The organism is Methylobacterium frigidaeris, from assembly GCF_022179185.1.
Classification (GTDB): domain Bacteria; phylum Pseudomonadota; class Alphaproteobacteria; order Rhizobiales; family Beijerinckiaceae; genus Methylobacterium; species Methylobacterium frigidaeris.
The window spans coordinates 1-56,639 of record NZ_BPQJ01000041.1 but is presented as its reverse complement, the minus strand read 5'-3'; the positions used below and the strand labels follow the sequence as shown (position 1 = coordinate 56,639).

At 70.1% G+C, this 56,639-nt stretch carries 52 protein-coding genes and 1 tRNA gene (1 of these 53 running past the window's edge); 27 read left to right on the top strand and 26 right to left on the bottom strand.

Features of this window, described 5'->3' with window-relative positions; translation table 11 throughout:
• Positions 1-103 carry the 5' portion of a LysR substrate-binding domain-containing protein gene (locus tag MFF64_RS28670; protein ID WP_238192955.1) on the bottom strand. 809 nt of this gene lie to the left of the window's left edge, so only the first 103 of its 912 coding nucleotides appear in the window; it begins with the start codon at positions 101-103; its stop codon lies off the left edge, out of view.
• Positions 104-185: 82 nt separating this feature from the next.
• Between MFF64_RS28670 and MFF64_RS28665 the strand changes: the two genes are divergently transcribed.
• The 7 genes from MFF64_RS28665 (at position 186) to MFF64_RS28635 (ending at position 7,245) form a co-directional block, all read left to right on the top strand.
• Positions 186-1,328, top strand: a complete 1,143-nt coding sequence (locus MFF64_RS28665) for a pyridoxal-phosphate dependent enzyme (protein WP_238192954.1) — start codon at positions 186-188, stop codon at positions 1,326-1,328.
• Positions 1,328-2,167 (top strand): transporter substrate-binding domain-containing protein, encoded by an 840-nt coding sequence (locus tag MFF64_RS28660; protein WP_238192953.1) that lies wholly within the window; start codon positions 1,328-1,330, stop codon positions 2,165-2,167. Before MFF64_RS28665 ends, MFF64_RS28660 begins: the two co-directional genes overlap by 1 nt.
• A gap of 53 nt (positions 2,168-2,220) precedes the next feature.
• A complete protein-coding gene (locus tag MFF64_RS28655) occupies positions 2,221-2,883 on the top strand; it encodes an amino acid ABC transporter permease (RefSeq protein ID WP_238192952.1) in 663 nt (220 codons plus the stop codon).
• An 11-nt stretch (positions 2,884-2,894) separates the two neighbouring features.
• On the top strand, positions 2,895-3,611 hold the full coding sequence (locus MFF64_RS28650; RefSeq protein WP_238192951.1) for an amino acid ABC transporter permease: 717 nt from the start codon (positions 2,895-2,897) through the stop codon (positions 3,609-3,611).
• Positions 3,612-3,672: 61 nt separating this feature from the next.
• Positions 3,673-5,172 carry an argininosuccinate lyase gene (gene argH / locus MFF64_RS28645; protein ID WP_238192950.1) on the top strand — a complete coding sequence of 500 codons (1,500 nt, stop codon included), beginning with the start codon at positions 3,673-3,675 and terminating at the stop codon, positions 5,170-5,172.
• The gene (locus MFF64_RS28640) at positions 5,169-5,927 is read left to right on the top strand and encodes an amino acid ABC transporter ATP-binding protein (RefSeq protein WP_238192949.1); all 759 of its coding nucleotides are present in this window, start codon (positions 5,169-5,171) and stop codon (positions 5,925-5,927) included. Before argH ends, MFF64_RS28640 begins: the two co-directional genes overlap by 4 nt.
• Positions 5,920-7,245 carry an NAD(P)/FAD-dependent oxidoreductase gene (locus MFF64_RS28635; RefSeq protein WP_238192948.1) on the top strand — a complete coding sequence of 442 codons (1,326 nt, stop codon included), beginning with the start codon at positions 5,920-5,922 and terminating at the stop codon, positions 7,243-7,245. The genes MFF64_RS28640 and MFF64_RS28635 overlap by 8 nt, the downstream gene beginning before the upstream one ends.
• 169 nt (positions 7,246-7,414) lie before the next feature.
• On the opposite strand, the gene MFF64_RS28630 is transcribed toward MFF64_RS28635, so the two are convergent.
• A complete protein-coding gene (locus MFF64_RS28630; RefSeq protein WP_099907414.1) occupies positions 7,415-11,158 on the bottom strand; it encodes a vitamin B12-dependent ribonucleotide reductase in 3,744 nt (1,247 codons plus the stop codon).
• A 503-nt stretch (positions 11,159-11,661) separates the two neighbouring features.
• Here MFF64_RS28630 and MFF64_RS28625 point away from each other — a divergent pair.
• The 5 genes from MFF64_RS28625 (at position 11,662) to MFF64_RS28605 (ending at position 14,441) form a co-directional block, all read left to right on the top strand.
• Positions 11,662-12,078 (top strand): NADH:ubiquinone oxidoreductase subunit NDUFA12, encoded by a 417-nt coding sequence (locus MFF64_RS28625; RefSeq protein WP_099907417.1) that lies wholly within the window; start codon positions 11,662-11,664, stop codon positions 12,076-12,078.
• A 145-nt stretch (positions 12,079-12,223) separates the two neighbouring features.
• A complete protein-coding gene (locus MFF64_RS28620) occupies positions 12,224-12,886 on the top strand; it encodes a DUF2155 domain-containing protein (RefSeq protein WP_099907419.1) in 663 nt (220 codons plus the stop codon).
• 308 nt (positions 12,887-13,194) lie between these two features.
• Positions 13,195-13,341 carry a hypothetical protein gene (locus MFF64_RS28615; RefSeq protein ID WP_165795850.1) on the top strand — a complete coding sequence of 49 codons (147 nt, stop codon included), beginning with the start codon at positions 13,195-13,197 and terminating at the stop codon, positions 13,339-13,341.
• Between the two features lie 133 nt (positions 13,342-13,474).
• Positions 13,475-13,612, top strand: coding sequence for a hypothetical protein (locus MFF64_RS28610; RefSeq protein ID WP_165795851.1), 138 nt, complete (start codon positions 13,475-13,477; stop codon positions 13,610-13,612).
• A gap of 91 nt (positions 13,613-13,703) precedes the next feature.
• Complete coding sequence (locus tag MFF64_RS28605) at positions 13,704-14,441, top strand: class I SAM-dependent methyltransferase (protein WP_099907421.1); 738 nt, start codon at positions 13,704-13,706, stop codon at positions 14,439-14,441.
• 39 nt (positions 14,442-14,480) lie between these two features.
• Here the strand turns inward: MFF64_RS28605 and MFF64_RS28600 are convergent, their stop codons facing one another.
• The 6 genes from MFF64_RS28600 to MFF64_RS28575 form a co-directional block, all read right to left on the bottom strand.
• Positions 14,481-15,782 (bottom strand): MFS transporter, encoded by a 1,302-nt coding sequence (locus tag MFF64_RS28600; protein ID WP_099907423.1) that lies wholly within the window; start codon positions 15,780-15,782, stop codon positions 14,481-14,483.
• A gap of 84 nt (positions 15,783-15,866) precedes the next feature.
• Positions 15,867-17,420, bottom strand: coding sequence for a UxaA family hydrolase (locus MFF64_RS28595; protein WP_238192947.1), 1,554 nt, complete (start codon positions 17,418-17,420; stop codon positions 15,867-15,869).
• Positions 17,421-17,531: 111 nt separating this feature from the next.
• Positions 17,532-18,275 carry an ABC transporter ATP-binding protein gene (locus MFF64_RS28590; RefSeq protein ID WP_093568303.1) on the bottom strand — a complete coding sequence of 248 codons (744 nt, stop codon included), beginning with the start codon at positions 18,273-18,275 and terminating at the stop codon, positions 17,532-17,534.
• Between the two features lie 14 nt (positions 18,276-18,289).
• A complete protein-coding gene (locus tag MFF64_RS28585; protein ID WP_238192946.1) occupies positions 18,290-20,122 on the bottom strand; it encodes a branched-chain amino acid ABC transporter ATP-binding protein/permease in 1,833 nt (610 codons plus the stop codon).
• Positions 20,119-20,994 (bottom strand): branched-chain amino acid ABC transporter permease, encoded by an 876-nt coding sequence (locus MFF64_RS28580; protein ID WP_048451453.1) that lies wholly within the window; start codon positions 20,992-20,994, stop codon positions 20,119-20,121. The genes MFF64_RS28585 and MFF64_RS28580 overlap by 4 nt, the downstream gene beginning before the upstream one ends.
• Before the next feature lie 108 nt (positions 20,995-21,102).
• Complete coding sequence (locus MFF64_RS28575; protein ID WP_099907694.1) at positions 21,103-22,263, bottom strand: ABC transporter substrate-binding protein; 1,161 nt, start codon at positions 22,261-22,263, stop codon at positions 21,103-21,105.
• 232 nt (positions 22,264-22,495) lie between these two features.
• Here MFF64_RS28575 and MFF64_RS28570 point away from each other — a divergent pair, with 232 nt between their 5' ends.
• Entirely contained in the window at positions 22,496-23,566 is a 1,071-nt protein-coding gene (locus tag MFF64_RS28570) for a malate/lactate/ureidoglycolate dehydrogenase (RefSeq protein WP_099907696.1), read from the top strand.
• Between the two features lie 21 nt (positions 23,567-23,587).
• On the opposite strand, the gene MFF64_RS28565 is transcribed toward MFF64_RS28570, so the two are convergent.
• Both MFF64_RS28565 and MFF64_RS28560 read right to left on the bottom strand, forming a co-directional pair.
• Positions 23,588-24,001, bottom strand: a complete 414-nt coding sequence (locus MFF64_RS28565) for a PIN domain-containing protein (RefSeq protein WP_099907698.1) — start codon at positions 23,999-24,001, stop codon at positions 23,588-23,590.
• On the bottom strand, positions 23,998-24,225 hold the full coding sequence (locus MFF64_RS28560; protein ID WP_099907700.1) for an antitoxin: 228 nt from the start codon (positions 24,223-24,225) through the stop codon (positions 23,998-24,000). Before MFF64_RS28560 ends, MFF64_RS28565 begins: the two co-directional genes overlap by 4 nt.
• Before the next feature lie 146 nt (positions 24,226-24,371).
• Here MFF64_RS28560 and MFF64_RS28555 point away from each other — a divergent pair, with 146 nt between their 5' ends.
• The gene (locus MFF64_RS28555) at positions 24,372-25,391 is read left to right on the top strand and encodes an SMP-30/gluconolactonase/LRE family protein (RefSeq protein ID WP_099907702.1); all 1,020 of its coding nucleotides are present in this window, start codon (positions 24,372-24,374) and stop codon (positions 25,389-25,391) included.
• Between the two features lie 233 nt (positions 25,392-25,624).
• Here the strand turns inward: MFF64_RS28555 and kce are convergent, their stop codons facing one another.
• From kce to MFF64_RS28530, 5 genes are all read right to left on the bottom strand, one after another.
• The gene (gene kce / locus MFF64_RS28550; RefSeq protein WP_099907704.1) at positions 25,625-26,554 is read right to left on the bottom strand and encodes a 3,5-dioxohexanoate:acetyl-CoA acetone transferase; all 930 of its coding nucleotides are present in this window, start codon (positions 26,552-26,554) and stop codon (positions 25,625-25,627) included.
• Positions 26,555-26,565: 11 nt separating this feature from the next.
• Complete coding sequence (locus MFF64_RS28545) at positions 26,566-27,492, bottom strand: 3-hydroxyacyl-CoA dehydrogenase (RefSeq protein WP_099907706.1); 927 nt, start codon at positions 27,490-27,492, stop codon at positions 26,566-26,568.
• Between the two features lie 40 nt (positions 27,493-27,532).
• On the bottom strand, positions 27,533-30,058 hold the full coding sequence (locus MFF64_RS28540) for a branched-chain amino acid ABC transporter ATP-binding protein/permease (RefSeq protein WP_238192945.1): 2,526 nt from the start codon (positions 30,056-30,058) through the stop codon (positions 27,533-27,535).
• Between the two features lie 5 nt (positions 30,059-30,063).
• Positions 30,064-30,942, bottom strand: coding sequence for a branched-chain amino acid ABC transporter permease (locus tag MFF64_RS28535; RefSeq protein ID WP_099901542.1), 879 nt, complete (start codon positions 30,940-30,942; stop codon positions 30,064-30,066).
• Positions 30,943-31,279: 337 nt separating this feature from the next.
• On the bottom strand, positions 31,280-32,545 hold the full coding sequence (locus MFF64_RS28530; protein ID WP_238192944.1) for an ABC transporter substrate-binding protein: 1,266 nt from the start codon (positions 32,543-32,545) through the stop codon (positions 31,280-31,282).
• A 148-nt stretch (positions 32,546-32,693) separates the two neighbouring features.
• Between MFF64_RS28530 and MFF64_RS28525 the strand changes: the two genes are divergently transcribed.
• Positions 32,694-33,422: a GntR family transcriptional regulator gene (locus MFF64_RS28525; RefSeq protein ID WP_309296467.1), complete on the top strand. Its 729-nt coding sequence runs from the start codon at positions 32,694-32,696 to the stop codon at positions 33,420-33,422.
• A 15-nt stretch (positions 33,423-33,437) separates the two neighbouring features.
• On the top strand, positions 33,438-34,205 hold the full coding sequence (locus tag MFF64_RS28520) for an SDR family oxidoreductase (RefSeq protein WP_099899956.1): 768 nt from the start codon (positions 33,438-33,440) through the stop codon (positions 34,203-34,205).
• A 122-nt stretch (positions 34,206-34,327) separates the two neighbouring features.
• Here MFF64_RS28520 and MFF64_RS37910 read toward each other — a convergent pair whose 3' ends face one another.
• The 4 genes from MFF64_RS37910 to purD form a co-directional block, all read right to left on the bottom strand.
• Positions 34,328-34,450, bottom strand: a complete 123-nt coding sequence (locus tag MFF64_RS37910; protein WP_273557179.1) for a hypothetical protein — start codon at positions 34,448-34,450, stop codon at positions 34,328-34,330.
• 86 nt (positions 34,451-34,536) lie between these two features.
• On the bottom strand, positions 34,537-35,412 hold the full coding sequence (gene rarD / locus MFF64_RS28515) for an EamA family transporter RarD (RefSeq protein WP_099899958.1): 876 nt from the start codon (positions 35,410-35,412) through the stop codon (positions 34,537-34,539).
• Between the two features lie 128 nt (positions 35,413-35,540).
• On the bottom strand, positions 35,541-36,449 hold the full coding sequence (locus tag MFF64_RS28510) for an alpha/beta fold hydrolase (RefSeq protein ID WP_099899960.1): 909 nt from the start codon (positions 36,447-36,449) through the stop codon (positions 35,541-35,543).
• An 84-nt stretch (positions 36,450-36,533) separates the two neighbouring features.
• Positions 36,534-37,823 carry a phosphoribosylamine--glycine ligase gene (gene purD / locus MFF64_RS28505; protein WP_099899962.1) on the bottom strand — a complete coding sequence of 430 codons (1,290 nt, stop codon included), beginning with the start codon at positions 37,821-37,823 and terminating at the stop codon, positions 36,534-36,536.
• Between the two features lie 154 nt (positions 37,824-37,977).
• Here purD and xseA point away from each other — a divergent pair, with 154 nt between their 5' ends.
• Positions 37,978-39,540: an exodeoxyribonuclease VII large subunit gene (gene xseA, locus MFF64_RS28500; protein ID WP_238192943.1), complete on the top strand. Its 1,563-nt coding sequence runs from the start codon at positions 37,978-37,980 to the stop codon at positions 39,538-39,540.
• A gap of 109 nt (positions 39,541-39,649) precedes the next feature.
• Here the strand turns inward: xseA and MFF64_RS28495 are convergent, their stop codons facing one another.
• From MFF64_RS28495 to MFF64_RS28465, 7 genes are all read right to left on the bottom strand, one after another.
• Positions 39,650-40,366: a DUF1013 domain-containing protein gene (locus MFF64_RS28495; RefSeq protein WP_099906978.1), complete on the bottom strand. Its 717-nt coding sequence runs from the start codon at positions 40,364-40,366 to the stop codon at positions 39,650-39,652.
• A gap of 320 nt (positions 40,367-40,686) precedes the next feature.
• Positions 40,687-41,631, bottom strand: a complete 945-nt coding sequence (locus MFF64_RS28490; protein WP_099906976.1) for a ribose-phosphate pyrophosphokinase — start codon at positions 41,629-41,631, stop codon at positions 40,687-40,689.
• Positions 41,632-41,901: 270 nt separating this feature from the next.
• The gene (locus MFF64_RS28485; RefSeq protein ID WP_099906973.1) at positions 41,902-42,189 is read right to left on the bottom strand and encodes a DUF4170 domain-containing protein; all 288 of its coding nucleotides are present in this window, start codon (positions 42,187-42,189) and stop codon (positions 41,902-41,904) included.
• 164 nt (positions 42,190-42,353) lie between these two features.
• Positions 42,354-43,436 (bottom strand): alkene reductase, encoded by a 1,083-nt coding sequence (locus MFF64_RS28480; RefSeq protein ID WP_099906971.1) that lies wholly within the window; start codon positions 43,434-43,436, stop codon positions 42,354-42,356.
• 153 nt (positions 43,437-43,589) lie between these two features.
• Positions 43,590-43,994 (bottom strand): hypothetical protein, encoded by a 405-nt coding sequence (locus MFF64_RS28475; protein ID WP_099906969.1) that lies wholly within the window; start codon positions 43,992-43,994, stop codon positions 43,590-43,592.
• Between the two features lie 189 nt (positions 43,995-44,183).
• Positions 44,184-46,466 carry a xanthine dehydrogenase family protein molybdopterin-binding subunit gene (locus tag MFF64_RS28470; protein ID WP_099906980.1) on the bottom strand — a complete coding sequence of 761 codons (2,283 nt, stop codon included), beginning with the start codon at positions 46,464-46,466 and terminating at the stop codon, positions 44,184-44,186.
• Positions 46,467-46,522: 56 nt separating this feature from the next.
• Positions 46,523-47,002, bottom strand: a complete 480-nt coding sequence (locus MFF64_RS28465) for a (2Fe-2S)-binding protein (RefSeq protein ID WP_099906967.1) — start codon at positions 47,000-47,002, stop codon at positions 46,523-46,525.
• Positions 47,003-47,594: 592 nt separating this feature from the next.
• Between MFF64_RS28465 and rpsA the strand changes: the two genes are divergently transcribed.
• From rpsA to MFF64_RS28415, 10 genes are all read left to right on the top strand, one after another.
• The gene (gene rpsA / locus MFF64_RS28460; protein WP_238192942.1) at positions 47,595-49,307 is read left to right on the top strand and encodes a 30S ribosomal protein S1; all 1,713 of its coding nucleotides are present in this window, start codon (positions 47,595-47,597) and stop codon (positions 49,305-49,307) included.
• Between the two features lie 247 nt (positions 49,308-49,554).
• Positions 49,555-50,511, top strand: coding sequence for a signal peptide peptidase SppA (sppA, locus tag MFF64_RS28455; RefSeq protein ID WP_099903133.1), 957 nt, complete (start codon positions 49,555-49,557; stop codon positions 50,509-50,511).
• Positions 50,512-50,571: 60 nt separating this feature from the next.
• On the top strand, positions 50,572-50,898 hold the full coding sequence (gene ihfB / locus MFF64_RS28450; RefSeq protein WP_048433052.1) for an integration host factor subunit beta: 327 nt from the start codon (positions 50,572-50,574) through the stop codon (positions 50,896-50,898).
• Between the two features lie 108 nt (positions 50,899-51,006).
• On the top strand, positions 51,007-51,360 hold the full coding sequence (locus tag MFF64_RS28445; protein WP_238192941.1) for a lipopolysaccharide assembly protein LapA domain-containing protein: 354 nt from the start codon (positions 51,007-51,009) through the stop codon (positions 51,358-51,360).
• A gap of 1 nt (position 51,361) precedes the next feature.
• Positions 51,362-52,300, top strand: coding sequence for a bifunctional Delta(1)-pyrroline-2-carboxylate/Delta(1)-piperideine-2-carboxylate reductase (lhpI, locus tag MFF64_RS28440; protein WP_238192940.1), 939 nt, complete (start codon positions 51,362-51,364; stop codon positions 52,298-52,300).
• 48 nt (positions 52,301-52,348) lie between these two features.
• Entirely contained in the window at positions 52,349-53,089 is a 741-nt protein-coding gene (locus MFF64_RS28435) for a phosphoribosylanthranilate isomerase (protein ID WP_099903192.1), read from the top strand.
• 56 nt (positions 53,090-53,145) lie between these two features.
• Positions 53,146-54,366 carry a tryptophan synthase subunit beta gene (trpB, locus tag MFF64_RS28430; protein ID WP_099903190.1) on the top strand — a complete coding sequence of 407 codons (1,221 nt, stop codon included), beginning with the start codon at positions 53,146-53,148 and terminating at the stop codon, positions 54,364-54,366.
• Positions 54,367-54,490: 124 nt separating this feature from the next.
• Positions 54,491-54,567: transfer RNA gene (locus MFF64_RS28425), tRNA-Met, on the top strand.
• A 202-nt stretch (positions 54,568-54,769) separates the two neighbouring features.
• A complete protein-coding gene (locus MFF64_RS28420; RefSeq protein WP_238192939.1) occupies positions 54,770-56,092 on the top strand; it encodes a tyrosine-type recombinase/integrase in 1,323 nt (440 codons plus the stop codon).
• 212 nt (positions 56,093-56,304) lie between these two features.
• Positions 56,305-56,639 (top strand): hypothetical protein (locus MFF64_RS28415; RefSeq protein WP_238192938.1); only part of this gene is annotated, 335 nt, incomplete at its 3' end.

Genomic DNA, 56,639 nt, shown 5'->3' with positions numbered 1-56,639 from the left:
GCCGGCTGACGCTCGGCTGCGAAGTCCTCAGGGCCTGTGCCGCTGCCGTCATCGACCCGCGCAGCATCACGACGCGGAAAGCCTCAACCTGCCTCAGGTTCATGCATCCCCCCATATCAAGAGTGAATAGGATGCGCAAAAACCAGCATTTGACCAGATAGCCGAAGCCCCACACACTGCTCGCCATGTCCGAGCAACGCGCCGTACAGATCCTGTCCCCGAGCGGGCTATCCTGCCTGCGCTGCGATTTCGCGCTCCCCATCGGAGACTACGACGAGGGGTGTCCGCGCTGCGCCTCCGAGGGTCACGCCGCGAACCTGCGGCTCGTCTACCGCGGTGCCGTGACAGGCCGGATCATCCTACCCTCTGCCAGTCGCATCTCGCTGGGCGAGGGCGGAACACCGCAGATCGGGGCGCCCGATCTCGCCGCGGCGGTGGGTCTCGGCCGGCTGTCCCTGAAGCTCGAATGGTGCAACCCGACCGGCTCGCACAAGGACCGGATGAGCGCCCAACTCCTCGCCCGGGCGCGGGAGCGCGGCGCCCGGCTGGTGGTCGGCGCCTCGAGCGGCAATGCCGGCGTCTCCCTCGCGGCCTACGCGGCGCGAGCGGGCTTGGGCGCAGAGGTCGCCACGACCCCCGCCATGCCGGCCGGCGCGCGCCGGGCGATCTGCGCTTATGGCGCCCGGCTCGTCGAGGTTGCGGACAGCGCGGCGCGCTGGGAGCATGTCGGGCGGCGCGTTGCCGAGGGCGCCTTCGCGGCGACCAATTATCGGCGGCCGGCGGTCGGCACCAACCCGTTCGGGATCGCCGGCTACAAGGCCCTCGCGGCCGAGATCGCCGCGCAGGGCCTGCCCGACCTCGTCGTCGTGCCGTGCGCCCGGGGCGACCTGCTGTCCGGGCTCCTCCTCGGATTCGACGAACTCGGACTCGGGATGCCGCGCCTCGTCGCCGCCGAGCCGTTCCCGCGCCTCGCCCGCGTCCTCGCCGGGGCCGATTACCGGGCATCATTCCCGGGCACGACCGCGCAGCTCTCGATCGGCGGCGACACGGTGACCTTCCAGGCGCTCCACGCCCTGCGGGAGAGCCGCGGCACGGCGATCGTCGTGGACGACGCGGCCGCCTGGGCCGCGCAGAGGCGCCTCGGCCGGGCCGGCCTCCACGCCGAGCTCGCTGCCGCGGCGGCGGTCGCGGCCCTGTTCGTGCTTGGGGCCGAGGGATCGCTCGCCGGCCGCCACGCGGTCGCGCTGCTCACCGGCTCGGGCTCGGGCGCGATGGACGGGGATGCCCCACCGACCGAGACGAAGCCAACCGACCAGAGGGGAACCTGATGACCTTGCTCCGGCATCTCGCCCGCACCGCACTTGCCGCCGCGGCCGTCGCCGCTGGCCTGTCCGCCGCGGCGGCCCAGGCGCTGCCACCGGTTCCCAAGGCGATCCAGGCCGCCGGCGTCCTGCGGGCCGGCGTGCGCTGCGATCAGCCGCCCTATGGCTACAAGGACGAGTCGGGGAACTTCTCCGGCATCGAGACCGACATGGCGATCCAGATCGCCGCCTGGGCTTTCGGCGCGCCCGACAAGATCGAGCTGACCTGCGTCACCGCCGAGAACCGCATCCCGCAGCTCATGGGCAAGAAGGTCGACATCCTGCTCGCCACCCTCGGGGTGACGCCGGAGCGCGCCCGGGTGATCGACTTCTCGAAGCCCTACCGCTGGGGCGGCTCGGACATGCTGGTGGCCAAGGACAGCCCGATCCGCAAGCTCGACGACGTCGCGGGCAAGACCGTCGTCATGCTCAAGGGCTCGACCCAGGCGAAGTGGTTCGAGGACAACATGCCGAAGGTCGAGACCCTGCGGCTCAACACCGCCTCGGACGCTCTCCAGGCACTCAAGCAAGGCCGCGGCGACGCCTACACGCACGACGCCGCGACGCTGGTGGTGGTCGCCGCCAAGGATCCATCCCTGCGCCTCGTCGGCGAGTCCTTCGCGGTCACGGATGCCGCCGCGGGTCTGCGCAAGAACGATCCGGAGTGGCTGGCCTACGTCGACGCCGCCCTCGCCCGGATGAAGGCGGAAGGCCTCTACGCGAAGTGGGTCGACAAGTGGGTGCCGGCCGACCTGCGCCCGTTCTACGCCGACGCCTTCGCCAAGCCGAAGCCGACGGCCCGCTGAACGCCCGCGCCGGGCGGCCCGCATCGGCCGCCCCTACAATGAGGGATGCCGGCATGGATTTCGATCTCGCCTACCTGATGGCGCAGGGACCCGCGCTGATGCGCGGCCTGTGGCTCACGATCCAGGTCAGCCTCCTGTCGATCGTGCTGTCGGTGCTGGTCGGCCTCCTCGGCGCGGCGGTGCGGGTGCTCGAAGTACCGGTGCTCGACCGGGTCGTGGCGGCCTATGTCGAGTTCATCCGCAACACGCCGATGCTGGCGCAGCTGTTCTTCATCTTCTACGGACTCCCCGGCATCGGCCTCAAGCTGTCGCTGTTCTGGTCGGGCGTGCTCTGCCTGACCCTGTGGGCCGGCGCCTACCAGATCGAGAACCTGCGCGGCGGCCTCGCGACCGTGGGCAAGGGCCTGCGCGAGGCGGCCTCCGCCCTCGGGCTCACGCCCTGGCGCTTCTTCCACCTCGTCGCGGCGCCGCTGGCGATCCGGGTCGCCCTGCCGGCGATGCTCAACACCGCGATCTCGCTCCTGAAGAACTCGTCCTACCTCCAGGCGATCGGGCTCGCCGAGCTGACCTACGTGGCGATCGACCGGATCTCGATGGATTTCCGAACCCTCGAGATGTTCGCGGCGATCTGCGTGATCTACCTCGCCCTGGTCCTCGTCCTGTCGTTCCTGGCGAGCCGGCTCGAGTTCCGGCTCAACGCGCCGTTCCGGCACTGAGGAGGCGCGCGATGGATCTCCTCGTCAAGAACCTGCCCTTCATCCTGCAGGGCCTCGGCATGACGCTGGCGCTCTCGCTCACCACGCTCCTCTTCGTCACTGTCCTGTCCGGGCTCCTCGGCGTCTTGGCGACTTTGCGCTTCCGGAGCTTGCGGGTGCTGGTGCGCGTCTGGGTCGAACTCTTTCGCGATATCCCGCTGATCGTGAACATCTTCCTGGTCTTCTTCGTCGCGCCGCTGGCCGGGCTCGACCTGACGCCGTTCTGGGCGGTGACGGTCGGTCTGTCGCTGTGGGGCAGCGCCAACGGCGCCGAGATCGTGCGCAGCGGCCTCAACGCCGTGCCGCGCCACCAGTGGCAGAGCGCCGCCGCGCTCGGCCTCAAGACCTGGGAGGTCTACGGCTTCATCACCGGCCCGCAGGCGCTGCGGGCGATCCTGCCGCCCTTCGTCGGGCTCCTGACGCTACTGATCCAGGCGACCTCGCTCGGCGCCCTCGTCGGCGTCGGCGAGTTCTTCAAGGTCGGGCAGATCATCGTCGAGCGGACCACGATGATGGAGGGGTGGAACCCGGCCTTCCTCGTCTACGGCGCCGTGCTCGTCACCTACTTCGTGATCTGCTCCGGCCTGTCCTGGTTCGGCCGCTGGCTCGAGCGGCGTCTCGGCCGGCCACAGGCTCGGCCCGTTCCGGCGGCCGCCGCATCACCCGCGCCCGCGCCGCAGCTTCCCTGATCACTGTCGCGACCGGCTCGAGGCCGGCCGTGGTCCGAAGATCTAACAAAGGGTCTCAGCCATGGAATCGAAGGTTAGCCGCCGGCTCACCGAGCCGGTCGCGGAGGAAGTGTGCGAGCACATCTACGCGCCGCGCCTGGCGCGGGACTTCCAGGCCGTGTTCGCCTACATGAGCGACCTCAACCAGGCCCATGTGCTGATGCTGGCGGCTTGCGGCCTGATCGCCCCGGCGGCGGCCCGGGCGCTGGCGGCGGGCCTCCTGCGGATGGAGGAGGAGGGCCCCGGCGCCGTTCCCCTCGACCCCGAGCGCGAGGATTCGTACTTCAACTACGAAGCGCAGCTGATCCGGCTGATCGGCCAGGATGCCGGCGGGCGGATGCACATCGCCCGCAGCCGCAACGACCTGACCTCGGCCCTCGACCGGATGCGGGCGCGCGACCTGCTGCTCGATGCCGGCCAGGCGCTGCTCTCGGTCGAGGAGCACGCGCTGGACGGCGCCTACCGCTTCCGCGACGTGGTGATGCCCGGCTACACCCACCTGCAGCCGGCCCAGCCCGTCACCTACGGCTTCTACCTCGCCGGGGTGGCGCAGTCCCTCTCCCGCGATTTCGGCCGCCTCTCGGATGCCTGGGCGCGCACCAATGTCAGCCCGCTCGGGGCCGGTGCGCTCGCCGGCACCGCCTTCGGGATCGATCGGGACAGGCTGGCGTCGAGCCTCGGCTTCGACGGGCTCGTCGAGAATGCGCTGGATGCCGTCGCGACCCGGGATTTCGGGCTGGAGATTCTGGCCGGCCTGTCGCAGCTCGCGATCGGCTGGAGCCGGGTGGCACAAGATTACCACGTGCTGGTCTCGCACGAGTTTCAGACCATCGAGTTTCCCGACCGCGTGACCGGCACCTCCAGCATCATGCCGCAGAAGAAGAACCCGGTGGTGCTGGAGCACCTGAAGGGCAAGGCCGGCCAGATGCTCGGCCTCTACGTGGCGGCGGCGAGCGCCGTGAAGGGCACGCACTTCACCAACACGATCGACGGCAACCGCGAGACGATGCGCGGCGTCTGGGAGGCGGGCGAGGAGAGCCTGCGCTGCCTGTCGCTGTTCGATCTCGTCATCGCGACGGCGCGCCCGAACGCCGCCCTGATGCGCCGGCGCGTCACCGAGGATTTCGCCTCCGCCACCGACCTCGCCGACCTGATGGTGCGCGAGGCCGGCCTGTCCTTCCGCGAGGCGCACCACGTCGTGGGCGCTGTGGTGCGGGCGGCGATGGATGCAGGGCTCTCGGCGGACGGCATCACGCCCGAGATGGTCGATGCGGCGGCGCTCGCCGAGGCCGGGCGGCCGCTCGGTCTCTCGGATGAGGCTGTGCGGCGGAGCCTCGACCCGGCGGCGAGCGTGTCCGCCCGCACCCTGCCGGGCGGCCCGGCACCGGAGGCGGTGGCCCGCGCGGTCGAGGCGGCGCAAGCGCGGCTCGAGGCGCGCCGCGCCGCGCTCGTCGCCCGGCGCACGCAGCTCCAGGCCGCGCGCGATGCGCTCAAGCGCGACTTGCGGGAACTCGCCGCGTGACCCCCGAGCCGCTCATCTCCCTGCGCGGGCTGACGAAGCGCTTCGGCGGCTTCCAGGCCCTGCACGGCATCGACCTCGACGTCGAGGCCGGCAGCGTCGTGGTGCTGATCGGCCCGAGCGGGTCGGGCAAGAGCACCCTCATCCGCTGCATCAACGGGCTGGTGCGGCCCGATTCCGGGAGCCTGCGCGTCGCCGGCCGGCCGGTCGATCTCGGCGACGAGGGCGCCTGGCAGCGCCTGCGGACCGAGATCGGCATGGTGTTCCAGGACTACGCGCTGTTTCCGCACCTCACGGTCTTGCGCAACATGACGTTGACGCCGATGCGCCGCCTCGGCCTGTCGCGGGCGGAGGCCGAGGCGCAGGCGCGGGCGCTGCTCGCCCGGGTCGGCCTCGCGCACAAGGCCGAGGATCACCCGAGCGCGCTCTCGGGCGGCCAGCAGCAGCGGGTTGCGATCGTGCGGGCGCTCGCGATGCGGCCGAAGGCGATCCTGTTCGACGAGCCGACCTCCGCCCTCGACCCGGAGACGATCGCCGACGTGCTCGACGTGATGCGCGGGCTGGCCCGCGACGGCACCACGATGGTGGTGGTGACCCACGAGATGGGCTTCGCCCGCGAGGTCGCCGACCGCGTCGTCTTCATGGCCGAGGGCGCCATCGTGGAGGAGGGCCCCCCGGCCGCCCTCTTCGGCGAGCCCCGGCACGCCCGCACGAAAAGTTTCCTGTCCTCCCTCCGCCCCGAGGCCCTCCATGCCTGATCCGGCCCCCATCCTCGCCGAGGGCTTCACCACCGACCCCTACTGGTGGGACGCTGCCGCTCCCGAGACCGCCCGGGACCCGCTTCCGGAGGAGACCGACGTCCTGGTGGTCGGCTCGGGCTATTGTGGCCTCTCGGCAGCGGCGGAACTCGCCCGCAACGGCGTGTCCGTCACGGTGGTCGACGCGGAGGAGCTGGGGGCCGGGGCCTCGACCCGCTCGGGCGGGATGGTGTCGAGCGGCCAGAAGCTGGTGATCGGCGGGGCGATCAAGGGGGTCGACGCCGCCCGCATGGCGCGACTGCTGGAGGATTCGCTCTCCTCCTACGAGCACCTGAAGACGTTGATCCGCGAGGAGGCGCTCGACGCCGATCTCGGGATCGTCGGCCGCTACTTCGCGGCCTACGTCCCGCGCCACTACGATCGCCTGCGCCGCCACGGCGAGCTGCTGGCGCGCCATACCGGCGTCACCGTCCACGAGATCCCGAAGAGCCGCCAGCACGAGGTCACCCGGACCGACTTCTACCATGGCGGCATCGTCATCGACGAGTACGGCGGCCTGCATCCGGGCAAGTACCACCGGGCCTTGCGCGGTCTCGCCCGGCGCCACGGCGCGACCTTACGCTCGCACGCCCCGGTCCTGACGGTCGAGCCCCTGAGCGGCGGGCTCTACGCCGTCGAGACCGGGCGCGGCCGGATCCGGGCCCGGCACGTCCTCTACGGCACCAACGGCTACAGCGACCGGGCGAGCCCGTTCCTGCGCAAGCGGGTGGTGCCGGTGCGCAGCTATCAGATCGCCACCGAGCCGCTGCCCAAGGCGCTGATGGCCGAGATCAATCCGGGCCGGCGGATGATCACCGATTCGCGCCGCGAGCTGATCTACGCCCGGCCCTCGCCGGACGGCACCCGGCTCCTGTTCGGCAGCCGTCCGGGGATGTTCACGCTGCCGGAGCACGAGGCCGCCCCGCGCCTGCACGCGCTGATGCGGACGGTCTGGCCGCAACTCGCGCAAGTCCGGGTGACGCATTGCTGGAGCGGCAAGGTCGGCATGACCGCCGACAAGCTCGCCCATCTCGGCCGCCAGGACGGCCTCGACTTCGCGGTCGGCTGCAACGGCAACGGCGTGGCGCTGATGACCTATCTCGGTCATCAGGCGGCGCTGAAGCTTCTGGGCCGCCAGAACCGCCCGAGCGCCTTCGATGCGCCGGCCTTCGCCGCCGTCCCGGTGCCGTTCTACGACGGCACGCCGTGGTTCCTGCCGGTGGTGAGCGGGTGGTACCACTTTCGGGATGCGGTGGAGCATCGTCTCGCGCGGCGTTGACGCCGGAATCGTGCCTGTTCCGGCCGGTAATGCAGCGCTCCGCGCCCTGAACGGCCACTGTCCTCTCGAATCGTCACGGCAGGCGGGCCGCAAAGCCCGCCTGCCGGTCGATGGTCAGCTCAGGTTCTGAGGTCGAGCCCGGGCATTCGTCGCCCGGGCTCGTCACGCGTCAGCTGCACCCAGTCGTGCTGCCGCAGGTGTCGCACTTCAGGCAGGTCCCGTTCCGCACCAGGGTGAAGTTGGCGCATTCCGGGCAGGCCTCGCCGACATAGCCCTTCATCTTCGCCTCGGCGCGGCGGTCCGAGACGCTGCGGCCGGGGGCCGCCGGATCCGGCTTGGCGAAGGGGAGGGACTCGGCCAGCGCCTCGACCCGGCCGGCGAGCGTCGGCTCGGTCTTGAGCGCCACCGAGCCGCGCACCGCGTGGATGCTGCCGCCGGCCGGAGCCGTCTGGCCCGTCGAGGGCGCGGCGACGCCGGATGTGGCACCGGCGGGACCGCCGTGGATCAGGGTGAGCCGGTCGCCCGAGCCGCGCAGCAGGCCACGCGACACGACGTTGTTGGCCGGCACCGAATCCGGGGCGCTCGAGGGCTTCGCCGGGGTGACGCCGCCGGTTGCCGCGGTGCCGATCTCCGAGAGGTCGACATGAGCGAGGTCGTTACGGCCGAGATACGAGATCGCCAACTCGCGGAACACGTAGTCGAGCACAGAGGTGGCGTTCTTGATCGCGTCGTTGCCCTGCACGAAGCCGGCCGGCTCGAACCGGGTGAAGGTGAAGGCGTCGACGTACTCCTCCAGCGGCACGCCGTATTGCAGGCCGAGTGAGACCGAGATCGCGAAGTTGTTGATGAAGGCCCGGAGCGCCGAGCCCTCCTTGTTCATGTCGAGGAAGATCTCACCGAGCCGGCCGTCGTCGTACTCGCCGGTGCGCAGGAAGATGGTGTGGCCGCCGATCTTGGCCTTCTGGGTGTAGCCCTTGCGGCGGCTCGGCAGCTTCTCCTGGGAGCGCAGGCGCTCGACGCGCTCCACGATCCGCTCGACGATCTTCTCCGTCACCGCGACGGTCTTGGCCGTTGCCGGCTGGGCCAGCAGGGCCTCGACCACATCCTCCTCGTCGTCGGCCTCGTCGCTGATGAGGGCGGCGTTGAGGGGCTGCGACAGCTTCGAGCCGTCGCGGTAGAGGGCGTTGGCCTTCAGCGCCAGGGTCCAGGACAGCCGGTAGGCGTTCTTGCAATCCTCGACCGTGGCGTCGTTCGGCATGTTGATGGTCTTGGAGATCGCCCCCGAGATGAAGGGCTGCGCCGCGGCCATCATGCGGATGTGGCTCTCGACCGAGAGGTAGCGCTTGCCGATCCGACCGCAGGGATTGGCGCAGTCGAAGACCGGGTAGTGCTCGGGCTTCAGGTGCGGTGCGCCCTCGAGCGTCATCGCCCCGCAGACATGGACGTTGGCGGCGTCGATCTCCTTGCGGCTGAAGCCGAGGAACGAGAGCAGGTCGAAGGACGGGTCGGCGAGCTTGTCCGCGGGCACCCGCAGAGTCTGGGTCAGGAAGTCCTCGCCCAGAGTCCAGCGGTTGAACACGAACTTGATGTCGAAGGCCGATTTCAGCCCGGCCTCGACCGCCGCGATCTTCTCGTCGGTGAAGCCCTTGGCGCGCAAGGAGCCCGGGTTGATCGCCGGTGCCTGACCGAGGGAGCCGTGACCGACGGCGTAGGCCTCGATCTCGGCGATCTCGGCCTCGCGGTAGCCAAGCGCCCGGAGCGCATCCGGCACCGCCCGGTTGATGATCTTGAAGTAGCCGCCACCGGCGAGCTTCTTGAACTTCACGAGTGCGAAGTCGGGCTCGATGCCGGTGGTGTCGCAATCCATCACGAGGCCGATCGTGCCGGTCGGCGCGATCACGGTCGCCTGGGCATTGCGGAACCCGTGCTCCTCGCCGAGCGCGAGCGCCCGATCCCAGGCCGCCTTGGCGTGCTCGACGAGTTCGCCCTGCGGGCAGCCGGCATGATCGAGCGGCACCGGGTTGGTGTTGAGGAACTCGTAGCCCGACTCCTCGCCGTGGGCGGCCCGGCGATGGTTGCGGATCACCCGCAGCATCGCGTCGGCATTCTCCTCGTAGGCCGGGAAGGGCCCAAGCTCGCGCGCCATCTCGGCCGAGGTGGCGTAGGACACGCCCGTCATGATGGCGGTGAGCGCACCGGCGATCGCCCGGCCCTCACGCGAATCGTAGGACAAGCCCATGGTCATCAGGAGGCCACCGATATTGGCGTAGCCGAGACCGAGCGTGCGGTACTTGTAGGAGAGGTCGGCGATCTCGCGGCTCGGGAACTGGGCCATCAGCACCGAGATCTCGAGCACCACGGTCCAGAGCCGGCACAGATGCTCGTAGCCCTCGACGTCGAAGTGCTTGGCGCCGCGGTCGTAGAGCGCCAGCAGGTTGGCCGAGGCGAGATTGCAGGCGGTGTCGTCGAGGAACATGTACTCGGAGCACGGGTTCGAGGCCCGGATCCGCCCGCCCGCCGGGCAGGTGTGCCAGTCGTTCATCGTGGTGTTGAAGTGCAGGCCCGGATCGGCCGAGGCCCAGGCAGCCTCCGCGATCTTCTCCCACAACTCAGCGGCCTTGACGGTCTTCGCCACCTTGTTGGTCGTGCGGTGGGTCAGGGTCCAGTCCGCATCCGCATCAACCGCGCGAAGGAAGTCGTCGGTGAGCGAGACCGAGTTGTTCGAGTTCTGGCCGGCGACGGTGAGGTAGGCTTCCGAATCCCAGTCGGTGTCGTAGATCGGGAACGAGATGTCGGTGTAGCCCTGGCGGGCGTACTGGATCACCCGCTTGATCGCGGCGTCCGGCACCATCGCCTTGCGGGCGGCCTTGACCTCGCGCTTGAGGGCCGGGTTGCGCTCGGGATCGAAGCAGGCGTCACCGGCGGCCTCGCAGTTGACGCAGGCCTTCATCACAGCCTTGAGGTGCTTCGACACCACCTTGGAGCCGGTGACGAGGGCGGCGACCTTCTGCTCCTCCTTGACCTTCCAGTCGATGAAGGCCTCGACGTCCGGGTGGTCGATGTCGACGATCACCATCTTGGCGGCGCGCCGCGTGGTGCCGCCGGACTTGATCGCCCCGGCCGCCCGGTCGCCGATCTTGAGGAAGCTCATCAGACCCGAGGACTTGCCGCCGCCGGCGAGCTTCTCGTTCTCGCCGCGCAACCGCGAGAAGTTCGAGCCGGTGCCCGAGCCGTACTTGAACAGGCGGGCTTCCCGCACCCACAGGTCCATGATGCCGCCCTCGTTGACGAGGTCGTCGGCGACGGACTGGATGAAGCAGGCGTGGGGCTGCGGGTGCTCGTAGGCGGTCGCCGACTGGGTCAGCTCGCCGGTCTTGTAGTCGACGTAGAAATGGCCTTGCGCCGGGCCGTCGATGCCGTAGGCCCAGTGCAGGCCGGTATTGAACCATTGCGGCGAGTTCGGCGCCACCATCTGGCGGGCGAGCATCGCGCGCAGCTCGTCGTGGAACGCCGCCGCGTCCTCCTCGCTTGAGAAGTAGCCGCCCTTCCAGCCCCAGTAGGTCCAGCAGCCGGCGAGCCGATCGAACACTTGCGTCGCCGACGTCTCGGAGCCGGTCCGCTCACCCTCGGGGAGGGCGGCGAGCGCCGCCTCGTCCGGCACCGAACGCCACAGGAAAGAGGGGACGCCGTTCTCCTCGACCTTCTTCAGCGCCGCCGGGACGCCGGCCTTGCGGAAGTACTTCTGGGCCAGCACGTCGCAGGCGACCTGGCTCCAGGCCTCCGGCACGTCGATCCCGTCGAGGCGAAACACCACCGAGCCGTCCGGGTTGCGGATCTCGCTGACCGCCTTGCGGAACGGGATGCTGGCATAGGGCGATTGCCCCGCGGTGGTGATGCGACGCTCGAACCGCATGGGATACTCTCCGGTCACGAACAGCCGGGGACCGCGCGCATGTCAGCGGGGTCCGCCGGTTACAAGGAATGGCGGGGACGCTCGAATTCGGCGGACGAGCCTCGGCCCCGTCGGGGTCGCCCGTCCCATCAGCATGGAAACTACCGACCATGGCAGCCCCACGTCAATAACTAGTGTCGACGGACTCCGTTCCTCCCTACATATAGTGTGAAGGGCTGGATTCCTGTGGATAGTGGCGAACCACCGCCTAAGCTCGCGACAGGCTTGGCGGAATCGCGGCGGCGCCTCTGCCCGCCCACAGACGGCGAGGCATCCGACCACCGATTTGTTCACAGGTCGTTGCCGGTCGACGGGCCGCGCGGGCCGCTGGAGTGCCCCGCGCACAGGAATGATGCTGCGGCGCGGGACACGCTGGACATCCGGGGGGCATCTCACCATAGTCCCGCGCGACGACGGGGGGCTCCTCCTCCCATTCCCGGGGGCTCCGCCCAGAGACGGTCGCGATGGCGCTGAAAGACACCCTGCTTCGGATCTTCACCTGGTGGAGCGGCTCGACCGTCAGCCTGGACTTCTACACCAAGCGCCGCGGCAGCTTCGTGGGCGAGGACGAGTTCGGCAACCGCTACTATCGGGCGCAGGGGCCCCTGATCGACGCCTCGGTGGGCTCTGAGCGGCGCTGGGTGATCTACAACGGCTACGCCGACGCCTCGAAGGTGCCGCCGGGCTGGCGCGGCTGGCTCTGCCACGCCACCGACGTGGCGCCCTCGGAGGAGACCTACGTCCCGCGCGAGTGGCAGAAGCCGCACGAGGAGAACCTCACCGGCACGGTGGCGGCCTACCGGCCGCGGGGCTCGCAGCTCTCCTATGGCCAGCGGCCGGCGGCGACCGGCGACTACGTGCCGTGGGTCCCGGGCGAGTAGCCGACCGCCCTTTTTCCACCATCCTCCTTGTGTCTATCGCGAGCGGGCCGACGGGTGCCCGCGCGCCCGGCCGATCTGGGCGCGAGAGGCAGGGCCCGAGAGTCCGGGCGAGAGCCGCCGAATGACGAGCCGGGAGCGATTGGGTTTGAGCCGCATGACCGCACGCCGCGCCGCGGGCGCCTTCCTGCTCCTCGGCGGCGCCCTGCTGGGCGGAGCGCTCGCGTCCGGTCCGGCCCGGGCCGACAAGATCCGCAACCCGACCGCGGTGTTCTCCGGCCTCGACAAGATCACCGGCCGCATCGTCTCGTTCGAGGTGGCGGTGGACGAGACGGTGCAGTTCGGCGCGCTCCAGCTCACCCCGCGGGTCTGCTACACCCGCCCGCCGACCGAGAGCGCGAAGACGACCGCCTTCCTGGAGGTCGACGAGGTCACCCTCGAGAACAAGTACCGCCGGATCTTCACCGGCTGGATGTTCGCCTCGAGCCCGGGCCTGCACGCGATCGAGCACCCGATCTACGATGTGTGGCTGGTCGACTGCAAAGGCGGCACCGACATCGTAGCCGAGCCGAAGGAGCAGGAGGACGCCCCGGTCGCCGCCGCCAAGCCCGAGGGCCGCAAGCGCCGGGAGCAGGCGCGCGGCGAGGAGGCACCCCGCTCGCGCCAGGTGAACCGCCAGGGCCAGGTCGATGTCGAGCCGCTGCGCGGCACGCCGGTCCAGCCGCGCCAGTCGCCGTCGCGCCGCTTCTTCCCGACCAATGACGGCCCGATGCCGGCCGGCGCCGACCCGATGAACCCGAACCCGCGCTGAAGCTTGGGCGGTCGGCACCGTCGAGGCTCTGAACACGCGACGACCGGACATCCGTGCGTCGATCGCGTCGGGCCGGGAATGCAGCCGCGCACCACGATCCGGCGACGCCGATCGCCCCTCGAAGGGAGGATTGTGTCGGGCGATCGCACAGCACATGGGCACCATCGCTCGACGGCGCATCTTTGAGCGCCAGCCCTTGACTGGTTTCGCGTCTTTCTGCTGCGGCACGCATCGCCGTGCTGTACGCTGAGGCAGGGACGCCCGCGCGAGACGGGCGCCCGGAGGATGCGGTCCCGAGGGAGACGATCATGCACGACATCGCACGGGCTCAGGATGCGCCGCTGCCGCACGCCGAGAGCACCGCCTGGTGGGCCGCGATGCCCCTCGACCTCTGGGGCGTGGTGCTGGCGGTGATCGCCGCGGGCGGGCTGAAGCTCGCCGGGATCCTGCCTTAACCCCTCCACGCCGCCGTCGCACTCTCGCCAAAGCCACGGACCAGGTTCCCCTGCAAGAGTTTCGCAATGAACGGCCGGCACGATCCCTGCCAGGCTCGACAGCGAATCGATTCGCGCGCAGGAGGACGGTTCCATGCTGATGGCTTTCGTCGGACGCCTCACCCAGCGTTGGCGGGATCTCATCGCGGAGATCATGGATCCCTACCGCCCCGAGCTGCACTACATGCGCGGCCCCGGCCCGCGCTGGCGCGAGCGGCATCCGGAGGGCTGAGGGCTTCGCCCCCGGCGTCCGGGTCACACCCTTGCGTCCCGGCGCCGAACGGGTCCAACTCGCGGCCTTTCCCGTGACCGGAGCCCGTCCCGTGACCGCCGCGCACGACGCCGTCCCACATGACGCCGCCCAGAAATTCGACGCCTCCCGCGCCGGGGAATACGAGCAGCAGAGTCGGATCGCGCTCGCCGGCTACGACGCCTGCCACGAGCTTTCCGCCTGCATGCTGGCCGCCGCCCTCGGATCGGGCCGCGCGGCGCGGATCCTGGTAGCGGGCGCCGGCGGGGGTGCCAGGGAGATCGTCACGGCTGCGGCCCTGGAGCCGCGTTGGCGTTTCACCGCGGTCGACCCCTCCGAGCCGATGCTGGCGCTGGCCGTGGCCCGGCTGGAGGAGAGGGGGCTGGACGAGCGGACGGAAGTGGTGTGCGGTACCGTCGCGGACCTGCCGGAGGGCGAGACCTTCGACGCCGGGACCCTGATCGGGGTCCTCCACCACTTGCCGGGGGACGAGGCCAAGCGGGCGATCTTGTCAGACATCGCCCAGCGCCTGCGCCCCGGTGCGCCGCTGATCCTCGCCGGCAACCACCATTCTTACGCGAGCCAGCCGCTTCTCCTCGCCGCCTGGGGCGAGCGCTGGCGCCAGCAGGGTGCCGGGCCCGCCGAGGTCGAGGCCAAGCGGGCTAGGATCCTGCAGGGGGCGGACCCGCCGCATTCGGAGCAGGCGGTGGCCGATCTGCTCCGCGAGAGCGGCTTCGCGCCGCCGCTGCGCTTCTTCTCCAGCCTGTTCTGGGGCGCCTGGATCGCCCGGCGGGCTCCCGGCGCGGCCTGAGAGCCGGACCGCCCGGGTGCCGAACGGTCCGATTCTCGCTCAGCCGGAGGCCGGCACGGCCTCGGTGAGCGTCGCCGGCCGGTCGGAGAGCCGGCTCGCGACCACGAGCCCGATCAGCGCGGAGGCCGCGATGATGAGGCCCGGCGCGGCCGCCCAGCCGGTGGCGCCGATCAGCGCGTTGGCGGCCAGCGGCCCGAGGCCGCTCAAGAGCGTGAAGCTGATATTGAGCGAGAGCGCGACGCCGCTGAACCGCACCCGGGTGGGGAAGAGCCGGGCGAGCAGGTAGGCGAAGCTGCCATTGGCCCCGGCCACCGCCATGGTGAGGAGCGGCAGCACCAGGAACAGGTTCGCGCCGCCCCGCGCCAGCAGCCCATAGGTCGGGATCACTCCGATCAGGATGATGAGGGCCGATGCCTGCATCAGCCGGCGCGGTGGCACCCGGTCGGCGAACCAAGAGGCGAAGAGCAGCGAGGCCGACATGGCGAAGAGCGCCACGTTCATCGCCAGGGCCACCTCGCGGGGCGGGTACTTGAGCACCTGGATCAGGTAGGCCGGCATGTGGGCGAACAGGATGCCGTTGAAGCCCGCGGTCAGCGCCACGATGCCGATGCCGAGCAGCACCGGGCCGCGGTGATGGCGCAGCACCTCGCCGATCGGGCTGCGGGCGGCGCGGTGCTGGAGGCGCAGGAACTCGGGCGTCTCTTCGAGCGAGCGCCGCAGAACGAAACTGACGAGGCCGACGACCCCGCCGAACAGGAAGGCGATGCGCCAGCCGTACTCCGCCATGGCGGAGGGAGGCAGCCAGGATTGCAGGCCGAGATTCACCAGGGCCGCGAGCAGCACGCCGCCATTGACCAGGCAGAAGACGATGCCGCAGGCGAGCCCCGGGCGGCGCGAGGCGGTCTCGACCACGAAGGTGATGGCACCCGGCAGTTCGCCGCCGATGCAGAGGCCCTGCACGAAGCGCAACGTCACGAGGAGCAGGGTCGCCCACACGCCCCAGGAGGCGTAAGCGGGCACCAGGCCCATGCCGAGCGTGCAGGCCGACATGGTGAAGACGGTGACCACGAACACGGTCTTGCGGCCGTAGCGGTCGCCGAAATGGCTCAGCACCAGGCCACCGAGCGGCCGGGCGAGGTAGCCGACCGCGAACACCGCCAGCGACAGGGTCAGGGCCGCGACCGGGTCGCTCGCCGGGAAGAAGGCGGCGGCGATGTCCTTGGCGAAGATGCCGTAGACGATGAAGTCGTAGTACTCGAGCCCGCCGCCGAGGCTCGCGAGCAGCGTCATCTTCCATTGGCGGCGGGTGAGATCGCTCCCGCTGCTCACGTCCGGTGTCATCGTGCTGTCCTCCGGGGCCTTCTTGTCGTTGTGCCCCGGAGCGCCCCTTAGAACGGTTCGGCCGTCGCTGCTACAGCCCGTCGGCTACATCACCGCGCCGATCTGCCAGGGCACGAACTCGGCATCGCCGTAGCCGAAGCCCTCGGACTTGGTGCGCTCGCCCGAGGCGACGCGCAGGATGGTCTCGAAGATCTGGCGGCCCTTCTCCTCGATCGAGACGCCGTCGAGCACGTCGCCGCAATCGATGTCCATGTCGTCCTGCATCCGCCGGTACATCTCGCTGTTGGTGGCGAGCTTGATCGACGGGGTCGGCTTGCAGCCATAGGCCGAGCCACGGCCGGTGGTGAAGCAGAGCACGTTGGCGCCGCCCGCGACCTGGCCGGTCGCCGCCACCGGATCGAAGCCGGGGGTGTCCATGTAGACGAAGCCCTTCGCGTCGACCGGCTCGGCGTAGCGGTAGACGCCCGTGAGCGTCGTCGAGCCGCCCTTGGCGGTGGCGCCCAGCGACTTCTCCAGGATGGTGGTGAGGCCGCCGGCCTTGTTGCCGGGGGAGGGGTTGTTGTTCATCTCGCCGCCGTTGCGGGCGGTGTAGGCCTCCCACCAGTGGATCATCTCGACGAGCTTGTGGCCGATCTCCGGCGTCGCGGCCCGGGCGGTCAGCAGGTGCTCGGCACCGTAGATCTCCGGCGTCTCGGACAGGATCGCGGTGCCGCCCTCGGCGACCAGCCGGTCGACCGCCGCACCGAGCGCCGGGTTGGCGGTGATGCCCGAATAGCCGTCCGACCCGCCGCATTGCAGCGCCAGCATCAATTCGGAGGCCGGCACGGTCTCGCGCTTCGCCTTCGCCACCGCCGGCAGCATCTCGCGCAGCGCCGCGACGCCGGCCTCGATGGTGCGCCGGGTGCCGCCGGTATCCTGGATGGTGAAGCTGCGGAAGGTCTCGCTCTCCTCGATGCCGTAGGCGCGCTTCCAGCGGTCGATCTGCAGGCCCTCGCAGCCGAGGCCCACCATGATCACGCCGCCCATGTTCGGGTTGGCGGCGTAGCCCCACAGGGTGCGCTTGAGGATGTCGGCGCCCTCGCCCTGGATGTCGTACCCGCAGCCGGTGCCGTGGGTGAGGGGGATGATGCCGTCGATGCCCGGGAACTCGTCGAGGAGGCCGGAGCGGCGCGCTTCCTCGGCGATGAAGCGGGCGACCGTGGCCGAGCAGTTCACCGATGTCAGAACGCCGACGTAGTTGCGGGTGCCGACCCGGCCGTCGGCCCGGCGATAGCCCTCGAAGGTGGCGCGCTGGGTTTCCGGCACCATCGCGACGGGCTTCGCTTCCTCGCAGAAGCGGTAGTCGCGGGCGAAGTCGCCCTTGGCTTCCCCCAACCCCACATTGTGCTCGTGCACCCACTCGCCCGGGGCGATCGCCCGGCTGGCGAAGCCGATGATCTGGCCGAACTTGCGGATCGGCGCGCCCTCGGGAATCGTCACCACCGCGAATTTGTGACCCCGCGGCACGCGCGCCGAGGCAGTCACGCCCTCGACGGCGGCGCCGGGCACGATCGGGTCCACCGCCACCACGACGTTGTCCTCGTGGCTGAGGCGGACGAAGCGGGGATTGGTGGGGTGGAGGGGCGTGGGGGTGGACATCGGGTGACCTTTTGAACCTGAAGACCCATCATACGGCCGTATCGGACCGTCGGGCCATCGCGAAATCCTCATGCCGTGCCGAAGGCCCATGCGGGCCTCCGGCACGGCCGTCTAATGCGCCAGGGCCTCCGCCTTGGCCCGGCCGCCGAGATAGGCGGCGCGGATGTCGTCGTTGGCCCACAGGGCCTGCGGCTCGCCGCTGAGCACGAGCTGGCCGGTCTCCAGCACGTAGCCGCGATCGGCGACCGAGAGACCCATGCGGGCGTTCTGCTCGACGAGGAGCACGGTGGTGCCGCGTCGGCGCACCTCGGCGATGATGGCGAACACCGCCTGCACGATCACCGGGGCGAGGCCGAGCGACGGCTCGTCGAGGAGCAGGATGCGGGGCTTGGCCATCAGCCCGCGGGCCAGCGCCACCATCTGGAGCTGGCCGCCCGAGAGCGTCCAGCCGAGCGCGTCGCCGAAGCGCCGGATGTCGGGGAAGAGCTCGAACATGCCCTCCGCCTCGTCGCGGATCTGGCGGCTCGTCAGCCCCTTCCGGTTCGAGGCGCCGAGCATGATGTTCTCGCGCACGGTGAGGCCGGGGAAGACCCGGCGCCCCTCCGGCACGTGCGCCACGCCGCGGCGCACGATCTCCTCGGGCTTGAGGCCGAGCAGCGACTGGCCCTCGAACAGCACCTCGCCGCCGGCGGGCTTCACCAGCCCCGAGATGGTCTTGAGCGTCGTCGACTTGCCGGCCCCGTTCGAGCCGAGCAGGGTCACGACCTCGCCGGCCTCCACCGAGAACGAGATGCCGCGCACGGCCTCGATCTCGCCGTAGCGCACGGTCAGGTCGCGGATTTCCAGGAGTGCCATCGTGTGTCTCCTGCTCAGGCCGGGGCGAGGTCGGTCTTGAGGCCCGCGTTCGGCCCTTCGGTCGATTCCTGGCCCAGATAGGCTTCGATCACGGCCGGCTCGCGCAACACCGTGGCGGTGACCCCGTCGGCGATGCGCCGGCCGAAATTCAGCACCGTGATGTGGCTCGCCACGTCGCTCACCAGCGTCATGTCGTGATCGATGATCAGGATGGTCAGGCCCTTGGCGGCCATCCGGCGCAGCAGCACGGTGAGGGCGTTCTTCTCGCTCGAGTTGAGGCCGGCCGCCGGCTCGTCGAGGAGGAGCAGCACCGGGTTTCCGGCGAGCGCCCGAGCGATCTCGACCAGGCGCTGGTGGCCGTAGGAGAAGGACGAGATCGGCTCGTCGGCCCGGGCCTCGAGCCCGACGAAGGCGAGGGCCGCCCGGGCCCGCGCCTCCAGCGAGGCGCGGTCATGGGCGACGCTGCCGTTGCCCGGCCGCTCGGCGCCGATCACCACGTTCTCCAGCGCGCTCATCGAGCGGAACAGGCGGATGTTCTGGAAGGTCCGCCCGAGGCCCGCGGCGGCCCGCTGGTGCGGGGCGAAGCGGGTGATGTCCTGCCCGTTCAACCGTACCCGGCCCCCGGTCGGGGTGTAGAGGCCAGACAGCACGTTGAGCGTCGTGGTTTTTCCCGAGCCGTTCGGGCCGATCAGCGCGTGGATGCCGCCGCGGGTGACCGTGAAGCTGACCTCGTCCACGGCCTTGAGGCCGCCGAAATGCTTGGACAGGCCCTCGACCTCCAGCACCGGCGCGGTCGAGGCCGCTTCCTGCGTCAGGGTCAGCTCCTGGGCCCGGGGCGAGGCGGGTTTGCGCGGCCGCAGGCGCTTCACCTGGTCGCCGAGGAAGCCCCAGATGCCCTCCGGCATGAACACCACGATCAGGATGACGGCGAGGCCGTAGATCGCGAGATAGAGGCCGGGAATCTCCTTCAGGAAGCGCAGCCACTCCGGGATCAGGATCAGCAGACCGGTGCCGATCACCGCGCCGACCGGCGAGCCGACCCCGCCGAGCAGCGCCATGGTGAGGAACACCACCGATTCGGCGAAGGAGAACTGGTCCGGGCTGATATAGGTGAAGCTGCCGGCGAACAGCCCGCCGCCCAAGCCTGCGAGCAAGGCGCCGATGGCGAAGGCCATCACCTTGGTGCGGTAGATGTCGATGCCGGTGACGCCCGCCGCCAGCTCGTTGTCGCGCACGGCCCGCATGGCGCGGCCGAGCCGGGTCTTGGGCATCCGCCAGACCGCATAGGCCACCGCCGCCAGCACGAAGACGCAGAGCGCGAGGTAGCTCTGGCCGTCGGCGAACAGGCCGGGGCGCTTGATGTTCGGCACGCCGTCCGGCCCGTGGGTGACCGGGATCCAGTTGATCATGATCAGTGTCAGGATCTGCTGGAACGAGATCGTCACCATGGCGAGGTAGTGGCCGCCGAGGCGCAGCGTCGAGGCCCCGAGCACCGCGCCGAGGATGAGGGCCAGAACGAGGCCGATCGGCAGGCAGAGCCAGAAGCTGATGCCGAGATCGACGGTGCCGAGGCCGACCGCGTAGGCGCCAATGCCGAAGAAGGCGGCCTGGGCCAGGTTGATCTGCCCGCACAGGCCGAGGACGACGGTGAGCCCGATGACCGCGATGGCGTAGGTCGCGGCCTGCATCAGGATGTTCAGCACGTAGCCGCTGAACGGCGTCGTGGCGGCGAGGAACACCGCGACCGCCACCAGGGCCGCGTAGGCGAGTGTGCCGACGGGGAAGCGGCGTGCGGCGACGGGGGCGGACACCGGGTCCGCCGCGACGGGGCGAGGGGAGCCGGTCATGCTTTCTCCGCGATGCGTTCGCCGAAGATGCCCTGCGGGCGCAGGGCCAGGAAGGCGACGAGGACGATGAAGGCGAAGGCGTCCTTGTAGGGCACCGAGATGTAGGCGGCGCCGAAGGTCTCGATGATGCCGAGCGCCAGCCCGCCGATGATCGCCCCGGTGACGTCGCCGAAACCGCCGATGATCGTCGCGGCAAAGGCCTTGAGCGCGATGGTGGCGCCCATCTGGATCGACACGAACAGCACCGGCGCGACAAGGATGCCGGCGATGCCCCCTAACACCGCGCTGTAGACGAAGGTCAGCATGATCATCCCGGCCACCGGGATGCCGAGCAGCGCCGCCATCTCCTTGTCCTGGGAGGTCGCCTGCAGCTTCTTGCCGAGCAGGGTGTGCTCGAAGAACCAGTACTGGAACGCCACCAGCACCGCGGTGACGGCGATGATCAGCAGGTACTGGGTGTCGAGGAAGACCGGGCCGACCAGGAAGCCTTGTGTCTCGAAGACCGGCGGCAGCACCTGCGGCTGCGGCCCGTAGAGCGCAAGGGTGGTGTTGGCGAGGAAGATCGACGCGCCGATCGTCGAGATGATCACCGGCAGGTAGGTGCGGTGGCGCAGCGGATAGTAGACGCCGAGGTTGAACAGCGCGCCCAGCAGCGCCATGCCGCCGATCGCCAGCAGGAAGGACAGCCAGTACGGCCATTGCAGGTCGACGGCGAAGACCACCATGAGGAAGGCCGCCACCATCGAGAACTCGCCTTGCGCGAAGTTCACCACGTTGGTGGCGCGGAAGATCAGCACGAAGCCGAGCGCGACGAGCGCGTAGACGGCGCCGATGCCGATTCCCGTAAACAGAAGCTGGAGGATGAGGTCCATGCGGGCCCGCCCCGATCGGATGAGAGGGGTCGTGCCGCCGCGCGTCGTGCAGCGGCCGAGACGGCATCGGGACGGCGCGTCGCCGTCCCGGTCAGGCTTCCTGAAAGGTCAGGCCTTGTAGAAGTCGATGCGCTTGTCGAAGACGATGTTGCCCTTGTCGTTGCGCACCACGTTGTAGCCGTGCAGGCCGTCGCCGTTCTGGTCGAAGTTGTAGGTGCCCTCCGCCCCCTCGTGGCCGCGGATGGCGAGCAGCGCCTCGCGGATCGCCTTCGGGTCGGTCTTGCCGGCGGCGTTGATGGCTTTCGCCAGCACCGTCACGGCGTCGAAGGTCCAGGAGGACTGGTTGTCGGGGGCGAGCTTCATCACCGCCCGGTAGGCCTTGCCGAAGTTGCGCGCCGCGTCGCTCGATTCCTCGGCGTAGTCGGCCACCCCGTAGGTGTTGTAGAGCGAGGGACCGGCGAGCTTGAGCGCCGTGACGTTGACGATCGAGGCCGAGCCGACCCAGGGCGCCTGCACGCCGAGCTGGCGCAGCTGACGGGCGAAGATGCCGAGGTCGTTCTCGAAGGTGAAGTACGAGCCGATCACGTCGGCTCCCGACTGGCGGATCGCCAGCACGACGGGCGTGAAGTCCTGGCTCTGGTTGGTGTAGCCCTGGTCGAGCGCCACGGTCGCACCCGCCTTGCCCAACGCTTCGGTCAGCGCCTTGGCGCCGCTGGTGCCGAAGGCGTCGGTGGAGTGGATGATCGCCCACTTCTTCTTGTTGAGGGTGCTGACGCCGTACTCGGCGATGACCCGGGCCGAGAAGCTGTCGTTCGGGCGGAACCGGAACAGCCAGGGGTTGCCGAGCTGGGTCAGCACCGGATCGGTGCCGCCGAAGGCCACGGGCTTGCCGGTCTTGAGGATGTCCGGCGCCATGGCGTGGTTCTGGGTCGAGCGGATCGAGCCGAGGAACGCCACCAGGTCGGGTTGGGACGCGAGCTTGGAGAAGGCCAGCACCGCGCCCGGATTGGTGGTCTGGTCGTCCTCGGTGACGAGCTCCAACGGCTTGCCGAGCACGCCGCCGGCCTTGTTGACGGCCTCGAGCGCGATCTTGGCACCGTTGAGGGCGAAGCGGCCGGCATCCGCCCCGGGCCCGGTGACCGGCAGCACCATGCCGATCCGTACCGTACCGCCCTGGGCACTTGCGGGCCGGATGATCGACGGCGCCACGAGGCCGGTGGCCGCGACCGTGGCCGCACTCTTCAGGAAAACGCGGCGCGTCGTCCTCATCGGCAATATCCTCCCGAGACATGACCGGTGCTTCGAGGCCCGGCCTTGGTCCGGATGAGACACCGGCAGCGCTGCCATGTCCATCCCCCCTGTTCATTCCCCTGGGATTAAAAATGCTGGGCCTGATCTGCACCGGACGCCCTCGACCGCGGGCGTCGGCGCGGCCATTCTCCCGCGCGCTGGAGCGCGGCCGCTCCGGCATTATCCAGAACCAAGAAACCGGGAGGATTCGATGCAGATCTCAGCCCGCGGCCTGACCGCCTACGTGCGGGACATCTTTTCGCGCGAGGGCTGCTCGGAGGCGGAGGCCGAGCGGATCGGCCGCTACCTCGTCGCCGCCAACCTGACCGGGCACGACAGCCACGGGGTGATCCGGGTGCCGCGCTACGTCGCCTGGCTGCGCGAGGGCGAGGTCGAGGCCGACCGCACGCCTGAGGTGGTGACCGACGGCCCGGCCTTCGCCCTGATCGACGCCCATTACGGTTTCGGTCAGACCGCCGGCCCGTTCGCCACCGAGCTCGGCATCCGCAAGGCGCGCGAGAACGGCGTCGCCATCGTGGCGCTGCGCCATGCCGGCCATCTCGGCCGCATCGGCGAGTGGGCCGAGCAGGCTGCCGCCGCCGGCCTCGTCTCGGTGCATTTCGTCAACGTGGCGGGCAGCCTCCTCGTCGCGCCGTTCGGCTCGGTCGACCGGCGCTTCTCGACCGCCCCCTTCGCGGCGGGCTTCCCGGTTCAGGGCGCCGAGCCGGTGATCCTCGACTTCGCCACGTCGGCGGTGGCGGAGGGCAAGGTGCTGGTCGCCTCGCAGGGGGGCAAGAAGCTGCCCGAGGGCGTGCTGATCGAGCCGGACGGGCGCCTCTCCGGCGACCCCGCGACCCTGTACGGTCCCCTCGACGGGCCGGAGCGCGACAACCTCAAGGGCGCCGGCGCGATCCGGGCTTTCGGCGAGCACAAGGGCTCGGGTCTGGCGCTGATGTGCGAATTGCTCGCCGGTGCCCTCACCGGCTCGGGCACGGCGGGGCCGGGGACGCGGCGGTTCTGCAACGGGATGTTGTCGCTCTACATGACTCCGCAAGCCTTCGGCTCCGAAGACGCGCTGGTGGGCGAGACCCGCGCCTATCTCGACTTCTTCAAGAGCGCCCGGCCGGTCCCCGGCGGCGAGGTGCTGCTGCCGGGAGAGCCGGAGCGGCGGACGCGGGCGAAGCGCCTGGCCGAGGGCGTACCGCTGCCCGATCCGGTGTGGGCGACCCTGCTGGCGGCGGGGCAGCCGCATGGGCTGGATGGGGAGGCGTATCGGAAGTGATGGATTGAACCTGGACGGTCTTTATTGGGCCGTCCAATCCTCGATAACGAGGCCGGGCACGCGGCTGAACTCACCGACGTTCCCGGTCACGAGCGTGAGGTTGGATGCGAGTGCATGCGCGGCAATCCAGAGATCATTGCCGCCGATGATTTGACCGTGCCGCCCGAGCATCGCCCGGATCGCGCCGTAGCGGCGGCCGGTCTCCTCGGGCTCGGCGATCTCAATCGGCACCGCGGCAACCAGCCGGGCGAGGGCCGCGAAGGCGGCGTCTCGGTCGATGCTCTTCGCCGCGCCGAAGCATAGCTCTCCGTAAGTCACCGGCGACATGACGGCTTCGCCGATTTGGAGCGAACTCAATCGCGCGACGATCGAGGGCGGCCGCCTGCGACGGAGCGCGATGATGACATTCATATCGAGCAGGTAGCGGGACGTCACAGGCCCTCGCGCTCCTCCGGCGGTTCGTCGTGCAAATCCGTCAGCATGTCGGCAGGCATGCTATCGATGATGTCAAGGAGAACAGAGAGATTGGCCGGACGCTCGCGCAGGACGACCTCGTTGCCGCGGCGGAAAATCTCGACTTCGCTGCCGCCGAAGCGAAACTCCCGCGGTAGCCTGACGGCTTGACTGCCGCCGGACATGAAAAGCTTTGCGACGGTCATGACGCCTCCGTATATACACGTTATATATACATCGAGCCTCCGAGCGCCACAACAGCGGCCGGCCGGTAGAAAACCACGAGACACCGCGCTCCGCTGCCGTACAATCCTCCCGTCCGGCGCGAAGACCGGACGGGAGGAGACGAGTGATGAATCGACGTGACGTCCTCGCGGGCGCCGCCGCCCTCACGGCGACCACGGTCGCGGCGCGGGCCGACCGGCTGCCCCTCGGCGACCTGCCCGGCACCCGCTATCCCGACCCGCGGGTCGAGGTGCTGGACAAGCGCTTCCGCTACAAGGTCGGCAACGCCGCCATCGAGCGCATCGCCACCGGGTTCCGCTGGGCCGAAGGACCGGTCTACTTCCGGGACGGCGGCTACCTCCTGTGGAGCGACATCCCCAACAACCGGATCATGCGCTGGCTTGAGAACGGCCATGTCAGCGTCTACCGGGCCAACTCGAACTACTCGAACGGCAACACCCGGGACCGCCAGGGCCGGCTGATCACCTGCGAGCACGACACCCGCCGGGTGACGCGTACTGAGCCCGACGGCCGGATCACGGTGCTGATCGACAAGTTCGACGGCAAGCCGCTCAACGCCCCCAACGACGCGGTGGTGGCCTCCGACAACGCGATCTGGTTCACCGATCCGGGCTACGGCATCGACGGGTTCTACGAGGGCCACAAGGACAAGGCCGAACTGCCGACCCGCGTCTACCGCCTGGATCCCGCGACCGGCCAGGCCAAGGTGGCGGCGGAGGGCATCGACCGGCCGAACGGGCTCGCCTTCTCCCCCGACGAGAAGATCCTCTACGTGGTCGATTCCGGCGCCACCCATGGCGGGCGGGCCAATATCCGCGCCTTCACCGTCGAGGGCGACCGGCTCACCGGCGACCGGGTCTTCGCGGAAGGGTTCTCGCCGGGTTTCACCGACGGCGTGAAGACCGACGTCGACGGCAATGTCTGGTGCTCGATGGGTTGGGCCGACCCGAAGGAGGACGGGGTGCGCTGCTACACGCCGTCCGGCGACCTGATCGGCAAGATCCACCTGCCAGAGACCTGCGCCAACCTGTGCTTCGGCGGTCCGAAGAAGAACCGGCTGTTCATGACCGCGAGCACGTCGGTCTACGCGGTGTACGTGGAGACGCAAGGGGCGATGGTGCCGTAGACCCGGGCTGCCGGTACGCGCACGACAGTCGCCGCGGATGAACCCTCCCCCCTCTGCGGGGGAGGGCGCCCGGCGGAACCGGGCGGGAGAGGGGCAGCGCGACGTTGAAGGACGTGGCGCCCTTCATCGAGCGCGCGACCCCTCCGGAAGCGGCGTCCCCTCTCCCGCCCCACTTCGTGGGGCACCCTCCCCCGCAGAGGAGGGGAGGGTTGGGCGTCGGAGTTATCGATCAGCTAGAAATTCACCCGGTCGCCGCCCTTCAGCGCCAGGATCTCGCGGGCGTCGTCCGGTGTCGCCACGTCGAGCCCCAGCCCCTCGATGATCTGGCGCGCCTTCAAGACCTGCTGAGCGTTCGACTCGGCCATCCGGCCGGGGCCGATCCACAGCGAATCCTCCAGACCCACCCGCACGTTGCCGCCGAGCGCGATCGCCTGCGCGGCGATGGTCATCTGGTTGCGGCCGGCCCCCAGCACCGACCAGCGGTAATCGGCGCCGAACAGCCGGTCGGCCGTGCGTTTCATGTGCTGCACGTCCTCCGGATGCTGGCCGATGCCGCCGAGGATGCCGAACACGCTCTGGACGAAGAACGGCGGCTTGATCACGCCGCGGTCGGCGAAGTGGGCCAGCGTGTAGAGGTGACCGATATCGTAGCACTCGACCTCGAACCGGGTGCCGTTCTCGGCGCAGGTCGTGAGGATGTGCTCGATGTCGGCGAAGGTATTCTTGAAGATCCGGTCGCGCGAGCCCTCGAGATAGGGCTGCTCCCAGTCATGCTGGAAGGTCTTGAAGCGCTCCAACATCGGGTAGAGGCCGAAATTCATCGACCCCATGTTGAGCGAGGCGACCTCCGGCTTGAAGTGGGCTGCCGGGCCGAGGCGCTCGTCGATCCCCATGGTCGGGGCGCCGCCGGTGGTGAGGTTCACCACGCAGTTCGAGCGCTGCTTGATGACTTTCAGGAACGGTTCGAAGGCCTGGGGCGACTGGTCGGGCTTGCCGGTCTTCGGGTCGCGGGCGTGCAGGTGGACGATCGCCGCGCCGGCCTCCGCCGCGCCGATGGCGGCCTCGGCGATCTGGTCGGGGGTCACCGGCAGGTGCGGCGACATCGAGGGAGTGTGGATCGCCCCGGTGACGGCGCAGGTGATGACGACTTTTCTCTTGGCCATGGGGGTTCCTCTCAAGATTGGGCGCGCTTGTGCGCCATGAGCGCCGCGAGGCGCGCGTCGCGCCGGCGGCTGCGCTCCGTCGGCGGAGCGGGATCGGGGCCGCCGTCCCAGGCGGCGACGATGCGGGCGGTGCTCTCGGGCGACCACACCGAGGCGGGCGCCGGATCGGCGGCGAGCCGGCCGTAGAAGCCGCCGTAGCGGGCGGCGTAATCGGCTACGCCCCCCGGCGCGTTGAGATCGATGGTGGCGAAGGGCCCGAGGAAGGACCAGCGCAGGCCCAGGCCCTCGGCGACCGTCTTGTCGAGGTCCGCCGGGCTCACCACGCCCTCGGCGACGAGGCGGAAGGCCTCCGTGAGCAGGGCCCCTTGCAGGCGGTTGAGCACGAAGCCCTCGACCTCGCGGTTCACCGTCACCGTCGCCTGGCCGGCGGCCTCGTAGAGGGCGCGGGCACGGTCGATCACTGCCGGATCGGTCCAGGGCGCGCCGCAGAGTTCCACCACCGGCACGAGGTGGGGCGGGTTGACCGGGTGGCCGACGAGGCAGCGGGCCCGCCCCGCGAGCCCTTCGGTGAACAGCGAGGCGACGATGGCCGAGGTCGAGGAGGCGAGGATCGTCTCTGGCCCGCACAGGGCGTCGAGCTCGGAGAAGAGCGCGCGCTTGGCCTCCACCGTCTCCGGCCCGTTCTCCTGCACCAGATCGGCGCCGGCGACCGCCTCGGCGAGGGTCGGGCAGGTCCGGATCCGGGCGAGGATCGCCGGGACGTCCGCCACGAGGCCGTAGGCTTCGAGCTGGCGCAGGGCCTCGGCGATGTGCCCGGGCGCGGCGTCGAGCGCCGCCGGGTGGATGTCGGTGAGGCGGACGGCGAACCCGGACCGGGCGAAGACCACGGCCCAGGACCGGCCGATCAGCCCGGCCCCGACGATGGCAACGGTTGGCATCGGTGACGAATCTCCCTCGGATCGGATCATAGACAAGAACTCACAGCCACAGCACCTGTCGGCGAAGGCCGAGGTCGTCGCGCAGGGCCTGCGATGGGCCGACATGCATCACCCGGCCGCGCTCCAGAGCCACGGTGCGGTCGGACAGGGCCAGCGCGAGATCGAGGTTGTGGTCGACGATGACGATCGAGACCTCCCGGCGTAAGGCGTCGAACGTCTCGAACAGGCTCTCGACCACCGCCGGCGCCAGCCCCTCGAACGGCTCGTCGAGGAGCAGCACCCGCACGTCGCCGGAGAGGGCGCGGGCCACCGCCACCATCTGCTGCTCGCCGCCCGAGAGGTAATCGGCCGGGGTGCGCCAGCGCTCGCGCAGGCGCGGGAAGTAGGACAGCACTCGCTCCTCGTCCCAGTGCACGCCGTTGCCGGTGCGGCGCTTGAGCCGGCCGAGCTCCAGGTTCTCGGCGACGCTCATCCCGGCGAACAGGCCGCGGCCCTGCGGCACGTAGCCGATGCCGGCCCGGGCGATCGCCGCCGCCGAGCGGCCGTCGAGGACCTCGTCGCCGAGGCGGATATGCCCGGCGGCGTGGGGCGCCAGCCCCGTGATGGTCTTGAGGCAGGTCGACTTGCCGGCGCCGTTGCGGCCTAGCAGCGCCACGATTTCGTGGGCGTGCACGTCGAAGGTGACGCCCGACAGGATGTGGCTCTTGCCGTAGAAGGTGTCGACACCCTCGAGCGAGAGCAGCACCTGCGGCTCGGCGGCGCTCGGGCGGGCACGCGCCGCCATCGCGGCGGTGCCGGAGCCGATATAGACCTCCTGCACCTTGGGGCTGGTGCGGGCATCCTCCACCGTGCCGTCGACCAGCACCGTGCCCTCGTTCATCACCGTCACGGCGTCGGCGATCTGGAATACCCGGTCGATGTCGTGCTCGACCATCAGGACCGGCACCTCGGTCGAGACCCGCTTGATGATGTCGCCGATCCGCGTGCGCTCGGCCGCCGCCAGCCCGGCCAGCGGCTCGTCGAGGAGCAGCACCCGCGGCTTCGTCGCGAGAGCCACCCCCATGTCGAGGAGGCGCTGGCCGCCATAGGAGAGCGAGCCGGCCTCCGCCCGCTCCAGCCCCGCGAGGCCGAGCCAGCGCAGGATCTCGGCGGTCTCGGCCGCCGCCTCCCGGTCGGCGCGGGCGTCGCGCCACGGGTGGAAGCGGCCAGGGCGGCGCCCCTGCACGGCGAGGCGGATGTTGTCCTCGACGGTGAGGGCCGGGAAGAGGTTGGTGATCTGGAACGAGCGGCCGATCCCGGCCTCGCAGATCCGCTCCGGCGCGAAGCCGGCGATCGAGCGGTCGGCGAGGGTCACGGTGCCGGAATCGGGCCGGAACATCCCGGAGATCAGGTTGAAGGCTGTGGTCTTGCCGGCGCCGTTGGGGCCGATCAGGGCGTGGAGCGTCCGGTCGCGCACCGCGATGGTGACGCCGTCCACCGCCTTCAGGCCGCCGAAGCGCTTGGCGATGCCGCGGGCGGCGAGGATCACGCCGTCGACGATCCCGTCGGGCCGCAGGAAGGGCGGCAGGTTCTCAGGCGCGCCCGCCTTGCGGCCGGCCATGGCGGCGTCCTCGGTGGCGGGCGGGCGCACCATCCGGTACAGCCGCCGGCCGATGCCGACGAGCCCGTCGGGCGAGAACAGGATGAAGCCGACGAACAGGAGGCCGAACCAGAACAGCCAGTTGGCGGTCCAGATCGACAGCATCTCGCGGAACAGGATGAAGAACAGAGCCCCGATCGCCGGTCCGGCGAAGCCCCGCATGCCGCCGATCACCACCATGGCGAGGAGTTCGCCCGAGAAGGCGGAGCCCAGCGGCTCGGCCGAGGCGAAGCGGTGGGTGAAGACGCTGAGCACGCCGGCGAGGCCCGTCACGGTGGCCGAGACCGTGAAGGCGAGGAGCTTGTAGCGGTTGGTCGGGTAGCCGAGGAAGCGCGCCCGCTGCTCGTTCTCGCGGATCGCTTCCAGCACCGTGCCGACCGGTGAGCGGCGGAAGCGCGCGAGCCCGACGGCGACCGCGAAGCCGGTGACGGCGACGAGCCCGTACCAGGTCCAGGCGGCGTCGAGGTCGAGGCCGAGGAAGCGCGTGCGCTCGACGCCGCCATAGCCGCTCTCGCCGCCGGTGAGCGCCGTCCAGCGGAAGGCCACGGTGAAGGAGAGGGCGGAGAGCGCCAGCGTCAGGAGCGAGAAGTAGACGCCGCGCCGGCGCAGGATCAGCAGGCCGAGGAGCAGCGACGCCGCGGCCACGAAGGCGAGGGCGAACAGGGTCGGCGGCAGCAGGGTGCCGGGGAAGAAGGTGCGCTGGCTGATCGCCGCCGCGTAGGCGCCGAGCCCGAAGAAGGCGCCGTGGCCGAAGGAGACGAGGCCGGTCTGCCCGACCAGGATGTTGAGCCCCATGCAGGCCACCGCGAACACCACCACGTCGGTGGCCGAGGTGAGGGTGAGCCCGAGCGCCTGGAGGCAGAACGGCAAGGCCACGAGGGCAACCGCCAGGAGCGGCAGGGTGAATCTCTCGCTGCGGTCGGTCATGATCGTCACTCGAACCGCAGGATGCGCTCGCCGAGGAGGCCGCGAGGCCGGACGAGCAGGATGACAGCCATCAGGGCGTAGATCGCGGCCTCGGCGAAGCCGGGATAGACCAGCACCATCAGGCCGCGGACGACCCCGACGATGAGGGCGGCGAGCACCACGCCCCAGAACGAGCCCAGCCCGCCGATCACCACCACCACGAAGGCGCCGGTGAGCACTTCCGCGCCCATCGCCGGGTGGACGCCGGAGATCGGCGCCAGCATCACCCCGGCGAGCGCCGCGAGGCCGACGCTGAGGCCCACGACGGTCGCCATGTAGGGCTTGAGCGAGATGCCGAGGGCCGCGACCATGTCGGGGTTCTGGACCCCGGCCCGGACCACGCGCCCGAAGGTGGTGCGCTGGAGCAGGAACCAGACGCAGGCCACCGCCACGACCACCGCCGCCAGGATGGTGAGCCGGTAGCGCGACAGCACGAAATCGCCGACGAAGATCTGCCCGCGCAGGGCCTGCGGAATCGAGTAGGGCAGGGGCGGCGCGCCGAAGATCATCCGCAGGGCCTGCTCCGCCACCATCGCGAGGCCGAAGGTGAGGAGCAGCGAGAGGATCGGGTCGGCGCGGTAGAAGCGGCGGAAGAGGAACCGCTCGACCGCGAGACCGATCACCGCGACGAGGAAAGGCGCGACGAGGAGCGAGCCGCCGAAGCCGAGGGCGGGGGAGAGCACGATCGTCAGGTAGGCGCCGATCGCGTAGAACGCGCCGTGGGCCAGGTTGACGATGCCCCCTAAGCTGAAGATCAGCGACAGGCCGAGCGCGATCAGCAGGTAGATCGCGCCCAGGAACAGGCCGTTGACGACCTGCTCGACGGCGAGGGTGAGGAGGAGCACGGGGTCAGTTCCTGTCGAACGACGTCGAATTCATCGGAATATTGCTGCGTGAGTCAGGATGGAGCGCGGGCTTGTCCTCTCCCCGCGGGTGGAGAGGGCCGAACCCTCGTGCAGAGGGTTCGGCAAGCCCCGCAGGGCGAGGATGAGGAGGTGTTTTTCGGAGGAGTCACACGCCGAGACCCCCTCAACCCTCGCTCCGGCTACGCCTCCGCCAGCTCCGTCGACCACAAGGTCGCCGGAGCCCTCTCCCCGCCAGCGGGGAGAGGAGGGATGCGCTCGAACCGTTGCTACTCCCCTCGATCGGGAGACGCGGCTCACGGTGCGGGCGGCTGGCCCCCTACCCCTCCATCCTGCACGCCGCCTCCTCCGCCGTCGGCGCCAGCACCTCCATGTCCTCGTTCGGGCCGGGGATCGCCGGGGTCGAGGTGAACAGGTCCCACTTGTCCTTGACCTTGTCGGCGGGGAGCGCCGTGATCGCGTACATCTCGCTGATGAACTGGTGGTCGCGGGCGCGGAAATAGCCCGGGCGGGGCTTCTGCACGTCGAACTTCGCGCCGCTCTCGAGGTATTCGACCAGCTTCGGCCCCTCGGTCGACTGGGTGTCGGCCATCGCCTTGGCGACGATCTTGACCGCGTTGTAGTCGCCCCAGGCCTGGTTCTCCGGCGGCTTGCCGTATTTCTTGACGAAGGCGGCGACGAAGGCCTTGGCGGAGGGCGTGTCGACCTTGTGGTGCCACAGGCACGGCCAGGTACCGGCGAAGTTGCCGGGCCCGGCACCCCAGGCGAGCGCGGTGTCGAAGCCGAAGCCGGCGACCGGGAAGGGCAGGCCGTACTCGGCGTATTGCTTGAGGAAGTTGGTGATCTGGTTGCCGGCGAGGTTCGAGATCACGAGGTCGGGCTTCGCCTGCCGGATCTTGATCAGGTAGGCGGAGAAGTCGGTGGCGTCTGTCGGCACCAGCTCGTCGGCCGCGAAGGTGCCGCCGTTGCCCTGCATGAACACCTTGGCGACGCGCAGGAGGTCGTGGCCGAAGGCGTAATCGGCGGTCAGCGAGTACCAGCGCTTGCCCTTGACGAGGCCCTGCTCGGTCAGCGAGCGGCCGACCGCCTTGACATACATCGAGTTGGCGCCCTCGACGTGGAACATGTAGCGCTTGCAATCCTGCCCGCGCAGCGCGTCCGAATTGGCGCCGGTATTGAGGAAGATCGTCTTGCCGCGCTGCGCCACCTGGCCGATGGCGAGCGCCGAGGCGGAAGAGATCTCGCCGACGATCGCCGAGACCTTGTCGCGCTCGATGTAGCGCTCGGCCTTGCCCGACGCGGTCTGCGGGTTGACCGAATCCTCGGTCAGGAGCTCGACCTTGCGGCCATTGATGCCGCCGGCGGCGTTGATCTCCTCGACGGCCAGCTGGGCGGCCATCACGGCGTATTCGCCGAGCGGCCCGAGGAAGCCGGTGCGCGGCGTGAGATGGCCGACGCGGATCGGCTGTGCGCCTTGCGCCCGCACGAGGCCCGGCATCGCGAGCGCGGTGCCGGCTGCGAGGCCGCCCTGCACGAGGCGGCGGCGCGTGATCAAGTGGCGCTTGGGGGTGAAGCCCTGCGTCATGGTGCGTGTCCTGCCCGAGATCGCATCACGGTCGTTCGGGTTGCCGTGATCTGTGATCACACTTAGGCTGGCATCAAACGGCGCGCCTGTCGAGACGGTCCAAACCGTCCGTCCGCGCCATAGGGGGAACGCAGGGGGGGAGGTCCGCTTGGAAAGGCGGGACTTGCATGGAGGGGAGGCGCGCGAGCGCCCCGACCCGGACGGCGTCGCGCCGCTGGCGCGGATCACCCTCGGCACCCAGGTCTACGACGCCCTGCGCGACCTGCTGATCGCCGGCGAGCTGGCGCCCGGGGAGCGGCTGTCCCTGCGCACTGTCGCCGAGCGGCTCGGCACCTCGATGATGCCGGCGCGGGAGGCGGTGTCGCGGCTCGTCGCCGACGAGGCCCTGGAGGTGCTGCCGAACCGGGCGGTCCGGGTGCCGGTCATCACGCTCGGGAAGTTCCGTGAGCTGACCCGGGTGCGCATCGCCGTCGAGGGCTTCGCGGCGGCGGAGGCCGCGCGAATCGTCGGCCCTCGCGACCTCACGGCGATCCGGGAGCACGACGAGGCGTTCCGGCACGAGGTGCGGGCGCCCGAGCCCGACCTGGAGCGGGCGATGCGGGCCAATCGCGACCTGCATTTCGCGGTCTATGAGGCCGCCGGCCTGCCCTCGCTCATCGCGATCATCGAGGGCCTGTGGCTGCGAATCGGCCCGGTGCTCAACCTCGACATGCGCTCCTCGCCCCGCCGCCTCGCCGAGGGCGGGGCCGAGGCGCACCACGCCGACCTCGTGGCGGCGCTGAGCGTCGGCGATGCGGAGGGCGCCCGCACGGCACTCGCCGCGGACATCGCCGGCAGCGCCGCCTTCATCGAGACGACCGGGCGCCTCGCGCCCTAGACAAGGAGGAAGACCATGGAGATGGGACTGGGCGGCCTGAAGGTGCTGGTCACCGCGGGGGCCGGCGGCATCGGGCTCGAAGTGGCGCAGGCCTTCGTGGAGGAGGGGGCGAGGGTTCATGTCTGCGACGTCGACCGCGACGCCCTGGCAGCGCTGCCCCCCGGCATCACCGGCACCTATGCCGACGTGGCCTCGCGCGGCGACGTCGCCCGCCTGTTCGCGGAGGCGGAACGAGCGCTCGGCGGGCTCGATTGCCTGGTCAACAATGCGGGCATCGCCGGGCCGACCGGGCGCGTCGAGGAGATCAACCCGGAGGATTGGGACCGCACCCTCGACATCTGCATCACCGGGCAGTTCAACTGCGTGCGCCTGGCGGTGCCGCTCCTGCGGGCCAGCGCCAACCCGTCGATCGTCAACCTGTCCTCGGTGGCCGGCCGCTTCGGCTTCCCGCTGCGCACGCCCTACGCGGCGGCGAAGTGGGCGGTGATCGGCTTCACGAAGTCGCTGTCGCGGGAGCTCGGGCCCGACGGTGTCCGGGTCAACGCGGTGCTGCCCGGCATCGTCGCCGGTGACCGCCAGCGCCGGGTGCTGGAGGCCAAGGCGCAGCAGCGCGGGATCAGCTTCTCCGAGATGGAGCAGGCGGCCTTCGCCGCGGCCTCGATCAAGGACTACGTCACCGCTCGCCAGATCGCGGATCAGATCCTCTTCCTGGCCTCCGAGCGGGGCAAGACCATCTCGGGCCAGGCATTGGCGGTGGATGGTGACCTGCAGATGCTGACGTGATCGAGGTCCAGCGAGACTCTCGACGGACCTGACACGCTCCATCATCATTCCGGGCCCGCGCAGCGGAGTCCGGGATGACACGGAGAAACACGGACGTCAGGTCTCGTCCCGAGGATTTCGGATCACGGCAGCCAGCGCGCCAGGAAGCCCCCCACCACCACGGCGAACACCGCCCAGGGACCGAGCACCAGCCAGATCGGGTGCGGCCCAGCCTCGTCCCTCGTCTTCACCTCGTCCAGGATCATGGTGGGCCCCCGCCGATTCGTCGCGTGAGGCGAGAGAGCCCGGCGATTATGGTTGGACAGGGGAAGCTTGACCGGTGGAGCTTGCGTCAGCCTGTGCAATCCCCGGGGGCCCGCGCCACCACGGGGCGCGGCCGCGCCGCGTCGAGGGCGTAGAGCGCCAGCCCGGCCCAGATCAGCCCGAAGACCAGGGCCCGGGAGGGCGGCAGCGCCTCGCCGTAGACGAGCACGCTCAAGCCCAGCAGGCAGGACGGGGCGATGTATTGCAGCAGGCCGATCGTCGAGAGCTTGAGGCGGGACGCGGCGGCGGCGAACCACATCAGCGGCACTGCGGTGGTGACGCCGGTGAGCATCAGCAACAGCCACTGCCGGGTGCCCTGGCCGGGCGGCGTCGGCGCGACCGCGAGATAGGCCAGCGCGATCGGCAGGAGCGCGAAGGTCTCGGCGCCGAGGCCCAGGATCGGGTCGATCGGCACCAGCTTGCGGATCAGGCCGTAGACCGCGAAGCTGACCGCGAGCGCCAGCGCGATCCAGGGCAGGGTGCCGGCCGCCGCCACCGCCGCGACCACGCCGACCGCCGCGAGCGCTACCGCCGCGAGCTGGAGCGGACGCAAGCTCTCGCGCAGGACCAGGGCGCCGAGGGCGACGTTGACGAGCGGGTTGATGAAGTAGCCGAGGCTGGCCTCCAGCATTCGCCCGTTCTGCACCGCCCACAGGTAGAGCGACCAGTTGCCCGCGATGATGAGCGCGGAGAGCAGCAGGAAGGCGTGGCGGCGCTGCAGCGTGAACCGGGGTGCCCGGCGCATCAGGCCCAGGGCGAGAAGCAGCAGCGCGATGAACAGGCTCGACCAGACGATGCGGTGGGCGAGGATGCCCCAGGCCGGCACTCCGTCGAGCAGGCGGAAGTGAACCGGGACGACGAGGCCCCAGCTCAGGAAGGCGCCGAGCGCGTAGATCAGACCCACGGATGTTTCCCCCGGGCGGCGCGCGCCCGCCGGGGTTGTGCCGCAGGCGCGGCGCCCCGGCTACGGTCCGGGGCGGGGAGCGGTCACCCGCTCCGCGCGGGTCTGTCGCTGGGTCAGGCGGCCCGAGATCAGGAGGTGAGGAAGCGTTCCAGCAAAGAGAGCGTCGCTCCCGGGTTCTCCTCGGCCACGAAATGGCCCGAGGCGACGATCTCGAAGGTGGTGGCGTCCGACGCGAAGGTGCCGGTCCAGGCCTGCCGCACCGGATCGAGCCCGTCGCGGCCGACGAAGCGGTCGGCGACCAGCACCAGGACCGGGCCGGCGAGGCGGCGGCCCTCGGCGATGTCGGCCTCGTCGGCGGTCCGGTCGGGACCGGCCCCGGCGCGGTAATCCTCGCAACTCGCGTGGATGCGCTCGGGCACGTTCCAGCTCTGGCGGTAGAGGTCGAGGGCGCCGGGGGAGAAGGCGTCGAGGGTGCCGTCGCCGGTCCAGAGCCGCAGCAGGTCCTCGTAGTACGGGATCGGAGCCTTGCCGATCTCATGCTCGGGAATCGGCGGCTCCTGCGCCAGGAAGCGCCAATGCGGGTAGGCCCCGGGCTCCCGGTCCATCTTCCGCCATTGCGAGACCGTCGGCAGGATGTCGAGGAGGGCGAGGCGGTCGATGCGGCCCGGCTCGTCGAGGGCCAGGCGGTAGCCGACCCGGGCGCCGCGGTCATGGCCGATCAGCCCGAAGCGGACATGGCCCAGCCGCTCCATCACGGCGACCACCTCCCGACCCATCTGCCGCTTGGAATAGGCCTGGTGCGCCGGATCCCCGGCCGGCGCCGCCGACCAGCCGTAGCCCTTGAGGTCGAGGCAGATCACCCGGTGGGCGCGGGCGAGCGCTGGGGCGATCTTATGCCAGCAGGCATGGGTCTGGGGAAAGCCGTGCAGCAGCACGAGGGGCGGCGCATCCTCCGGGCCGCCGGCCCGGGCGAAGAAGCGCCCGTCGGGCAGGTCGATCCAGTGCGACGTGAAGCCGGGAAACAGGTCGGCGGGCATCGGGCGCTCCCCACGGTTTTGGCCCGCGCCGAGGCGCGGGCGAGCCGAGGTTAACGCACGATAAGGCTCAGGTCTCCCGTGCCCTCAGGTCTCCCGTGCCACGGCGCGCCAGCCGATGTCGCGGCGGCAGAAGCCTTCCGGCCAGTCGATCCGGTCGAGAGCGGCATAGGCCTTCGCTTGCGCCTCCCGCACGTCGCGGCCGAGCGCCGTGACGGCGAGCACCCGGCCACCATCGGCGACGAGCCGGTCGCCGTCGCGCTTGGTGCCGGCCTGGAACACCAGGGCGCCCGCGGCCTCGGCTTCGGACAGCCCGCGGATCTCCGAGCCCTTGGCGACGGTGCCGGGATAGCCGGGGGCGGCCATGATGACGGTCAGCGCCACCTCGTCGCGCCAGTCCGGCGTCACGCCCGAGAGATCGCCTTCGGCGGCGGCGGTGAGCAGCGGCACCAGGTCCGAGGCGAGGCGCGGCATCAGCACCTCGCATTCTGGGTCGCCGAAGCGGGTGTTGTACTCGATCAGCATCGGGCCCTCCGCGGTCAGCATCAGCCCGGCATAGAGGATGCCCGAGAAGGGGGTGCCGCGGGTGCGCATCCCGTCGAGGGTCGGGCGGATGATGCGCGCCATCACCTCGGCCTCGAGCGCCGGGGTCAGCACCGGCGCGGGGGAATAGGCGCCCATGCCGCCGGTATTCGGCCCCTTGTCGCCGTCATGGACGCGCTTGTGGTCCTGGGCGGTCCCGAGCAGCACGGCGCGGGTGCCGTCGCAGAGGGCGAACAGGCTCGCCTCCTCGCCGACCAGGCATTCCTCGATCACCACCTCGGCACCGGCGGCCCCCAAGCCCCCGCCGAGCATGCTCTCGACCGCGGCCTCCGCCTGGTCCAGGGTCTCGGCCACAACGACGCCCTTGCCGGCGGCGAGCCCGTCCGCCTTGACGACCACCGGGACGCGGCCGGCTCGCAAGTAGGCGAGCGCCGGCGCGACCTCGCGGAAGCGCGCGAAGGCGGCGGTCGGGATCGCGAATTCCCGGCACAATTCCTTGGTGAACGCCTTCGAGCCCTCGAGCTGGGCCGCCGCGGCGCGCGGTCCGAAGGCCCGGATGCCGGCCTCGGCCAGGGCATCGACCAGGCCCGCCACCAGCGGCGCCTCGGGGCCGACCACCACGAAATCGACGCCCTCGCGCCGGCAGGCGGCGATCACCGCCGCGTGGTCGGTCACGTCGAGGGACAGGTTGGTGCCGTGGGCGGCGGTGCCGGGATTGCCGGGAGCGATCATCAGGCGTCGGCAGAGCGGGCTCTGGGCCAGCTTCCAGGCGAGCGCATGCTCGCGCCCGCCGGAGCCGATCAGCAGGAGGGTGAGGGGGTGCTGGTCGCGCATCGCCGGTCCCGAACGAGGATCTCAAGTCTCGCGCGACGGTTTAGGGAAGGAGGATCCTGGCGGCAACCAGGACTGATGCGCGGGGGCCACTCGCCCGCTCAAGCCGGCGGGGCGGCCTTCCGCGGCCCGGCCCGAGCCGGTAGCTTCATGCGTGATGTCCGCCTCCGCCTTCACCGCCCCGATCGCCAACGTGCCCGAATGGTCGGTCACCGAGCTGGCGACCGCCCTCAAGCGCACCCTCGAAGATGCGTTCGGGCATGTGCGCCTGAAGGGCGAGATCTCGGGCTATCGCGGCCCGCACGGCTCCGGCCACGCCTATTTCAGCCTCAAGGACGGCGGCGCCAAGATCGATGCCGTGATCTGGAAGGGCACGATGCTGCGGCTGCGCCACAAGCCCAAGGAGGGCCTGGAGGTCGTGGTCACCGGGCGGATCACGACCTATCCGGGCAAGTCCGCCTACCAGATCGTGGTCGATTCGCTGGAACCAGCCGGGGCCGGCGCCTGGATGGCGCTCCTGGAGGAGCGCCGGCGCCTGCTCGCCGCGGAAGGCCTGTTCGACGCCGCCCGCAAGCGGGCGGTGCCGTACCTTCCCGTGGTCGTCGGCGTCGTCACCTCGCCGACCGGCGCGGTGATCCGCGACATCCTCCACCGGCTCGCCGACCGCTTTCCGCGCCCCGTCCTGGTCTGGCCGGTGCGGGTCCAGGGGGAGGGGGCGGCCGAGGAGATCGCGGCGGCGATTCGCGGCTTCAATGCCCTCGAACCCGGCGGCGCGATCCCGCGGCCGGACGTGCTGATCGTCGCCCGCGGCGGCGGCTCGATCGAGGATCTGTGGTGCTTCAACGAGGAGATCGTGGTGCGGGCCGCCGCCGCGAGCGCGATCCCGCTGATCTCCGCCGTCGGGCACGAGACCGACGTCACGCTGATCGACCACGCCGCCGACCAGCGCGCGCCGACCCCGACCGGCGCCGCCGAGATGGCGGTGCCGGTGCTGCACGAATTGCTCATCGACCTGGAGGGCTTGAGCCGCCGCCATGCCGGGGCGCTCCTGCGCCTCGTCGACCAGCGCCGGGGCGAGCTGCGCGGGCTGACCCGGGCGCTGCCGGGGCCGGAGGCGCTGCTGGCCCAGAAGCGCCAGCGCCTCGACCTGGCGGAAGCGCGCCTCGCCCCGGCGCTCGCCGCCAATGCACGGGACGCGCAAGGACGGTTCAACCGGGCGCTCCAGGGCCTGGCCCGCAACCCGCCCTCCCTGCGCCTCGCCCGGGCCCGCGAGCGCCTGGCCGCGATCGACCACCGCCCGCGCCACGCCCTGGAGCGGGTGCTGGCGGTGCAGGGCGAGCGCCTGAATGGCCTGTCGCGCCGGCTGGAACAGGCCCCCGGCCACGGGCTCGAGCGCCTGGCCGGGCGGCTGTCGCGGGCGACCGCCCTGTTCTCCAGCCTCAACTACCGGGCGGTGCTGGCTCGCGGCTACGCGCTCGTGCTCGATTCCGCCGGCACGCCGATCGGCTCGGCGGAAGCGGCGCGGGCGGCCGGACGTCTCACTGTCGAGTTCGCCGACGGGCGGGTGGCGGCGGCAGTGGAGGGCACAGCGCCCGAGACCCCGCCGGAGTCGGCAGCGCGGCCTGCCCCGCGCCGGGCGGCCCGGCGCAAGGAGAGCGGAACGGACGCGAAAAAGGCGCCCGCAGAGGGCGCCCTTCAGGGATCGCTGTTCGAGACCTGAGTCGCGTCAGAACTTTCGACGGCTCGCGCCCGAACCCTCCCCCGCACAGAGGGGAGGGTTAAAGCGCGGACACGCAGCGATTGTCCTGAGACTCTCGCCGGTCCGACCCTCAATACTCGTCGTCGTCCTCCTCCTCGCCCTTCCGCATCGGCTTGAGCCGCGCGAAGACCGAATCGGCGTCCAGGCGCTCGTCGCCGCGGCCGGGGCGACGATCCTCGTCGCGATCCTCGGGCTCGGGCAGGACCGAGAGCTCGGGCGGCATCAGGGTGGCGCCGCCCTCGGCGGATTCCACCAGCGGGCGGTCCTTGGCGGCGCGCTGGACCTCGAAATCGAGGTCGATCTGCGAGCACAGGCCGAGGGTCACCGGATCCATCGGCTGCAGCGAGCCGGAATTCCAGTGGGTGCGCTCGCGGATCTGCTGGATCGTCGACTTGGTGGTGCCGACGAGGCGCATCACCTGCGCGTCCTTCAGCTCCGGGTGGTTGCGCAGCAGCCACAGGATGGCGTTGGGCCGGTCCTGGCGGCGGGAAAGGGGGGTGTAGCGCGGACCCTTGGTGCGCTTCACCTCGGGCAGCTTCACCTTCGAGACCGCCACCTTCATGCGGTGGTTCGGGTTTCCTTGCGCCCGCTCGATCTCCTCGCGGGTGAGCTGGCCGGTCGAGACAGGGTCGAGGCCCTTGATGCCGGCCGCCACCTCGCCGTCCGCGATGCCCTTCACCTCGAGGGGGTGGAGCTTGCAGAAATCGGCGATCTGATCGAAGGACAGCGACGTGTTCTCGACGAGCCAGACGGCCGTCGCCTTCGGCATCAACGGTCCCTGGGACATTCCACACCTCCTCGGGCGTTCCGGCATCTCGCGGAACGCGGCCTGCCGCTCGTCCGGGAAGCGGCCAGTCACAATACGGGCCCCTCGGCGGCGACAGGGCGCCCGGGGCGGAACCGGGAGGTCCCGCCGGCGTCCCGGGATGCCAGGACGGCCTGTCTCACGCTGTGAGGGAATCGTCCGTTATATAGGCGCGTCGCAGGCCCGGCGCAAACCGCTTTCGCGGGCCAACGCGTCGTCGCAGACGAAGATGTCGTTGCTTGAAGGGCAAGGGCCCGCCGGTGGAAAACCGGCGGGCGGATCGTCGGCGGACCGGCCGTCGTTCAGGCGAACAGGCTCGAGACGCTCGACTCGTCGGCGGTGCGCCCGATCGCCTCGCCGAGCAGCGGCGCGATGGTGACGACCCGGATGTTGCGGGCGAGCTTGACCGCCGCGGTCGGCTGGATCGAGTCGGTGATCACCAGCTCCTTGAGCTTCGAGGAGGCGATGCGCGACACCGCGCCCCCCGAGAGCACGCCGTGGGTGATGTAGGCCGAGACGTCCTTGGCGCCCTTGGCGAGCAGGGCTTCGGCAGCGTTGACCAGGGTGCCGCCGGAATCGACGATGTCGTCGACGAGGATGCAGGAGCGGCCCTCGACCTCGCCGATGATGTTCATCACTTCCGACTCGCCGGGCCGCTCGCGGCGCTTGTCGACGATGGCGAGCGGCGCGTCGATGCGCTTGGCGAGCGCGCGGGCCCGCACCACGCCGCCGACGTCGGGCGACACCACCATCATGTCGGCGGGATCGAGCCGCTCCTTGATGTCGCGCACCATCACCGGGGCGGCGAACAGGTTGTCGGTCGGGATGTCGAAGAAGCCCTGGATCTGGCCGGCATGCAGGTCGAGGGTCATCACCCGGTCGGCGCCCGCCTCGGTGATGAGGTTGGCGACGAGCTTGGCCGAGATCGGGGTGCGGCCCGAGGTGCGCCGGTCCTGCCGGGCATAGCCGAAATAGGGCAGCACGGCGGTGATCCGCCGCGCCGAGGAGCGCCGCGCGGCGTCGATCATGATGAGCAGTTCCATCAGGTGATCGTTGGCCGGGAACGAGGTCGACTGGACGATGAACACGTCCTCGCCGCGCACGTTCTCCTGGAGCTCGACGAAGATCTCCATGTCGGCGAAGCGGCGCACCGAGCAGACCGCCAGCGGCTTCTCGAGATAGGCCGCGATCGCCTCGGCCAGCGGGCGGCTCGCATTGCCGGCGACGATCTTGATCGAGGATTTCATCGTGCTTCCATCGTGGCCCGCGCGAAGATCCCCGGCGCTGCCGCGCGGCGCCTCGACGAGAAGCCCGCACGCGCCGGGGGGAAGGGAGGATCGCATCGAGCTTCGCGCAATTGCGGGCCCCTCGCGCGCCGATGCTCTGGTGTGACGGGCGAGGCTCTTACCAGTGACGGGATACCGTCACAATGCTTTCATGCGCGCGCGATTGCGCAGCACCCCTGCATTCCTGTGCAGGAATCCCGGCAAGACCCTTTGCGAGCGCCGCCGATCGCCTCAGGGCTGCAGCAGCCGGTGGAGGTGCACGATGAAGTAGCGGGTCTGGGCGCTGTCGACCGTCTGCTGCGCCTTAGCCTTCCAGGCCATGGCGGCGCTGGCGTAATCGGGGAAGATGCCGACCACGTCGAGCTTCGAGAGGTCGCGGAAGGTGACGCTGTCGAGGTCGGTCAGCTCGCCCCCGAACACCAGGTGGAGGAGCTGCTTGGGCTCCTGGGAGGTTTTGGGCTCCTGGGAGATTTTGGGCTCTTGAGAGGTCGCCGGCGTGGTGTTGCCCGGGTTGCTCATGCGCATCGTCTCCGCGTGCCGCCACGATGCCGCTCCGCGGTCCGGCGGGACGGCGCCTGCCCGCCGGGCAGGCGGCGAGCGGCGTCGCAAACGCCGGGCGCCACGTCAAGCCGGATCGTGCTGCACCGCACGCGCAATCCGGCCCGGCCCTCGACCTCGTCGCCTCAGGCGACGTCGAGGGCCGGGTAGTCGATGTAGCCCTCGGGGCCCTGGCTGTACCAGGTCTTGTAATTGTCCTTGTTGAGGGGCGCGCCCTTGGCGATCCGCTCCGGCAAGTCGGGATTGGCGATGAAGGTGCGACCGAACGCGATCGCGTCGGCGCGGCCCTCGTCGAGGGCGGCCTGCCCCCTCGGCCCGTCATAGTCGGAGTTCAGCACCAGCGGGCCCCGGAAGGCGGCCTTGATGGCCGGCGCCACCGCCGGGCGGGCGGCCTTGCCGAAGGTCCCGTCGGGGCCGGGCTCGCGCAACTCGAGGAAGGCGATGCCGATCTCCGAGAGGGCGGCGGCGGCGGCCGGGAACAGGGTCTCGGGCTCGGGATCGTCGACGCCCTGGATCGGCTCGTTCGGCGACAGGCGCACGCCGGTGCGGTCCGCCCCGACGGTGTCGGCCACGGTGCGGGCGACCTCGGAGAGCAGGCGGACACGGTTCTCCACCGGACCGCCGTAGCGGTCCTGGCGCAGGTTGGTGCCCGAGCGCAGGAACTGGTCGATCAGGTAGCCGTTCGCGGCGTGGATCTGCACCCCGTCGAAGCCGGCCTCGACCGCGTTGCGGGCGGCCTTGGCGTAGTCCTCGAGCAGCCGCGGGATCTCGTCCTCGCGCAAGGCGCGAGCCTCGGCATAGGGCTTCTTGCCCTCGTAGGTATGGGCCTGGTCGGGCGCCGTGGTGGCCGAAGCCGAGACCGGCGGCTGTCCGCCCAGGAAATCGGGATGGACCACGCGGCCCATGTGCCAGAGCTGGGCGACGATGCGCCCGCCGGCCTCGTGCACCGCCGCCACCACCGGCTTCCAGGCCTCGACCTGCTCCGACGACCACAGGCCCGGGGCGAAGGGCCAGCCGGTGCCCTCCTGCGAGATGCCGGTGGCCTCGCTGATGATGAGCCCGGCCCCGGCGCGCTGGCGGTAATATTCGGCCATGATCGGGGTCGGCACGTGGGTCCGCGAGGCGCGGCCGCGGGTCAGCGGCGCCATCAGGATGCGGTTCGGCGCCGCGATGGCGCCGAGCTGGATCGGATCGAACAGGGAGGGCACTCGGTCATCTCCGGATCGAGCCCGGCTTCAAGGGCCGGGCGATGCCCGTGAGATGTGGGCGCTGCAGCGCAACAGACCAGGGTCGGAGCAGGCAGCCCGGACCGCGATGTGCGCTGCCTCACCTCGGGTCGGGGATTAAAGCTCGCCCGAGGCTCACGACTTGTCCATCTGCTCCTTGGCGTCCGACACCGCCTTCATGCAGCCCGCCTCGTCGCCCTTCTTGTCGAGCTCGCGGGCGCGGTTGAGGCTGGCTCTCGCCTCCATCACGCCGGTGCCGCCGCCGCTCGCCTTGGCGACGTCGGCGGTGGCCTGCGTCTCGGCCGAGCCGGGGGCGGGGCCCTTGGGAAGGGCGGAGGGGCTGGTGCCCTTCTCGGTCGCCGCCTCGGCCTGGGCCTCGCGGCGCGACGCCACCTCCTTGCCGCCGCTCGAGGCCGCGATCGTCTCGCGGCCCTTCTCGGTGAGCCGCGGCTCCAGCGCCGAGATCTCGGTGCCGCAAGCGCCGGCAAGCGCCGGGCCCGCGAGGCCGGCGACGAGGCCGGCGGCGAGGATGAGCTTCATGGCGTGTCTCTCCCGTTCTTGATCGTGGCAGGCGCGACAACCTTGGCGTCGTGAGCCTTGGTCGCGAACACCGGCCCGGGGGCGGGGGTTCCGGCGAGATGAGAGACGGATCAGAAAAAAGGGGCCGCCCCCCGGCGGGAGGCGACCCCTCGTCACACGTCCCGCGGGGCCAAACCCCGCGGGATCACCTCACGCGCTCAGCTTGTCGCGCATCGGCAGCTGGCGGATGCGCCGGCCGGTCGCCGCGAAGATCGCGTTGGCGATGGCGGGGGCCACCGGCGGCACGCCGGGCTCGCCGACGCCGCCGAGCGGCTTGTCCCAGCCACCGCCCTGCACGAGGTGCACGTTGATGATCTTGGGCGCGTCGTTGATCCGGGTGAGCTCGTAGGTGTCGTAGTTGTCCTGGACGGCGCGGCCGTTCTTGAAGGTGATCTGGGCGGTGAGCGCGAGGCCCATCCCCATCACCACCGCGCCCTCGAGCTGCGAGCGCACCCGCTCCGGATTGACCTGCTGGCCGCTGTCGATGGCGATGTCGACCCGCTGGACGGTGACCTCGCCCTTCGGCCCGACCTCGACCTCCGCCACGGCCGCCGTATAGGTCACGAAGCTGTAATGCGCCGCGATGCCGAGGCCGCGGCCCTTCTCCACCTTCCGGCCCCAGCCGGCGCCCTTGGCCACCGCTTCGATCACCCCGCGCAGGCGCCCGGTATCGAAGGGATAGCGCGAGGGGTCCTCGCCGTAGTTCCAGGCATCGCCCAGCTTGACCGGATCGAGGATCCGGGCCGGACCGATCACGTCGAGGAGATAATCCTTCGGATCACGGCCGGCCATGTGGGCGAGCTCGTCCAGGAACGATTGCACCGCGAAGGCCCGCGGGATGTTCGACACCGAGCGGAACCAGCCGATGCGGACATGGGCGTCGGCGGGCGGGTTCTCCATCCGCATGTTGGGGATGTTGAACGGCACATTGACGAGGCCCATCCCGAGTTCGATCGGGATCTGCTCGTTGGCGCCGGCGACGAAGGTCGAGCCGATGGTCGGGGCCGCGCTGCGGTGCAGCCAGGCGATCGGCATGCCCTTGTCGTCGAGGCCGGCCTCCAGCCGCTCCACCGAGACGGTGTGGTAGTAGCCGTTGTGGAGGTCGTCCTCGCGCGTCCAGGTCATCTTGACCGGGGCACCGTCGACCGCCTTCGAGCAGAGCGCCGCCTCGACGAAGTAGTCGGGCTTGGACTTGCGGCCGAAGCCGCCGCCGAGCAGCGTGACGTTGACCGTGACGTTCTTCGGATCGATCCCGAGGCGCTTGGCGATGCGATCGCGGGCGGCCTGCGGCGACTGCACGCAGCCCCAGGCCTCGATCTTGCCGTCCTTGCCGATCCGCACGGTGGCGGCCGGCGGCTCCATCGGGGCCTGGACGAGGTGAGGGATGTAGTACTCGGCCTCGAGGCGCTTCACCGCCTTCTTCATCGCCGCGTCGACGTCGCCTTCCTGGCGCACCACCTTGCCGGGCTTGCGCACGGCCTGTTCCAGGGTGGCGCGGTAGGCGTCGGAATCGTAACTGGCGTTGGGGCCGTCGTCGAAGGTGGCGTTCAGCGCCTCGCGGCCCTTGATCGCCGCCCAGGTGTTGCGGGCGATGACCGCGACGCCGCCGGTCGGCATGAACTCATAAGGAGGGGCCGGCGGATCGATGGTCACGACCTTGACGACGCCCGGCACCTTCAGGGCTGCCGCCTCGTCGAAGCTCTTGACCTTGCCGCCGAAGACCGGCGGGCGGGCGACCACGGCGTAGAGCATGCCCTCGACGCGGGTATCGAGACCGTACTGCGCCGTGCCGGTGGTGATTCCGACATTGTCGATGAGGCCGACGCGGCCCTTGCCGATGTAGCGGAAGGCCGACGGGTCCTTGAGCGTCACCTTCGACCGGTCCGGCACCGGGATCGAGGCCGCGGCCTGCGCCACCTCGCCGAAGCCGATCCGGCGCCCGGACTTGGTATGGACGAGGGCGTGGTTCTCCGCCGTCACCTCGGAGGCCGGCACGCGCCACTGGGCGGCCGCCGCCTCGATCAGCATCGTGCGGGCCGCGGCACCGGCGCGGCGCAGCGGCATGAAGAAGTGCCGGAGCGAGCGCGAGCCGTCGGTGTCCTGGTTGCCGAAGCGCTCCTCGTCGCCGTGGGCCTGGGCGACCTTGACCTTGGCCCAGTCGGCGTCGAGCTCGTCGGCGACGACGAACGCCACCGAGGTGCGCACGCCCTGGCCCATCTCCGAGCGGGTGCAGGTCACCGTCACGGTGCCGTCGGGGGCGATCGCCACGAACAGGGTCGGGTCGTCGCGCCAGCCATGCGGCATGCCGTCGGCGCCGAAGCCCTTCTCGGCGGCGCTCACGCCTTGCGGCTTCAGCGACAGGGCGAGCACCAGGGCGCCGGCGCCCGCCAGCAGGCCGCGGCGGCTGAGCTGGCCGGGGGTGGGCTTGGTGATGGTGGAATCCGGCTCCTCGGCCGGGGCGGCTTTGAGGAAGGAGGAGAGGTCGTGGATCACAGGCGATCTCCCTGGCCGGCCTTCGGGGTCAGCCCCGCCGCCTGCTTGATGGCGGCGCGGATGCGCGGATAGGTGCCGCAGCGGCAGAGATTGCCGCTCATCTGGGCGTCGATGTCGGCGTCGGTCGGCTTTGGGGTATCCTTGAGAAGAGCCGCCGCCTGCATGATCTGCCCGGTCTGGCAGTAGCCGCACTGCGCCACGTTCAGCTCCCGCCAGGCCGCCTGGACCGGGTGGTTGCCGTCCGGCGACAGGCCCTCGATCGTCACCACCGGCTGGCCGTCGGCGGCCGAGACCGGGGTCTGGCAGGCCCGCATCGCGGCGCCGCCGACATGGATGGTGCAGGCGCCGCAGGCCGCGACGCCGCAGCCGAACTTGGTGCCCGTCAGGCCGAGCTCGTCCCGCAGGTACCACAGCAGCGGCATCTCGGGATCGCCGTCGAAGCGGCGCTCCTCACCGTTCACGTTGAGCTTGATCATCGTCGCCCTCCGGCTTCGGGAGGTGTCGGGGCGCCCCGCGGACACGGTTCCGGTCGCGACGCCCGGCCTCCCTCTCGTTCACTCAAGTCTCAGGCCGCGGCCCTTGGGGGCCCGCGCCTCGCTCCTCCCCACGCCGCGCGCGGCGTGCCGTCTTGCTTGCTTGGACGGCCCGCCTCCCGGGAGGGCGGTCCGCCACGCCCGAACATCAGAATGGTTTCAGGCTAGGGATGGGTAACCCGGACCCGCGCGTATGGGCAAGACTGGCAATCGCCGTCAGGTTGCCGCGCGTCGATGCCGGCAACACCTTGCAGGCCGGACGATTTTCATGTATCGGCCCAACCTCCGGTGGACCGATGCCGGGATGCCGCGTGCAGGGCGACGTGCCCTCCGCACCGCGCTCCGGCCGGGACCGTCCGGAGACACACGTTTTCGCCCGTCGATCATGCGCCGGCCCGCGCCCCTTCACGTTTCGGGGAGCGGCGGTTCCGATGGCCCGGAAGGGCCTCCCGGAACTCCGGCGGGCGGAAGCGGCCCGTTCATACGAGCCGCCGGCGCCGTCCCCCCGGAGAGGGTGGGACGAAAAGGAGCATAGATGTCCGCAGGTTTGCAAGGCGCCGCGTCGAGCCGCGAGGATTTCGCCGCCCTTCTGGAAGAGTCGTTCCGGGAGCACGAGATCACGGAAGGCTCCGTGGTCAAGGGTCGGGTGGTGGCGATCGAGAAGGACGTCGCCGTCATCGACATCGGGGCCAAGACCGAGGGCCGCGTCGCCCTCAAGGAGTTCACGGGCCCCGGCCGTGACCAGCCGATCACCGTCGGCGACGAGGTCGAGGTCTACGTCGACCGCATCGAGAACGCGCTGGGCGAAGCCGTCATCTCGCGCGACAAGGCGCGCCGCGAGGAGAGCTGGGTCAAGCTCGAGAAGGCGTTCGAGAACAACGAGCGCGTCAGCGGCACGATCTTCAACCAGGTCAAGGGCGGCTACACCGTCGACCTCGACGGCGCTGTGGCGTTCCTGCCGCGCTCGCAGGTCGATATCCGTCCGGTCCGCGACGTCACCCCGCTGATGGGCACGCCGCAGCCGTTCCAGATCCTCAAGATGGACCGCCGCCGCGGCAACATCGTGGTGTCGCGCCGCACCGTGCTCGAGGAGAGCCGGGCCGAGCAGCGCTCCGAACTGGTGGCCAACCTCGAAGAGGGTCAGGTCATCGACGGCGTGGTCAAGAACATCACCGAGTACGGTGCGTTCGTCGACCTCGGCGGCATCGACGGCCTGCTGCACGTCACCGATATGGCGTGGCGCCGCGTCAATCACCCGTCCGAGGTGGTCAACATCGGCCAGACCGTCAAGGTCAAGATCATCAAGATCAACCACGAGACGCACCGCATCTCGCTCGGCATCAAGCAGCTTCTGGCCGATCCGTGGGAGGGCATCGCCGCCCGCTACCCGGTCAACGCCAAGCTCAAGGGCCGCGTGACCAACATCACCGATTACGGCGCCTTCGTGGAGCTGGAGCCGGGGATCGAGGGCCTGATCCACGTCTCGGAGATGAGCTGGACCAAGAAGAACGTCCATCCGGGCAAGATCGTCTCCACCTCCCAGGAGGTCGAGGTTCAGATCCTGGAGGTCGATCCGGTCAAGCGCCGCATCTCGCTCGGCCTGAAGCAGACCCTGCAGAACCCGTGGGAGGCCTTCTCCGAGAAGCACCCGCCGGGCACCGAGGTCGAGGGCGAGGTCAAGAACAAGACCGAGTTCGGTCTGTTCATCGGCCTCGAGGGCGACGTCGACGGCATGGTCCACCTCTCGGACCTCGACTGGAACCGTCCGGGCGAGCAGGTCATCGACGAGTTCAAGAAGGGCGACGTGGTGCGCGCCCAGGTTCTCGACGTCGACGTCGAGAAGGAGCGCATCTCGCTCGGCATCAAGCAGCTCGCCGGCGACCCCTTCGCCGATGCCGGTGACGGCATCCGCAAGGGCCAGGTCGTCACCTGCGAGGTGCTCGAGGTCAAGGACTCGGGAATCGAGGTCAAGATCGTCGATTCCGACCTCCAGACCTTCATCCGCCGGGCCGATCTCGCCCGCGAGCGCAACGACCAGCGCCCCGAGCGCTTCGCCGCCGGCGAGAAGGTCGATGCGCGCGTGACGCAGTTCGACCGCAAGGCCCGCCGCGTCCAGCTCTCCATCAAGGCCCTCGAGATGGCCGAGGAGAAGGAGGCGATCGCCCAGTACGGTTCGGCCGATTCGGGCGCCTCGCTCGGCGACATCCTCGGCGCGGCCCTCAAGGCCCGGGCCGGCGACAAGAAGTAAGGGATCCGTCCGGGCCGCGAGGCCCGGACACCCCTGATGAGATCCGAACGCCCGCGTGGGAAGCTCCCGCGCGGGCGTTCTCACGTCCGAATTACCGCGATCGGAGAGGGGGACGCTCCGAAACCGGTCTTGCCGCTGCGCGACGGCCGGGGGTAGAACAGCCCGGGAGCGAGGCGCGCCAATGACTTGCAGGGAACCACCCGGCAGGGAAGCCGCCTCCGGAGTCTGATCAGGATACGGGCGCCGCATGGCCATCGATGCCGAACTTCTCCTCGACCGGCGCGCCTTGCGCCGGAAGCTGTCCGTCTGGCGCGCGATCGGGGTCGGGGCGCTGATCGTCGCCGCCGGCGCCGTCGGCTGGCGGGCGGCCGGGGGCAGGGGACTTTCCGCCGTCACGCCGCAGATCGCCCGCATCAGCATCGACGGCTTCATCGCCGGCAGCGAGAAGACCCGCGAGCTGATGAAGCGCGTCGGCGACTCGAGCGCGGTCTCGGGCGTCGTCGTCTCGATCAACTCGCCGGGCGGCACCACCACCGGCTCGGAGGAGCTCTTCCGCAACCTGCGCCAGCTCGCCGAGAAGAAGCCGGTCGTCGCCTTCGTCGACGGCACGGCGGCGTCGGGCGCCTACATCACGGCGATCGCCGCCGACCACATCGTCGCCCGCGAGACCTCCCTCGTCGGTTCGATCGGCGTGCTGTTCCAGTATCCGGAGGTGTCGGGCCTCCTCGACAAGATCGGGGTGAAGGTCGACGAGGTGAAGTCCTCGCCGCTCAAGGCCGAGCCGAGCGGCTTCCACCCGACCCCTCCCGAGGCCCGCGCCGCCCTCCAGGCGATCGTCGGCGACACCTTCGGCTGGTTCAAGGACCTGGTGGCCGAGCGCCGGAAGATGACGCCCGACCAGATCAAGGCGGTGGCGGACGGCCGGGTGTTCAGCGGCCGCCAGAGCGTGCCGCTCGGCCTGATCGACGAGACCGGCAGCGAGCGCCAGGCCGTCGCCTGGCTCGAGCGCGAGAAGGGCGTGGCCAAGGACCTGCCGGTGCGGGACTGGAAGCCGCGCTCCGACAACCGCTTCGGCCTGTTCTCGGCCGCGGCCGTCGGCGCCGGGCTCCTCGGCTACGATGACCTCGCCGCTCGGCTGCGGCAGGCCGGATCCGAGACCGCCGGTCTGACCCAGGGCGGCCTGCTCGCGGTCTGGCGCCCGTAAAAGACAAAAGCCCTCTCGCGCACCTCCCCCGGCCGGCCCTCAGTCGAGACCATACCTCCCATGATCAAGTCCGAGCTGGTGCTCAAGATCGCCGAGCAGAACCCGCACCTGTATCAGCGCGACGTCGAGAACATCGTCAACGCCATCCTGGACACGATCGCGGATGCTCTCGCCCGGGGCGACCGGGTCGAGCTGCGCGGCTTCGGCGCCTTCTCGGTCAAGCGCCGGGAGGCGCGGCGCGGCCGCAACCCGCGGACCGGCGCCGCCGTGGCGGTGGCCGAGAAGGCGATCCCGGTCTTCAAGACCGGCAAGGAGATGCGCCTGCGCCTGAACGCCGCCGGCATCGGCGCCGACGAGCCGAGCCGGGCCGAGGCTGCCGCGAGCTGACGGATCGGCTCTGGCCCCCGGGCCGGCGCGCGTTACACTTGACACACGGGGCTCCGTCCGGCGGTCCCGCTCCCTTCCCGCATCACCGACGAAAGACCGGGTTTCCCGATGATCCGCTTCCTCAAGGGCCTGATCCTGCTGCCCATCGCGATCGTGGTCGTGCTGCTGGCGGTGGCCAACCGCCAGCCGGTGATGCTGTCCTTCGATCCGTTCTCGAACGGGACGCCGGCCTTCAGCATGCCGATGCCGCTCTATGCGCTGATCTTCGCCGCGGTCGCCGTCGGCATCGTGGTGGGCGGCGTCGGCTCCTGGCTCGGCCAGGGCGACACCCGCCGCGACCGCCGCGCCAAGGGCCGCGAACTCGCCCGCCTGCGGGGCGAGGCCGAGCGCCTGCGCCAGAGCGTGCCGACCGGCGCCACGGTGGGCCGCACCGCCCTGCCGGCTCCGGTCAGCCGCGCCTGAGATGCGCCTGATCGGCGAGGCCGAGATCGACGCGGCCCTGACCCCGACCCGCATGATCGACGCGCTCGCGACGGCCTTCCGGGCCGGCGCGACGGCGCCGACGCGCCACCACCACGCCATCGAGACCGCGCCCGGCGGAACCTCGCTGCTGCTGATGCCGGCCTGGACGGCCGACTATGTCGGGGTCAAGATCCTGACCCTGTTCCCGGGCAACCCGGCGAAGGGCCTCGACACGATCCAGGGTGGGGTGCTGCTCTGCGACGGCCGCGACGGCCGGCCGCTGGCGCTCCTCGACGGCGCCCGCCTGACCCTGTGGCGCACCGCCGCCGCCTCGGCGCTTGCCGCCCGCTACCTCGCCCGCGACGAGGCTGCCCGGATGGTCATGGTGGGGGCCGGTGCGCTCGCCCCCTCTCTCGTGCGCGCCCACGCATCTGTCCGGCCGATCCGCGACGTCGCGGTCTGGAATCGCCGGCCGGAAGGGGCCGAGCGCTTGGCCGCGACCCTCGCGGCCGAGGGCATCAATGCCTACCCCGTCACGGACCTCGCAGCGGCCGTCGCAGCGGCGGACCTCGTCTCCTGCGCCACCCTGTCGACCGAGCCGCTGGTGCGGGGCGCATGGCTGCGGCCGGGCACCCATCTCGACCTCGTCGGCGCCTTCACGCCGACGATGCGCGAGGCCGACGACGAGGCTCTGCTGCGCGGGCCGGTCTACATCGACACCCCCGACGCCCTGAAGAAGGGCGGCGACGTGGCCGTCGCGATCCAGTCCGGTGCTCTCGCGCCCGAGGCGGTCGCGGGCGACCTGACGGCCCTGTGCCGCGGCGAGGCGCCGGGGCGGCAGAGCCCCGACGCGATCACGGTGTTCAAGTCGGTCGGCGCCGCGATCGAAGACCTCGCCGCCGCTGCGGCGGTGTGGGAGAGCGTGACGCAGCACTCCTGAGCGCCCGCGGCACGTGCGGGCACGGGCGGATCGGCGTATAGGGAGCGGATGTCGCCCGTTCCCACTCTCGTCAAGATCTGCGGCCTCAGCACGCCGGAGACGCTGGATGCGTCGCTCGCCGCCGGCGCCGACCTGATCGGCCTCGTCCATTTCCCGAAGAGCCCGCGCCACGTCGATCTCGCGACGGGGGCCGCCCTATCCCGGCAGGCAAGCGGCCGGGCCGAGCGCGTGGCCCTGCTGGTCGATCCCGACGACGCCCTCGTCGCGGCGGTGATCGCGGCCCTCGACCCGGACTGGCTGCAGCTCCATGGCGCCGAGAGCCCGGAGCGGGTGGCGGCGTTGCGCGCCCGTTTCGGCCGCCCGGTGATGAAGGCGCTCGGTATTGCCACCGCCGACGATCTCGCCCGTGCCGCCCGCTACGCAGGCGTCGCCGACCGGTTGCTCTTCGATGCCAAGCCTGCGCCCGGCGCGGTGCTGCCCGGCGGAAACGGCCACCCCTTCGACTGGTCGCTGCTCGCAGGCCGTGGCCGAGATCACCCGTTCATGCTGTCCGGCGGCCTGACGCCGGGGACCGTCGGTGAGGCCCTGGCGGTGACGGCCGCACAGGCGGTCGACGTCTCGTCGGGCGTCGAATCAAGCCCCGGACGCAAGGACCCGGACCGCATCGCCGCCTTCGTGGCGGCCGCCAAGGCCGCCGCAGGCCCTATCGAGGCCGCCGAAGGCCCCATCAAGGTGGCCGGGGCGGCTGCGTCCGAACCGCAAATTGCCCCAGAGGCGCGAAGGGCGTAAGGCCCGCCGCCGAGGATGACGTTCATCTAACCCTCTCACACGTAAGAGCTCCTGCCGTGACCGCTCTCCAGACCCCGAACTCGTTCCGCACCGGCCCCGACGAGCGCGGCCGCTTCGGCATCTTCGGCGGCCGCTTCGTGGCCGAGACCCTGATGCCAAACATCCTCGCCCTGGAGGAGGCCTACGCCGCGGCCAAGGCCGACCCGGCCTTCCAGGCCGAGATGACGAGCTATCTCACCCACTATGTCGGTCGGCCGAGCCCGCTCTACTTCGCCGAGCGGCTGTCCGAGCACCTTGGGGGCGCGAAGATCTACTTCAAGCGCGAGGAGCTGAACCACACCGGCTCGCACAAGGTGAACAACGTGCTGGGCCAGATCCTGCTCGCCCGGCGCATGGGCAAGCCGCGGATCATCGCCGAGACGGGGGCGGGCCAGCACGGCGTCGCCACGGCGACGCTCTGCGCCCGCTTCGGACTCAAATGCGTCGTCTACATGGGTGCGGTCGACGTCGAGCGGCAGAAGCCGAACGTGTTCCGGATGAAGATGCTCGGCGCCGAGGTGGTGCCGGTCGAATCGGGCACCCGCACCCTCAAGGACGCGATGAACGAGGCCCTGCGCGACTGGGTCACCAACGTCGCCGACACCTTCTACTGCATCGGCACGGTGGCGGGGCCACATCCCTACCCGGCGATGGTGCGCGACTTCCAGTCGGTGATCGGGATCGAGACCAGGGCACAGATGCTCGAACAGGAGGGCCGTCTGCCCGATTCCCTCGTCGCCTGCATCGGCGGCGGCTCGAATGCGATGGGGCTGTTCCACCCCTTCCTCGACGACCGCGAGGTCGCGATCTACGGCGTCGAGGCGGCGGGCCACGGCGTGTCGAGCGGCCTGCACGCCGCCTCGCTCACCGGCGGCAAGCCCGGCGTGCTGCACGGCAACCGCACCTACCTGCTGATGGACGGCGACGGCCAGATCGCCGACGCGCACTCGATCTCCGCCGGCCTCGACTATCCGGGCATCGGCCCCGAGCATGCCTGGCTGCACGAGATGGGTCGCGTCACCTACCTGTCGGCGACCGACAAGGAGACTCTCGACGCCTTCCGGCTCTGCTCCCTGATGGAGGGCATCATCCCGGCCCTCGAGCCCGCCCACGCGCTCGCCAAGGTCATGGAGCTCGCCCCGCGCCAGTCCCGCGACCACCTGATGGTCGTCAACCTCTCCGGACGCGGCGACAAGGACATCCCCCAGGTCGCCGAGATCCTGGGCGACGCCCTCTGAGTCCGCCCGCGCCTCGCTATGCGCAGCGAGGCGCGAAAAGGGCTGCGACGGTTCCTTGACAGGGCCGGCCGCCTCCCCCTATATCCGCGCCACCGCAGAGCCGGATACGCACCGGCCACCGCGCGGCGGAGTAGCTCAGTTGGTCAGAGCAGAGGAATCATAATCCTTGTGTCGGGGGTTCAAATCCCTCCTCCGCTACCAGAATTTTTCAACCCCGCTAAGCACTTAGCGGGGTTTTTCATTGTCTTGCCCTTGCGCCAAAACGGCAATATTTCCTAGCGCAGTGCTAGCGCAGTTCAAAAAAATGCCCTGCGCGCGTAACGGTTTGCTGGGGGGTCAGAAAGCACTCTAGCGCACTCCTAGCGCAGTCATCTGCACCGCAGTAACCAGACAGGGCCGCCCCTTGAGACCCCCTGGCAACGTCCCCGACGAGCGCTTCCAGCTGTTCCAGCGCAAGGGCAGCGCCAAGTGGCAGATCCGCTTCAGCATCCGCGGGCAGGGGCAGCTCAAACGCTCCCTCGACACCGACGATCTCCGGGAAGCGCAGCGCCGGGCGGAGGCCATCTGGTACGAAGCCACCTACCGCGCGCAGCAGGGCCTCACCGCTCGTGCTCACACCTTTGAGAGCGTGGCAGAGGAGTACATCGCGCAGATCCTGCGCGAGGTGGAGCGGGGCGAACGGCGGGCCGACCAGGGCAAGAGCGAGCCTGCGGTGATCCGGCGGTATTTCGTGGGCTATTTCGGCCAGAAGCCCGTGGATGCGGTGAGCGAGGCCGATCTGGAGCGCTATGCGGAGTGGCGGCGCACCTACTGGACCGAGGGCCCTGGCAAGCTTGTCACCCACATCGAGTACGAGAGGGGAGGGCATCGGCTGCGCCGACCCGTACGGCGCTCTGCACCCTCTCTGAGCCGCCAGAGGGGCGAGCTGGTGGTGTTGCGGCAGCTGCTACGCTGGGCATCACGCCAGGGCTACCTGAAGACCCCGCCCGAGGTCACCATCAAGGCCCGGCGCACACCGGACAACCGGCGACCCAGCTTCGAGCCGCATGAGTTCGCGCACCTACAGAATGTGAGCCTCGGCCGGCTGGTGGACCCCATCATGGATGGCAGCGGAGCCATGGTAGAGGCCAGCGACAAGCGTCGCTGGCGGATCAAACGGTTGGACGATCACACGCGGCGGGATCGCACCCTGCTGCACGCCTACGTGATGATCGGCGCATTCTCCGGGCTGCGACCCACTGAGATGTACAATCTCACTTGGGGCGATGTGCTGGGCTACCGGGCGGGGCGGGGCAAGCCCGTGGATCAGCGCGACATCCGGCTGCAGGTTCGAGGCAAGGGCAAGAGCGGCAAGGCGATCCCGCAGAAGGCTGCGATCCTGTGGTTTGACACCCTATGGATGCTGTTCGAGCGCAGCATGGGCCGGGAGCCTGTGGATACCGATCCGGTATTCGCAAGTGAGCAGGGCAAACGCATCACCTCGGTGGCCAACGGCTTCACCGAGCTGCTGAAGGCTGCTGGCTTGGAGCGGGATCACCGCGGCATCAAGCGCACGCCGTATTCGCTTCGGCATTTTTACATCAGCGAGCAACTGGCCAATGGGTCTGAGGTTCTCGACGTGGCCCGCAACTGCCGCACGTCCCTGGCTATGATCGACAAACACTACGGGCAGGTGCGGCTGGAGCGTGTGGTGGATCGACTTCGGCCAGATTGGACACGACGATAAATTTATGCATCAATACACACGGAAATGATTTTGATATAGGATATATAATTTATTATATAGTGCTGATGGGCGACAAATCGGGCGATTTTATAGTTTGATTTGAGTGCCACATGGCATCCGATGCGTCATACAATATCCCGCGCCATTTTGCCGTTGGATTTTAATCGCCAGCTATGCGATGCATGTGACAATAAGAGCATCGGGGGTTAAAATTGAGCGCCGATATAATTCGTAAATCTGCTGATGAAGGAAAACTGGTAGTAATTTTTGGCGCAGGGGCCAGTATAGCACTTACGCAAAAGAGTAAAAAAGCCCTTTCCTGGATCGATCTTGTGAGGTCAGGTCTTGATCATGCGAGAGCTCGCGGGTTCGTCAAGGATATACAGCATAATAGATACGTAGATGCATTGCAGTCTGACGATATTGATGAATTGTTAGGAGCAGCAGAATTCATCGGTCGCAAATTAGACGCACCAAGCGGTGACCAGTATGCTGATCGGCCCCCACGAGGTGGTCCAAGTTCAAAGTTAGTGCAGTGTCGGCGTTT

Bases quoted from the DNA above. Each gene is read 5' to 3' on its own strand.
- rpsA (WP_238192942.1), top strand. From the start codon at position 47,595: ATGTCCGCAGGTTTGCAAGGCGCCGCGTCGAGCCGCGAGGATTTCGCC.
- MFF64_RS28650 (WP_238192951.1), top strand. From the start codon at position 2,895: ATGGATCTCCTCGTCAAGAACCTGCCCTTCATCCTGCAGGGCCTCGGC.
- MFF64_RS28510 (WP_099899960.1), bottom strand. From the start codon at position 36,449: ATGCCCGCCGACCTGTTTCCCGGCTTCACGTCGCACTGGATCGACCTG.
- MFF64_RS28560 (WP_099907700.1), bottom strand. From the start codon at position 24,225: ATGACCGTCGCAAAGCTTTTCATGTCCGGCGGCAGTCAAGCCGTCAGG.
- MFF64_RS37910 (WP_273557179.1), bottom strand. From the start codon at position 34,450: ATGATCCTGGACGAGGTGAAGACGAGGGACGAGGCTGGGCCGCACCCG.
- MFF64_RS28555 (WP_099907702.1), top strand. From the start codon at position 24,372: ATGAATCGACGTGACGTCCTCGCGGGCGCCGCCGCCCTCACGGCGACC.
- sppA (WP_099903133.1), top strand. From the start codon at position 49,555: ATGGCCATCGATGCCGAACTTCTCCTCGACCGGCGCGCCTTGCGCCGG.
- MFF64_RS28665 (WP_238192954.1), top strand. From the start codon at position 186: ATGTCCGAGCAACGCGCCGTACAGATCCTGTCCCCGAGCGGGCTATCC.
- MFF64_RS28655 (WP_238192952.1), top strand. From the start codon at position 2,221: ATGGATTTCGATCTCGCCTACCTGATGGCGCAGGGACCCGCGCTGATG.
- MFF64_RS28540 (WP_238192945.1), bottom strand. From the start codon at position 30,058: ATGACCGACCGCAGCGAGAGATTCACCCTGCCGCTCCTGGCGGTTGCC.
- MFF64_RS28580 (WP_048451453.1), bottom strand. From the start codon at position 20,994: ATGGACCTCATCCTCCAGCTTCTGTTTACGGGAATCGGCATCGGCGCC.
- MFF64_RS28630 (WP_099907414.1), bottom strand. From the start codon at position 11,158: ATGCGGTTCGAGCGTCGCATCACCACCGCGGGGCAATCGCCCTATGCC.
- MFF64_RS28435 (WP_099903192.1), top strand. From the start codon at position 52,349: ATGTCGCCCGTTCCCACTCTCGTCAAGATCTGCGGCCTCAGCACGCCG.
- MFF64_RS28600 (WP_099907423.1), bottom strand. From the start codon at position 15,782: ATGACACCGGACGTGAGCAGCGGGAGCGATCTCACCCGCCGCCAATGG.
- MFF64_RS28635 (WP_238192948.1), top strand. From the start codon at position 5,920: ATGCCTGATCCGGCCCCCATCCTCGCCGAGGGCTTCACCACCGACCCC.
- ihfB (WP_048433052.1), top strand. From the start codon at position 50,572: ATGATCAAGTCCGAGCTGGTGCTCAAGATCGCCGAGCAGAACCCGCAC.
- argH (WP_238192950.1), top strand. From the start codon at position 3,673: ATGGAATCGAAGGTTAGCCGCCGGCTCACCGAGCCGGTCGCGGAGGAA.
- MFF64_RS28445 (WP_238192941.1), top strand. From the start codon at position 51,007: ATGATCCGCTTCCTCAAGGGCCTGATCCTGCTGCCCATCGCGATCGTG.
- MFF64_RS28570 (WP_099907696.1), top strand. From the start codon at position 22,496: ATGCAGATCTCAGCCCGCGGCCTGACCGCCTACGTGCGGGACATCTTT.
- MFF64_RS28545 (WP_099907706.1), bottom strand. From the start codon at position 27,492: ATGCCAACCGTTGCCATCGTCGGGGCCGGGCTGATCGGCCGGTCCTGG.
- MFF64_RS28520 (WP_099899956.1), top strand. From the start codon at position 33,438: ATGGAGATGGGACTGGGCGGCCTGAAGGTGCTGGTCACCGCGGGGGCC.
- lhpI (WP_238192940.1), top strand. From the start codon at position 51,362: ATGCGCCTGATCGGCGAGGCCGAGATCGACGCGGCCCTGACCCCGACC.
- MFF64_RS28530 (WP_238192944.1), bottom strand. From the start codon at position 32,545: ATGACGCAGGGCTTCACCCCCAAGCGCCACTTGATCACGCGCCGCCGC.
- MFF64_RS28660 (WP_238192953.1), top strand. From the start codon at position 1,328: ATGACCTTGCTCCGGCATCTCGCCCGCACCGCACTTGCCGCCGCGGCC.
- MFF64_RS28610 (WP_165795851.1), top strand. From the start codon at position 13,475: ATGCTGATGGCTTTCGTCGGACGCCTCACCCAGCGTTGGCGGGATCTC.
- MFF64_RS28585 (WP_238192946.1), bottom strand. From the start codon at position 20,122: ATGACCGGCTCCCCTCGCCCCGTCGCGGCGGACCCGGTGTCCGCCCCC.
- MFF64_RS28575 (WP_099907694.1), bottom strand. From the start codon at position 22,263: ATGAGGACGACGCGCCGCGTTTTCCTGAAGAGTGCGGCCACGGTCGCG.
- MFF64_RS28615 (WP_165795850.1), top strand. From the start codon at position 13,195: ATGCACGACATCGCACGGGCTCAGGATGCGCCGCTGCCGCACGCCGAG.
- MFF64_RS28495 (WP_099906978.1), bottom strand. From the start codon at position 40,366: ATGTCCCAGGGACCGTTGATGCCGAAGGCGACGGCCGTCTGGCTCGTC.
- kce (WP_099907704.1), bottom strand. From the start codon at position 26,554: ATGGCCAAGAGAAAAGTCGTCATCACCTGCGCCGTCACCGGGGCGATC.
- MFF64_RS28595 (WP_238192947.1), bottom strand. From the start codon at position 17,420: ATGTCCACCCCCACGCCCCTCCACCCCACCAATCCCCGCTTCGTCCGC.
- purD (WP_099899962.1), bottom strand. From the start codon at position 37,823: ATGCGCGACCAGCACCCCCTCACCCTCCTGCTGATCGGCTCCGGCGGG.
- MFF64_RS28465 (WP_099906967.1), bottom strand. From the start codon at position 47,002: ATGATCAAGCTCAACGTGAACGGTGAGGAGCGCCGCTTCGACGGCGAT.
- MFF64_RS28485 (WP_099906973.1), bottom strand. From the start codon at position 42,189: ATGAGCAACCCGGGCAACACCACGCCGGCGACCTCTCAAGAGCCCAAA.
- MFF64_RS28475 (WP_099906969.1), bottom strand. From the start codon at position 43,994: ATGAAGCTCATCCTCGCCGCCGGCCTCGTCGCCGGCCTCGCGGGCCCG.
- MFF64_RS28625 (WP_099907417.1), top strand. From the start codon at position 11,662: ATGGCGCTGAAAGACACCCTGCTTCGGATCTTCACCTGGTGGAGCGGC.
- xseA (WP_238192943.1), top strand. From the start codon at position 37,978: ATGTCCGCCTCCGCCTTCACCGCCCCGATCGCCAACGTGCCCGAATGG.
- MFF64_RS28590 (WP_093568303.1), bottom strand. From the start codon at position 18,275: ATGGCACTCCTGGAAATCCGCGACCTGACCGTGCGCTACGGCGAGATC.
- MFF64_RS28490 (WP_099906976.1), bottom strand. From the start codon at position 41,631: ATGAAATCCTCGATCAAGATCGTCGCCGGCAATGCGAGCCGCCCGCTG.